Annotated in this window: 57 protein-coding genes and 1 pseudogene (2 of these 58 running past the window's edge); 23 read left to right on the top strand and 35 right to left on the bottom strand. The window is 70.5% G+C overall.

All coding sequences use genetic code 11. From position 1 onward, the window contains the following. Positions 1-208 carry the 3' end of a peroxiredoxin gene (locus M8542_RS08020; protein WP_257919386.1) on the top strand. Its footprint begins 254 nt before the window's first position, so only the last 208 of its 462 coding nucleotides appear in the window; the start codon falls outside the window, past its left edge; the stop codon is at positions 206-208. Here M8542_RS08020 and M8542_RS08015 read toward each other — a convergent pair. From M8542_RS08015 to M8542_RS08000, 4 genes are all read right to left on the bottom strand, one after another. Next, complete coding sequence (locus M8542_RS08015) at positions 205-735, bottom strand: GNAT family N-acetyltransferase (protein WP_257919385.1); 531 nt, start codon at positions 733-735, stop codon at positions 205-207. The genes M8542_RS08020 and M8542_RS08015 overlap by 4 nt on opposite strands. Before the next feature lie 42 nt (positions 736-777). Continuing rightward, the gene (locus M8542_RS08010; protein ID WP_257919384.1) at positions 778-1,980 is read right to left on the bottom strand and encodes an LCP family protein; all 1,203 of its coding nucleotides are present in this window, start codon (positions 1,978-1,980) and stop codon (positions 778-780) included. Between the two features lie 86 nt (positions 1,981-2,066). Further along, positions 2,067-3,320, bottom strand: coding sequence for an SAM-dependent methyltransferase (locus tag M8542_RS08005; protein WP_257919383.1), 1,254 nt, complete (start codon positions 3,318-3,320; stop codon positions 2,067-2,069). Between the two features lie 95 nt (positions 3,321-3,415). After that, positions 3,416-4,108, bottom strand: a complete 693-nt coding sequence (locus M8542_RS08000; RefSeq protein ID WP_257919382.1) for an alpha/beta hydrolase — start codon at positions 4,106-4,108, stop codon at positions 3,416-3,418. A gap of 117 nt (positions 4,109-4,225) precedes the next feature. On the opposite strand from M8542_RS08000, the gene M8542_RS07995 reads away from it, so the two are divergent. Next, on the top strand, positions 4,226-4,954 hold the full coding sequence (locus M8542_RS07995) for an SIS domain-containing protein (RefSeq protein WP_257919381.1): 729 nt from the start codon (positions 4,226-4,228) through the stop codon (positions 4,952-4,954). A gap of 110 nt (positions 4,955-5,064) precedes the next feature. Then, positions 5,065-6,231 (top strand): serine hydrolase domain-containing protein, encoded by a 1,167-nt coding sequence (locus M8542_RS07990; protein ID WP_257919380.1) that lies wholly within the window; start codon positions 5,065-5,067, stop codon positions 6,229-6,231. A 105-nt stretch (positions 6,232-6,336) separates the two neighbouring features. On the opposite strand, the gene M8542_RS07985 is transcribed toward M8542_RS07990, so the two are convergent. After that, positions 6,337-8,205 (bottom strand): ABC transporter ATP-binding protein, encoded by a 1,869-nt coding sequence (locus tag M8542_RS07985; RefSeq protein WP_257919379.1) that lies wholly within the window; start codon positions 8,203-8,205, stop codon positions 6,337-6,339. A 97-nt stretch (positions 8,206-8,302) separates the two neighbouring features. After that, positions 8,303-8,743 carry a MarR family winged helix-turn-helix transcriptional regulator gene (locus tag M8542_RS07980; protein WP_257919378.1) on the bottom strand — a complete coding sequence of 147 codons (441 nt, stop codon included), beginning with the start codon at positions 8,741-8,743 and terminating at the stop codon, positions 8,303-8,305. Positions 8,744-8,815: 72 nt separating this feature from the next. Between M8542_RS07980 and M8542_RS07975 the strand changes: the two genes are divergently transcribed. Next, positions 8,816-9,667 (top strand): LLM class flavin-dependent oxidoreductase, encoded by an 852-nt coding sequence (locus tag M8542_RS07975; RefSeq protein ID WP_257919377.1) that lies wholly within the window; start codon positions 8,816-8,818, stop codon positions 9,665-9,667. A gap of 20 nt (positions 9,668-9,687) precedes the next feature. Continuing rightward, complete coding sequence (locus tag M8542_RS07970; RefSeq protein ID WP_257919376.1) at positions 9,688-11,043, top strand: glycosyltransferase 87 family protein; 1,356 nt, start codon at positions 9,688-9,690, stop codon at positions 11,041-11,043. Here the strand turns inward: M8542_RS07970 and M8542_RS07965 are convergent. The 5 genes from M8542_RS07965 to M8542_RS07945 form a co-directional block, all read right to left on the bottom strand. Further along, complete coding sequence (locus M8542_RS07965; RefSeq protein WP_003071237.1) at positions 11,030-11,239, bottom strand: helix-turn-helix domain-containing protein; 210 nt, start codon at positions 11,237-11,239, stop codon at positions 11,030-11,032. The genes M8542_RS07970 and M8542_RS07965 overlap by 14 nt on opposite strands. Positions 11,240-11,417: 178 nt before the next feature. Further along, the gene (locus tag M8542_RS07960) at positions 11,418-13,046 is read right to left on the bottom strand and encodes an ABC-F family ATP-binding cassette domain-containing protein (RefSeq protein ID WP_257919375.1); all 1,629 of its coding nucleotides are present in this window, start codon (positions 13,044-13,046) and stop codon (positions 11,418-11,420) included. Between the two features lie 154 nt (positions 13,047-13,200). Further along, positions 13,201-13,842 carry an acVLRF1 family peptidyl-tRNA hydrolase gene (locus M8542_RS07955; protein ID WP_257919374.1) on the bottom strand — a complete coding sequence of 214 codons (642 nt, stop codon included), beginning with the start codon at positions 13,840-13,842 and terminating at the stop codon, positions 13,201-13,203. Between the two features lie 103 nt (positions 13,843-13,945). Then, positions 13,946-16,822 (bottom strand): S8 family serine peptidase, encoded by a 2,877-nt coding sequence (locus M8542_RS07950; protein WP_257919373.1) that lies wholly within the window; start codon positions 16,820-16,822, stop codon positions 13,946-13,948. Between the two features lie 230 nt (positions 16,823-17,052). After that, the gene (locus M8542_RS07945; protein WP_257919372.1) at positions 17,053-18,624 is read right to left on the bottom strand and encodes a deoxyguanosinetriphosphate triphosphohydrolase family protein; all 1,572 of its coding nucleotides are present in this window, start codon (positions 18,622-18,624) and stop codon (positions 17,053-17,055) included. A gap of 92 nt (positions 18,625-18,716) precedes the next feature. On the opposite strand from M8542_RS07945, the gene M8542_RS07940 reads away from it, so the two are divergent. Continuing rightward, on the top strand, positions 18,717-19,070 hold the full coding sequence (locus M8542_RS07940) for a PASTA domain-containing protein (protein WP_257919371.1): 354 nt from the start codon (positions 18,717-18,719) through the stop codon (positions 19,068-19,070). Positions 19,071-19,254: 184 nt separating this feature from the next. Here the strand turns inward: M8542_RS07940 and M8542_RS07935 are convergent, their stop codons facing one another. Together M8542_RS07935 and M8542_RS07930 are read right to left on the bottom strand one after the other, a co-directional pair. After that, positions 19,255-19,893, bottom strand: coding sequence for an SRPBCC family protein (locus tag M8542_RS07935; protein WP_257919370.1), 639 nt, complete (start codon positions 19,891-19,893; stop codon positions 19,255-19,257). Then, positions 19,890-20,249, bottom strand: coding sequence for an ArsR/SmtB family transcription factor (locus tag M8542_RS07930; protein ID WP_257919369.1), 360 nt, complete (start codon positions 20,247-20,249; stop codon positions 19,890-19,892). Before M8542_RS07930 ends, M8542_RS07935 begins: the two co-directional genes overlap by 4 nt. Positions 20,250-20,394: 145 nt before the next feature. On the opposite strand from M8542_RS07930, the gene M8542_RS07925 reads away from it, so the two are divergent. Then, complete coding sequence (locus tag M8542_RS07925; protein WP_257919368.1) at positions 20,395-22,056, top strand: GGDEF domain-containing protein; 1,662 nt, start codon at positions 20,395-20,397, stop codon at positions 22,054-22,056. On the opposite strand, the gene M8542_RS07920 is transcribed toward M8542_RS07925, so the two are convergent. After that, complete coding sequence (locus M8542_RS07920) at positions 22,053-22,649, bottom strand: TetR/AcrR family transcriptional regulator (RefSeq protein WP_257919367.1); 597 nt, start codon at positions 22,647-22,649, stop codon at positions 22,053-22,055. The two genes, M8542_RS07925 and M8542_RS07920, sit on opposite strands and share 4 nt — an antisense overlap. 40 nt (positions 22,650-22,689) lie before the next feature. Here M8542_RS07920 and M8542_RS07915 point away from each other — a divergent pair, with 40 nt between their 5' ends. Then, entirely contained in the window at positions 22,690-23,859 is a 1,170-nt protein-coding gene (locus M8542_RS07915) for a glycosyltransferase (RefSeq protein ID WP_257919366.1), read from the top strand. Here the strand turns inward: M8542_RS07915 and M8542_RS07910 are convergent. The 5 genes from M8542_RS07910 to M8542_RS07890 are packed head-to-tail and all read right to left on the bottom strand — an operon-like array spanning position 23,849 to position 27,674. Continuing rightward, positions 23,849-24,013, bottom strand: a complete 165-nt coding sequence (locus M8542_RS07910) for a hypothetical protein (protein ID WP_257919365.1) — start codon at positions 24,011-24,013, stop codon at positions 23,849-23,851. The genes M8542_RS07915 and M8542_RS07910 overlap by 11 nt on opposite strands. A gap of 58 nt (positions 24,014-24,071) precedes the next feature. Then, the gene (locus M8542_RS07905; protein ID WP_257919364.1) at positions 24,072-25,214 is read right to left on the bottom strand and encodes a sulfotransferase family protein; all 1,143 of its coding nucleotides are present in this window, start codon (positions 25,212-25,214) and stop codon (positions 24,072-24,074) included. An 8-nt stretch (positions 25,215-25,222) separates the two neighbouring features. Further along, positions 25,223-26,005, bottom strand: a complete 783-nt coding sequence (locus M8542_RS07900) for an SDR family oxidoreductase (RefSeq protein WP_257919363.1) — start codon at positions 26,003-26,005, stop codon at positions 25,223-25,225. 2 nt (positions 26,006-26,007) lie between these two features. After that, positions 26,008-27,198 carry a hypothetical protein gene (locus M8542_RS07895; protein ID WP_257919362.1) on the bottom strand — a complete coding sequence of 397 codons (1,191 nt, stop codon included), beginning with the start codon at positions 27,196-27,198 and terminating at the stop codon, positions 26,008-26,010. Continuing rightward, on the bottom strand, positions 27,195-27,674 hold the full coding sequence (locus M8542_RS07890; protein ID WP_257919361.1) for a nuclear transport factor 2 family protein: 480 nt from the start codon (positions 27,672-27,674) through the stop codon (positions 27,195-27,197). Before M8542_RS07890 ends, M8542_RS07895 begins: the two co-directional genes overlap by 4 nt. Before the next feature lie 39 nt (positions 27,675-27,713). Between M8542_RS07890 and cysD the strand changes: the two genes are divergently transcribed. Further along, positions 27,714-28,643 (top strand): sulfate adenylyltransferase subunit CysD, encoded by a 930-nt coding sequence (gene cysD / locus M8542_RS07885; protein WP_257919720.1) that lies wholly within the window; start codon positions 27,714-27,716, stop codon positions 28,641-28,643. After that, positions 28,643-30,451: an adenylyl-sulfate kinase gene (gene cysC / locus M8542_RS07880; RefSeq protein WP_257919360.1), complete on the top strand. Its 1,809-nt coding sequence runs from the start codon at positions 28,643-28,645 to the stop codon at positions 30,449-30,451. Before cysD ends, cysC begins: the two co-directional genes overlap by 1 nt. Here cysC and M8542_RS07875 read toward each other — a convergent pair. The 4 genes from M8542_RS07875 to M8542_RS07860 form a co-directional block, all read right to left on the bottom strand. Next, entirely contained in the window at positions 30,448-31,158 is a 711-nt protein-coding gene (locus M8542_RS07875) for a class I SAM-dependent methyltransferase (protein ID WP_257919359.1), read from the bottom strand. The two genes, cysC and M8542_RS07875, sit on opposite strands and share 4 nt — an antisense overlap. A 269-nt stretch (positions 31,159-31,427) precedes the next feature. Beyond that, positions 31,428-32,084 (bottom strand): response regulator, encoded by a 657-nt coding sequence (locus M8542_RS07870; protein ID WP_257919358.1) that lies wholly within the window; start codon positions 32,082-32,084, stop codon positions 31,428-31,430. Then, a complete protein-coding gene (locus tag M8542_RS07865; protein WP_257919357.1) occupies positions 32,081-33,307 on the bottom strand; it encodes a sensor histidine kinase in 1,227 nt (408 codons plus the stop codon). Before M8542_RS07865 ends, M8542_RS07870 begins: the two co-directional genes overlap by 4 nt. Before the next feature lie 120 nt (positions 33,308-33,427). Then, positions 33,428-34,000 (bottom strand): TetR/AcrR family transcriptional regulator, encoded by a 573-nt coding sequence (locus tag M8542_RS07860; RefSeq protein ID WP_257919356.1) that lies wholly within the window; start codon positions 33,998-34,000, stop codon positions 33,428-33,430. Between the two features lie 87 nt (positions 34,001-34,087). On the opposite strand from M8542_RS07860, the gene M8542_RS07855 reads away from it, so the two are divergent. After that, a complete protein-coding gene (locus M8542_RS07855) occupies positions 34,088-34,630 on the top strand; it encodes a cupin domain-containing protein (protein WP_257919355.1) in 543 nt (180 codons plus the stop codon). Positions 34,631-34,636: 6 nt separating this feature from the next. Here the strand turns inward: M8542_RS07855 and M8542_RS07850 are convergent, their stop codons facing one another. Beyond that, positions 34,637-35,167, bottom strand: a complete 531-nt coding sequence (locus M8542_RS07850; RefSeq protein WP_257919354.1) for a snapalysin family zinc-dependent metalloprotease — start codon at positions 35,165-35,167, stop codon at positions 34,637-34,639. Between the two features lie 168 nt (positions 35,168-35,335). Between M8542_RS07850 and M8542_RS07845 the strand changes: the two genes are divergently transcribed. The 3 genes from M8542_RS07845 to M8542_RS07835 all read left to right on the top strand — a co-directional run bounded on the left by M8542_RS07845 (position 35,336) and on the right by M8542_RS07835 (position 39,756). Next, complete coding sequence (locus M8542_RS07845; protein ID WP_257919353.1) at positions 35,336-37,270, top strand: ABC1 kinase family protein; 1,935 nt, start codon at positions 35,336-35,338, stop codon at positions 37,268-37,270. Between the two features lie 295 nt (positions 37,271-37,565). Further along, positions 37,566-38,123: a hypothetical protein gene (locus M8542_RS07840; RefSeq protein ID WP_257919352.1), complete on the top strand. Its 558-nt coding sequence runs from the start codon at positions 37,566-37,568 to the stop codon at positions 38,121-38,123. 1,087 nt (positions 38,124-39,210) lie between these two features. Further along, a complete protein-coding gene (locus M8542_RS07835) occupies positions 39,211-39,756 on the top strand; it encodes a hypothetical protein (protein WP_257919351.1) in 546 nt (181 codons plus the stop codon). Between the two features lie 74 nt (positions 39,757-39,830). Here M8542_RS07835 and M8542_RS07830 read toward each other — a convergent pair whose 3' ends face one another. Next, a complete protein-coding gene (locus tag M8542_RS07830; RefSeq protein WP_257919350.1) occupies positions 39,831-40,163 on the bottom strand; it encodes a YnfA family protein in 333 nt (110 codons plus the stop codon). Between the two features lie 17 nt (positions 40,164-40,180). Between M8542_RS07830 and M8542_RS07825 the strand changes: the two genes are divergently transcribed. Next, entirely contained in the window at positions 40,181-40,975 is a 795-nt protein-coding gene (locus M8542_RS07825) for a DUF4184 family protein (RefSeq protein WP_257919349.1), read from the top strand. Here the strand turns inward: M8542_RS07825 and M8542_RS07820 are convergent. Genes M8542_RS07820 through M8542_RS07790 form a run of 7 tightly spaced genes read right to left on the bottom strand, consistent with a single transcriptional unit; the run spans position 40,965 to position 47,339 of the window. Then, complete coding sequence (locus M8542_RS07820; RefSeq protein WP_257919348.1) at positions 40,965-41,366, bottom strand: metal-sulfur cluster assembly factor; 402 nt, start codon at positions 41,364-41,366, stop codon at positions 40,965-40,967. The two genes, M8542_RS07825 and M8542_RS07820, sit on opposite strands and share 11 nt — an antisense overlap. After that, on the bottom strand, positions 41,363-41,812 hold the full coding sequence (sufU, locus tag M8542_RS07815; RefSeq protein ID WP_257919347.1) for a Fe-S cluster assembly sulfur transfer protein SufU: 450 nt from the start codon (positions 41,810-41,812) through the stop codon (positions 41,363-41,365). The genes M8542_RS07820 and sufU overlap by 4 nt, the downstream gene beginning before the upstream one ends. Beyond that, positions 41,809-43,098 carry a cysteine desulfurase gene (locus M8542_RS07810; RefSeq protein ID WP_257919346.1) on the bottom strand — a complete coding sequence of 430 codons (1,290 nt, stop codon included), beginning with the start codon at positions 43,096-43,098 and terminating at the stop codon, positions 41,809-41,811. The genes sufU and M8542_RS07810 overlap by 4 nt, the downstream gene beginning before the upstream one ends. Positions 43,099-43,138: 40 nt before the next feature. Next, positions 43,139-43,909, bottom strand: coding sequence for a Fe-S cluster assembly ATPase SufC (gene sufC, locus M8542_RS07805; protein WP_257919345.1), 771 nt, complete (start codon positions 43,907-43,909; stop codon positions 43,139-43,141). Positions 43,910-43,936: 27 nt separating this feature from the next. Beyond that, a complete protein-coding gene (sufD, locus tag M8542_RS07800; protein WP_257919344.1) occupies positions 43,937-45,109 on the bottom strand; it encodes a Fe-S cluster assembly protein SufD in 1,173 nt (390 codons plus the stop codon). A gap of 2 nt (positions 45,110-45,111) precedes the next feature. Continuing rightward, positions 45,112-46,560, bottom strand: coding sequence for a Fe-S cluster assembly protein SufB (gene sufB, locus M8542_RS07795; RefSeq protein ID WP_257919343.1), 1,449 nt, complete (start codon positions 46,558-46,560; stop codon positions 45,112-45,114). Continuing rightward, on the bottom strand, positions 46,557-47,339 hold the full coding sequence (locus tag M8542_RS07790; RefSeq protein ID WP_257919719.1) for a helix-turn-helix transcriptional regulator: 783 nt from the start codon (positions 47,337-47,339) through the stop codon (positions 46,557-46,559). The genes sufB and M8542_RS07790 overlap by 4 nt, the downstream gene beginning before the upstream one ends. Positions 47,340-47,478: 139 nt before the next feature. On the opposite strand from M8542_RS07790, the gene mptB reads away from it, so the two are divergent. From mptB to M8542_RS07775, 3 genes are read left to right on the top strand one after another with little or no spacing between them, the layout of a single operon-like run. Next, entirely contained in the window at positions 47,479-49,131 is a 1,653-nt protein-coding gene (gene mptB, locus M8542_RS07785; RefSeq protein ID WP_257919718.1) for a polyprenol phosphomannose-dependent alpha 1,6 mannosyltransferase MptB, read from the top strand. Between the two features lie 6 nt (positions 49,132-49,137). Beyond that, complete coding sequence (locus M8542_RS07780; protein ID WP_257919342.1) at positions 49,138-50,064, top strand: ABC transporter ATP-binding protein; 927 nt, start codon at positions 49,138-49,140, stop codon at positions 50,062-50,064. Continuing rightward, positions 50,061-50,843 (top strand): ABC transporter permease, encoded by a 783-nt coding sequence (locus M8542_RS07775; protein ID WP_257919341.1) that lies wholly within the window; start codon positions 50,061-50,063, stop codon positions 50,841-50,843. The genes M8542_RS07780 and M8542_RS07775 overlap by 4 nt, the downstream gene beginning before the upstream one ends. Before the next feature lie 4 nt (positions 50,844-50,847). Here M8542_RS07775 and M8542_RS07770 read toward each other — a convergent pair whose 3' ends face one another. Then, on the bottom strand, positions 50,848-51,696 hold the full coding sequence (locus M8542_RS07770) for a hypothetical protein (protein ID WP_257919340.1): 849 nt from the start codon (positions 51,694-51,696) through the stop codon (positions 50,848-50,850). Between the two features lie 223 nt (positions 51,697-51,919). Here M8542_RS07770 and M8542_RS07765 point away from each other — a divergent pair, with 223 nt between their 5' ends. The 4 genes from M8542_RS07765 to M8542_RS07750 all read left to right on the top strand — a co-directional run bounded on the left by M8542_RS07765 (position 51,920) and on the right by M8542_RS07750 (position 54,503). Further along, positions 51,920-52,129, top strand: a complete 210-nt coding sequence (locus tag M8542_RS07765; protein WP_257919339.1) for a hypothetical protein — start codon at positions 51,920-51,922, stop codon at positions 52,127-52,129. A gap of 115 nt (positions 52,130-52,244) precedes the next feature. Then, on the top strand, positions 52,245-53,210 hold the full coding sequence (locus M8542_RS07760; RefSeq protein WP_257919338.1) for a COX15/CtaA family protein: 966 nt from the start codon (positions 52,245-52,247) through the stop codon (positions 53,208-53,210). A gap of 48 nt (positions 53,211-53,258) precedes the next feature. Further along, positions 53,259-54,182 (top strand): acyl-CoA desaturase, encoded by a 924-nt coding sequence (locus M8542_RS07755; protein ID WP_257919337.1) that lies wholly within the window; start codon positions 53,259-53,261, stop codon positions 54,180-54,182. Positions 54,183-54,299: 117 nt separating this feature from the next. Further along, positions 54,300-54,503: a hypothetical protein gene (locus tag M8542_RS07750; protein WP_257919336.1), complete on the top strand. Its 204-nt coding sequence runs from the start codon at positions 54,300-54,302 to the stop codon at positions 54,501-54,503. 329 nt (positions 54,504-54,832) lie between these two features. On the opposite strand, the gene M8542_RS07745 is transcribed toward M8542_RS07750, so the two are convergent. Together M8542_RS07745 and M8542_RS07740 are read right to left on the bottom strand one after the other, a co-directional pair. Continuing rightward, the gene (locus M8542_RS07745) at positions 54,833-55,693 is read right to left on the bottom strand and encodes an ATP-grasp domain-containing protein (protein WP_257919335.1); all 861 of its coding nucleotides are present in this window, start codon (positions 55,691-55,693) and stop codon (positions 54,833-54,835) included. After that, positions 55,690-55,989, bottom strand: coding sequence for a hypothetical protein (locus M8542_RS07740; RefSeq protein ID WP_257919334.1), 300 nt, complete (start codon positions 55,987-55,989; stop codon positions 55,690-55,692). Before M8542_RS07740 ends, M8542_RS07745 begins: the two co-directional genes overlap by 4 nt. 90 nt (positions 55,990-56,079) lie before the next feature. Between M8542_RS07740 and M8542_RS07735 the strand changes: the two are divergent. Further along, positions 56,080-56,412 (top strand): annotated as a pseudogene (locus tag M8542_RS07735) (quinone oxidoreductase family protein); its annotated part runs 585 nt beyond the window's last position; the annotation flags it as partial.

Below are 56,412 nucleotides of genomic sequence, written 5' to 3'. Positions count from 1 at the left end.
CGACTACCCGCTGCTGTCCGATGTGGAGGGTGAGGTCGCCAAGCAGTTCGGCGTCTGGCGGAAACTGCTGCCGCTGCACGCGAAGCGCGCGACCTTCGTGATCGGCGAAGACCGGAAGATCCTCGCGAAGATCAAGAGCGAGCTGAACTTCACGGTCCACGCCGACCAGGCGCTGAAGGTGCTGCGCGAGCGGAACAAGGTCTCCTAGGGTTTCACCAGCCGCCACACCTGGTCGGTGCCGCAGCACGCCGGCGCGCGGTCGACGTCCGCGGGTTCCTTGCGGTGCACGGAAAACCCGAGCCGCGCCGGGACCGCGCCGCTGCGGACGTTCAGCTCGTCGTGCTTGATTTCGACGTAGCCCGCGCCGCGGCGGAACGCGTCCTCGGTCAGCAGTGCGGCCGCGCGGGTGATGAGGCCGCGGCCGGTGAAGTCGCGCCCCAGCCAGTAACCCAGCTCGACGCCGCCCTCGCGGGTCATCACGCCGATGCTGCCCGCGATCGCGCCGTCGACGCGGATCGCGTAGTCGTAGGAGCGGCCGGCCGCCCAGTTTTCGTGGCTCCGGTGCAGGAAGTCCGCGGAGTCCTCATCGGTGTAGCCGCCGACGGCCCAGAACATCCAGTCGGCCAGATGCGCGCCGGACCCCGAAACCACCGCGGTCAGCGCGGCGGCGTCGCCGGAAGTCCAGCGGGTCAACGTGAACTCGTCGTGGGTCAGGGTCTCGGCCGGAATCTCCATGCACCTCATGGTGCCCCGGCCGAGCCCCGCTCCGCACCGCAATTAGTTGACGATGACGCTGTCCGGCACCGCCGAGTCGTTCTTCAGGGCGTCGAACAGCTGCTTCGACTTGGCCTTGTCCCAGTTCTCCGCCGACCCGCTCGTCACCGGGACCGTCGTGGTGACCACGCCGCCCGAGGAGATCCCGCGCATCGCGATCGCCAGGCCGGCGAGGTTGTGCACGTGGTCGCCCGAATCCATCGTCAGCGCGTCCGGCGCCGAGGACAGCAGCGGGAAGAAGTCGAACGGGTTGAGCAGCGTGCCCGGGCTCGCGATCTGGCTCACCAGCGCGCCGATGAACTTGCGCTGGTTGGCGACGCGGTCGAGGTCCGACCTCGGCGTCGCGTCGCTGTGCCGCATCCGGACGAAGCCCAGCGCCTCGCGGCCGTCGAGGGTCTGGGGGCAGCCCGCCTTGATGCTGATCCCGGTCATGGTGTCGTTCATGTCCTTGTCGATGCACATCTCGACGCCGCCGATCGCGTCGACGATCTTGGCGAACCCGCCGAAGCCGACCTCCGCGTAGTGGTCGAGGTGCAGGCCCGTGGCGCCTTCGACGGTCTGCGCGAGCAGCTTCGGCCCGCCCAGCGAGAACGCCGCGTTGATCTTGTTCTTGCCGTGCCCCGGGATCGACACCTGCGAGTCGCGCGGCAGGGACAGCAGCGTCGGTTTCGTGTCGTTGTCGGGGATGTGCGCGACCATGATCGTGTCGGTGCGCTGCCCGCCGCCGGCCGCCGCGACGTCGCCGGTGGCGAGCCGCTCCTCGTCCGCGGCGGTGAGACCTTCGCGGCTGTCCGAGCCGACGATCAGCCAGTTCGTGCCCGACTCCGCGACCGGACGGCCCGAGTAGTCGGCGAGCGCGTCGACGCGCTTGATCGAGAACTCCAGGTAGACCCAGACGCCGGCGAGGAACACCACGAACACCAGCACCAGCGTCATCAGGATCCGGCCGAAGCCCCAGCGACGCCGGCGCGGCGGCCGGGACGGCGGGTAGCCGTCGTCCGGGCGCGGCGGCTCACGCCGCGGCGGCGGGGGCGGCGCGTACTGCGGCTCCGGGTCGCCCATCGGGCGGGTGCGCTCGTCGTACGGGCTGCGGCCCCGCCCCGGCAGCGGCATCATCTGCGCGCGCTGGTGCTCCCGGGGGCGTCCCGCCGGCCGGGGCGGCGGCATGCGGCGGCCGCCGTCGTCGCCTCGGTACGTCATGACCATCACCCAATCCCGATCCGGACAAAACTGTCGTCGTCAGTAGACCGCACGTCCTCCATCGGGAGACGTCCGGCATCGGGGTCGGGTTGCTACTTGCCGGTCGCCTCGTAGCCGAACTGGTGGACCTTGAGGTACCCGGAGCGGAACCCGGCCTCGGAATAGGCCAGGTAGAACTCCCACATCCGGCGGAAGACGTCGTCGAACCCGAACCCGGCGATGTCGGTCCAGCGGTGCAGGAACCGTTCGCGCCACAACCGTAGCGTGTGCGCGTAGTCCTGGCCGAACTCGCGCATCCCGGCCAGCTTGAGCTTCGTGTTCGCCTTCAGGCCCTCTTCCACCGAGCGCACCGACGGGATGATGCCGCCCGGGAAGATGTACTTGTGGATCCAGGTGTAGGCGCGTGAGGCGGCCATCATCCGATCGTGGTCCATCGTGATGGCCTGCAGGCCGAACCGCCCGCCGGGGCGCAGCCGCTCCCCGATCGTGGCGTAGAAAGTCGGCCAGTAGGACGCGCCGACGGCCTCGATCATCTCGACGCTGACCACGGCGTCGTACTGGCCGCTCGACTCGCGGTAGTCGCACAGCTTCACGTCGACGCGGTCGGAGAACCCGGCCGCGGCGATGCGCTCGGTGGCCAGCGCGCGCTGTTCCTCCGAGATGGTCAGCGACGTCACGTGGGCGCCCCGCGACGCGGCGCGGATCGCCAGTTCACCCCATCCGGTACCGATTTCGAGGACTTCGCTGCCCTCGCGGACCCCCGCGTAGTCGAGGACGCTGTCGATCTTGCGGTGCTGGGCGGCGGTGAGGTCGTCCGCCGGGCCGAACAGCGCCGAGGAGTACATCATCGACTCGTCGAGGAACGCGCCGAACAGGTCGTTCGACAGGTCGTAGTGGCGGTGGATGTTGGCCCGCGCGCCTTCGAGGGTGTTCTCCTCGGCCGGCGGCTGCGTGCGCTCGGCGATGCGGCGGAACTTCTGCAGCACCGGCGGGACGAGGGTGGCCATCCGCTCGGCGAACGGCGTCAGCACCTCGGCCAGGTCGGACGCGGTCCAGTCGCCGGCCATGTAGGACTCGCCGAAGCCGATCTTGGCGTCGACACCCAGGCGGTTGAAAAAGGCATCGGGGCGCAAAATACGCATTTCGGGCGACTCCGGGCCGCCGGCGCCGAGGACGGTCCCGTCCGGGAACGTCACCCGCACGTCGAGCGGGCGGACCGCGCGGCGGAACAGGCTCTCGGCGATCCGCGCGCGCAGCGCGGACCGCGGCGGGGTGGCCAGCCCCGGCCACTTGGACTCGTCGGGAACTTCTTCAGCCGACGCACGGTCGACACTCGAGGTGGTCACGGGTTCTCCCTCCGGCCGGCCAAGTGCGCCGGTGATCGATCCTAGTCGCCGCACCCCCGCGGCGCGCTTCGCCGAATGCCCTGTTCGGGGCGCTTTCACACGGGTATTCGCAACCGCTCGGGCCCCGGCGCCGCCCACGCTCCGCTGAGCGTGTCGTCGGCGTCCCCGGCGATCACTTCCATTGTGAAAGCAGTTGTCAGCCGGGTCCAGACGGACGAGCGGCGCAGCATCGCGTGTCCCTCGTTCGCGATCTCGAACCGGGCGACGCGCGCGGCGACGGCCTCGGCGCGCGCGGCGTAGGCGTGCGACTCCGCCGGGCTGGTCATCCGGTCGCGGGTGCCGTGCACGATGAGCACCGAACGCCCCGCGACGGCCTCCACCGGCTCGCCCCGCGGCGTCCACGGCGCCAGCGCGCAGACCCCGCGCACGGCCGGGTCGTCGGCCACGCGCAGCGCGACGCGGCCGCCCATGGAGTGCCCGACCAGCACGACCGGCAGGCCCGGGTGCTCGGCGCGGATCCGCTCGAGCGCCCAGCGGGCGTCGTCGACCGGGTCGAGCGTGGGCGCGTTCCAGCCGTAGCGGCGGTTGCGCAGCAGCCGCACCTCGACGCCGGCGTGGCGGCCGGCCCGGTGCAGGGCGCGCGCGATCGGGACCATCCGCAGGTAGGCGAGCTTCCAGGGCGGCACGGTGCCCGTGCCGTGCTCCGCGCCGCCGTGCAGCACCAGCACGACCGCCTCGGTCCCTCCGCGTGCCGGCCACACGGACACCGCCGGTTCCGCCTCGCTCACCCACGTCCTCCTCATCGCCCGCATCCGGGTCAACCCCGCCCGGCCACCGGGCTATTCCACCGCGTGCCACCATCTTCGCGGTAGATTCGGCGCCCGATCCCCGACGGAAGGGTGGGTGTGGTGAGCGCCACGGACATCTCGGGCAGTGTCGCCAAGCAGCTGGCGGACGTCGAGCAGGCCAACGCCGAAGCGATACGGGCGGCGGCGGACCTGGTGCTGGGGGTGATCCGGGCCGACGCACTGGTCTATACCGCCGGCGCCGGGCACTCGCTGGCGGCCGTCGCCGAGACGTTCTACCGGGCCGGTGGCCTGGCGTGCGTCTACCCGCTGTACCACCCGGACCTGCTGCCCCTGCACGGCGCGGTGAGCAGCACGAAGACCGAGCGCCGCAGCGGCCTGGCCGCCGAGGTGCTGGCCGAGCGCGAGCCGGGCCCGGACGACGTGCTGGTGGTGTTCTCGACGTCCGGGTCGAACCCGTACCCGGTCGAGCTGTGCCTCGAGGCGCACAAGCGCGGCACGGCGGTGATCGCGGTGACGTCGCGGGCGTGCGTGGCGGCGGCGCCGAAGCGGTCGTCGAGCAACCTGGTCGAGCAGGGCACCGTCGTGCTGGACTCGCTGGTCATCCCCGGCGACGCGAGCTACCCGCCGGACGCGCCGCGCACCGCGCCGCTGTCCACTGTGGTCAACGCGTTCCTGTGGAACCTGGTGCTCGCGCAAGTCTACGACCGCGGCGCGGCGGAGGGCCTCGACGTCCCGCTGTGGCGCAGCTCCAATGTGGAGGGCGGCGACGAGGCGAACGCGGCGCTGCTGGAGAAGTACTCCGCGATCGTCCCGCGGCTGCGCTAGCGGCTTCGTGAAAAAGCACCGGCCGGGCACGTCTTGACGGGCGTGCCCGGCCCGCTTAGCGTCGACATACCGACTGGTCGGTGTGCTCAACGACGAGCTGAGGAGATCCCATGGACGGTGCCACGGCGACGGTGCACGGCGAGTGCGCGCCCGGGTTCGAGCCGGTGCGCGAAGCCTTCGAGGAGAACTTCCGGGAGCGCGGCGAGCTGGGCGCGGCGTTCACGGCCATCCGGCACGGCGAGGTCGTCGTCGACCTGTGGGGTGGCTGGTCCGGGCCCGACCGCGCGGCCGCGTGGCGGCCGGACACGCTCGCCAACGTCTGGTCGACGACCAAGGGCATGACCGCGATCTGCGCCCACCGGCTCGCCGACGCGGGTGAGCTGGACGTCGACGCGCCGGTCGCGAAGTACTGGCCGGAGTTCGCCGCGGCCGGGAAGTCCGAGGTCCCGGTGCGGTGGCTGCTGACCCACCGGTCAGGGGTGCCGGGCATCGGACTCGACCGGCCGGTGGCCGTCGAGGAGCTGTACGACTGGGACCTGATGACGTCGCTGTTCGCCGCGCAGGAACCGTTGTACGAGCCCGGTTCCGCGGGCGGTTACCACGCGCTGGCGTACGGCTGGCTCGTCGGCGAGGTCGTGCGGCGGATCGCCGGCCAGGGCATCCGCGAGTTCTTCGCCGAGCAGGTCGCCGGTCCGCTCGGCGCGGACTTCTCGATCGGCCTCGCCGCCGACGACGACCTCGGCCGCTGCGCGACGCTCGTCGACCCGGTCATGACCGAGGAGATGGCGAACGCGCTGGCCACGGCGTTCGCCGCCGCCGGCCCGGTCGCCCAGGCCGCGCTGACCAACCCGCGTCTCGCCGGCCACCACGCCAACGAACCGGCGTTCCGCCGCGCGGTCATGCCGGCGCTGAACGGCCACGGCACGGCCCGCGCGATCGCGACGATCTACCACGGCCTGGTCGACGGCACCCTGCTGTCGCCTTCGGCGCTGGCCCGCGCCCGCGAAAGCCAGGGCAAGGAGATCGACGCCGTCCTCGGCCTCCCGAACGAGTGGGGTCTGGGCTTCTACCTCGGCAGCGACGCCCGCGGCTTCGGCCCCAACCCCACGGCCTTCGGCCACGACGGCCTCGGCGGCTCCACCGGCGCCGCGGACCCGGAAAACGGCCTCGCCTTCGGCTACACCCTCAACCAGCTGGGCCCCCTGATCCGCGACGACCCCCGCAAAATGGCCCTGGTCCAAGCCCTCTACACGTGCGTGGAGAGTCGACACACGTGATTCAGAGGTCGACACGCGTGATTGAAGGGTCGACACGGCGCTGAGATCGTGTCGACCCTTCAATCACGTGAGTTGACTCCCCAATCACGAGTGATGCCCGGCTGATCACGCCACGGCGGGTTCTTCTTCTGCGAACTGGGTTGCGTGGAGGGTTGCGTAGCGGCCGTTGGCGGCCAGCAGCTCTTCGTGGGTTCCGCGTTCGACTATTTCGCCGTGTTCCAGGACCAGGATCTGGTCGGCCGCGCGGACTGTCGAGAGGCGGTGGGCGATGACCAGGGCCGTGCGGCCGGCCAGGGCGTGGGTCAGGGCTTCGCCGACCGCGGCTTCGGACTCCGAGTCCAGGTGCGCGGTCGCCTCGTCCAGGATCACGACCTTGGGCTGGGCCAGCAGGAGGCGGGCGATGGTCAGACGTTGACGCTCGCCGCCGGAGAGGCGGTAGCCGCGCTCCCCCACCGTCGTGTCGAGACCGTCGGGCAGGGAGTGGACCAGCTCGCCGAGCCGCGCGCGGTCGAGGGCCGCCCAGATCTCGTCGTCGGTGACGCCCGGGCGCGCGTACGCCAGGTTGGCGCGGATCGTGTCGTGGAAGAGGTGCCCGTCCTGCGTCACGACGCCGACGGTTTCCCGCAGGGAGGCGAACGAAAGCTCCCGGACGTCCACATCGGACAGCCGCACCGACCCGGCGTCGACGTCGTAGAGCCGCGGCAGCAGCGACGCGATCGTCGACTTCCCCGCCCCCGACGACCCGACCAGCGCGACCATCTGCCCCGGCTCGGCGCGGAACGAGATCCCGTGCAGCACCTCTTCACCGCCGCGGTGGTCGAGCGTCGCGACGTCTTCCAGCGACGCCAGCGAATACCGGTCCGCCGCCGGGTACCCGAACCGGACGTCGGAGAACTCGACGGCGACCGGCCCGGACGAAAGCGTCTGCGCGGACGGCTTCTCCTTGATCATCGGCTCCAGGTCGAGCACCTCGAAGACCCGCTCGAACGACACCAGCGCCGTCATGACGTCGACGCGGACGTTGGCCAGCGCGGTCAGCGGCGCGTACAACCGGGTCAGCAGCAGCGCCAGCGCGACGACCGTGCCCGGCGCGAGCACGCCGGTCAGCGCGAGGTAGCCGCCGAGACCGTAGACGAGCGCCTGCGCCAGCGCCGAAACCAGGGTCAGGCTGGTCATGAACCAGCGGGTGAGCATCGCGGTCCGCACGCCGATGTCGCGCACGCGCCCCGCGCGCAGGCCGAAGTCGTCGGCCTCCTGCCGCGGCCGGCCGAAGAGCTTGACCAGCGTGGCGCCCGGCGCCGAGAACCGCTCGGTCATCTGCGTGGTCATCCCGGCGTTGAGGTTCGCCGCTTCGCGCTGCAGCCCGGCCATCCGGCGGCCGAGCCGGCGCGCGGGCAGCACGAAGATCGGCAGCAGCACCAGCGCGATCAGCGTGACCTGCCACGACAGCGTGAGCATGACGGCCAGCGAAAGCGCCAGCTGGATCGTGTTGGTGACCAGCCCGGACAGCGTCGCGGTGAAGGTCCGCTGCGCGCCGATGACGTCGTTGTTGAGACGGGAAACCAGTGCGCCGGTGCGGGTGCGCGTGAAGAACGCGATCGGCATGCGTTGCACGTGCTCGAACACCGCACGCCGCAGGTCGTAGATGATGCCCTCGCCGATCCGCGCGGACTGCCACCGCTCGATCAGGCCGAACCCGGCGTCGGCGACGGCGAGGAGCGCGATGACGACCGCGAGCCAGATCACCAGCGGCAGGTCGCGCCCGCCGACGATCGCGTCGACCACCTTGCCGGCCAGCACCGGCGTGCTCACCGCGAGGACCGCCGAGATCACCGTCAGCACGAGGAAGGCCAGCAGCCGCCGCCAGTGCGGGCGGGCGAAGCGTGCGACGCGCTTCAGCGTGCCGCGGCTCAGCCCCTTCGGGACGTCGTTGGCGCGCATCGCCGAGCTCAGCAGCGCCCAGGTGTTGTCCATGGGAAACCCCCAGTGTCAAAACCTCTACTATAGCTGAGGTTTTCTCCGGATATGACCTGGACAACGCCCTCGCTGTCCGTTTGCTTCCCGGCGCCGTTCACTCCCCGCGAACAACCCGGCGCAGTGCCGCGCGCAGCCGCTCCCCGTCCTCGGCGGCCAGGGGCGCCAGCAGCAGCGCCTCGGCTTGCCGGGTGACATCCTCCCCCGCCTCGCGGACGCGCTCACCCTCGGCGGTCAGTTTCACCAGCCGCTTGCGGCGGTCACCCGGCGCGACCTCGCGCCGGACCAGGCCGCGTGCCTCCAGCTCGTCGACGAGCGCGACCATCGTCGTCCGGTCGACACCGAGCCGGGCCGCACCGTCCTGCTGCGACTGCGCCGGCCCGTCGCCGAAGAGCGTGAGCAGCGCGAGCTGCCGCCCGGTGACGCCGAGGGGCGCGTACAACGGCTCGGCCAGCTCGGCGAGCCGCAGCTGGGCGTGCTTGAGCAGGTAGCCGAGCCGGCCGGCCACAGCCGAGGGCGCTTCGAGATCGCTGGACACGCGAGAACTCTACCCCTACGCTGATCGTCAGTCTTACTGACGATCCAATAAGATGATAATCAGGAGAACCTCATGTCCACCATCGGCCTCAAGCCACCGCAGCAGCACATCGGCATCGCCGCCCTCCGCGAGACCTGGGCGATCGCCGACGACGCCGGGTTCGACGGCTGCTGGGTGTTCGACCACCTCGCCCCGATGGGCCCGGTCCGCACCGGCGACGTCTTCGACGGCTGGAGCCTCCTCGCCGCGATGGCCGAGGCGACGAGACGCGTGCGCGTCGGATGCCTGGTGTCCGGCAACACCAACCGCCACCCGGGCATGTTCGCGAAGATCGCCGCGACCGTCGACCACCTCTCCGGCGGCCGGCTCGACGTCGGCCTGGGCGCGGGCGGCGACACCTTCACCGACGCGATGCTGGGCACACCGACGCCGGCACCGGTCGAACGCGTCGAAATGCTCGCCGAGACCTGCGAAATCCTCCGTCTGCTGTGGACTCGCGGAGAAACCGATTACCGCGGCCGGCACTACACGCTGACCAGCGCGCTCAGCGATCCGAAGCCCGTGCAACCGAAACCGCCGCTGTGGCTGGGCAGCAGCGGCGAGAAGCGGGGCCTGCGGGTCGTCGCCGAGCACGCCGACGTCTGGCTCAACGCGGCCCTGCCGGGCACGGAAATCGGCGAGCTGCAACGGCTTTCCCGGGTGCTCGACGACCACTGCGCGGCGGTGGGCCGCGATCCGGCGGCCCTCCGCCGCGCGGTGCAGTTCCGGCTGCCGTCCGATGCGGACAACGCCCTGCGTCTCGCCCGGAGCTACCTCGACGCGGGCTTCACCGAGCTGGTCCTGATGCCGACCGGTCACGACAACGTCGTCAAGGCGGCCGAGGCCGCCGCGGACCTGCTCCCCCGCCTGCGCGAGCTCGGCTGAGCCCTCGGTAGCCTGGCGCGGTGGGAACGGAGGTGGGCCGGGCGCCCGCATGGCGGCGCGCGGCACGGCTCTTCACGGCGCCCGCGCGCGAAGCAGGCATCGCCGCACTGCGCTGGGACCTGGGCTTTTACCTCGCCTGCCTGGCCTTCGCGCTGCCGACCGCACTCGTCGCCGAGTTCTACGGCTACCGCGTCTGGGGCAACTTCGCGACGGCCGCATACGGCTTCGGCGTGCTGCACAGCGCGTGGCTGCTGCTCTCGGCACGCAAGGGCGTTGCGCCACGCGGGCTACTCGGCTCGCGCTGGTGCACGATCGCCGTGATCGCCCTGTTGGCGATGATCCTTCCGTTGGCGCTCCTGGTTATTCGCCGACTGACCGGAGTGGACTGGCTGATCACGCCGTTCTCGTGGGCCGCGCAGCCCGAGGTCTGGGTGATCGAGCGATCGGCGGATCTGCTGCTGCACCACGGAACGCCGTACGTCGACGTCACCGCGCTCGGCCGGGCGCCGGAAGTCAACGACTACACCCCGTACGGCCCGGTCATGGCCGTGTTCGGCCTGCCCAGGGCGTTGTTCGGCGGCACTCCGCTGACCGACGCCCTGACCGACGCCCGCTGGATGTTCGCGCTCGCCGCCTGCGCGTGCGTGCTGGGCACGCTCAAGCTGCTGAAGTGGCCGAAAGTGCCGGTGGGCGCCGCGCAGCTCGCGCTGGCTTGCCCGCTGACCGCGTTGACCTGGGCCGTCGCCGGTCCGGACCTGGCGATCGTCGGCCTGCTGGTGCTCGCCTGCGCGCTCGCCGCCACCGGGCGGGCCGCCTGGTCGGGGTTCGTGCTGGCGCTGGTCGTCAGCGCGAAGCTCATCGTCGCGCCCGCGGCCGCGGTGCTGGCGGTGTTCGTGCTGGTACGCCGGGGCCGGGGCCTCGACTGGACGGCGCTGACCCGGTTCGCTTCAGCGCTGGTGGCGACGACGGCCGCGGTGCACCTGCCGGTGTACTTCGTGGATCCGGCGGCGTTCGTCGAGCACGTCTTCCGGTTTCCCCTCGGGATGGGCGTCGTGCGCTCGCCCGCGGCGAGCCCGCTGCCGGGCCACCTCATCGCCGAGCTCGGCGTGGTCGGCCGGGTGGCGGCGTTCGCGCTGGTCGGCGCCGCGGCCGTGGCCATGCTGGTCTGGCTGGTGCGCCGGCCCCCCGCGAACGGCTCCGGCGCAGTCCTGCGCATCGCCGTCGGACTCGGCGCGTTGATCCTGCTCACCCCGGCCACCCGGTACGGCTACCTGGTGTATCCCCTGGTCCTGCTCGGGGCCCACCTGGCCTTCCGCGTGGCCGAAGCCTCCACTGCGCGCCCCCCGCGCAGCAGTGTTCGAACTACTTCTTCTTGACCCGCGTCGCCCCGCCGCGCCCCCGCAGCTGGACTCCGGACTCCGACAGCACCCGGTGCACGAACCCGTACGACCGGCCCGTCGACTCCGCGAGGGCCCGGATGCTCGAGCCCTTCTCGTATTTCTTCTTCAGGTCAGCGGCCAGCTTGTCGCGCGTGTTGCCGGTGATCCGCGCGCCTTTCTTGAGATCAGCCACGTCGATCGCCTTCCCGCCGAGAGTGTTCTGGGCCACATAACGGCCCCTGCCGGGGCAATGATCGAACACTGAGCGCCGGAATGCCAGACGACAGCCGTAAAACGGCCGAAACTGCGATCACATTGGGCCATTCCAGTGCCTGCCGGTAACGATCTTGCACCCGAATGGACGCATCGGCTCACGCAAGCTGGACAAGTTCCAGATAGTCCGCGGACCAATGATCCTCGGTGCCGTCGGGCAGCAGGATGACCCGCTCGGGCTCCAGCGCCTCGACCGCGCCGGGGTCGTGCGTCACCAGGACGACGGCGCCGGTGAAGCTGCGCAAAGCGTCCAGGACCTGCGCCCGGCTGGCCGGGTCGAGGTTGTTGGTCGGCTCGTCGAGGAGCAACACGTTGGCAGCGCTGGAGACCAGTCCCGCCAGCGCGAGCCGGGTCTTCTCGCCACCGGAGAGCGTCCCGGCCGGCTGGTCGAGCTGCTCACCGGTGAAGAGGAACGAGCCGAGCAGGTTCCGCAACTCCTGCGCACCCGTGTCCGGAGCGAGATGTCGGATGTTTTCCCACACCGACGCTTCATGATCAAGAGTTTCGTGTTCCTGTGCGTAATAGCCCAAACGCAATCCGTGACCCGGAACGACGGAACCGGTGTCCTGGGTTTCCATTCCGCCGAGCAAGCGCAGCAAAGTCGTCTTTCCCGCGCCGTTGAGTCCGAGTACGACGACCTTCGAACCGCGGTCGATCGCGAGATCGACGCCGGTGAAGATTTCCAGTGAGCCGTACGACTTGGACAGCCCTTCGGCGGTGAGCGGGGTCCGGCCGCAGGGCGCGGGCTCCGGGAACTTGATCCGGGCGACCTTGTCGGCCTGCCGCGTCTCGTCGAGCGCGGAGAGCATCTGCTCGGCGCGCCGCGCCATGTTCTTGGCCGCCACGGCCTTCGTCGCCTTGGCGCCCAGCTTCGCGGCCTGCTGCTGCAGCGCGGAGGCCTTCTTCTCGGCGTTCGCGCGTTCGCGGCGGCGGCGCTTCTCGTCGGTGGCGCGCGCGTCGAGGTAGCGCTGCCAGCCCATGTTGTACAGGTCGAGCTCGCCGCGGGTGGCGTCGAGGAACCAGACCTTGTTGACGACGTCGCCCAGCAGCTCGACGTCGTGGCTGATCACGACCAGGCCGCCGTCGTGCTGCTTGAGGAAACCACGCAGCCAGTTGATGGAGTCGGCGTCGAGGTGGTTGGTCGGCTCGTCGAGCAGCAGGATCGTCTCGGACTTGCCGCCCGCGCCGGCCTCGGCCGCGGCGAACAGGATCCGCGCCAGCTCGACGCGGCGGCGCTGACCACCCGACAGCGTGCTCAGCGTCTGCGCCAGGATCCGGTCGGCGAGCCCGAGGTTCGAGCAGATGCGCGCGGCTTCGCTCTCCGCGGCGTACCCGCCGAGCGAGGAGAACCGCTCCTCGAGCCGGGCGTAGCGGTTGATGGCCTTGTCGCGCGCGGCGTCGTCGACGAGCTCGGCCATCGAGGCCTGCGCCTTTTCCATGTCGCGCATCAGCTTGTCGAGACCGCGCGCGGACAGCACGCGGTCCTTCGCGGTGACCGAAAGATCACCTTCGCGCGGGTCCTGCGGCAGGTAGCCGAGCTCGCCGGTGCGGCGGACCTCGCCCGCGTGCGGCTCGCCCTCGCCGGCGAGGACCTTCAGCGAGGTGGTCTTGCCCGCGCCGTTGCGGCCGACGAGGCCGATGCGGTCGCCGGGCTGGATGCGGAGGGTCGCGCCGTCGAGCAGGATGCGCGAACCAGCGCGCAGCTCGAGGCCGGTGGCCGTGATCAAGGGAAACTCCCGTGGAAAAGGGGGCGTACGGAGGACTGTGCTGTCAAAAGACAGCGTCAAGCGGCCACACGGGCCGCGGCGTCACTCCAGCTGGATATCCACGTGGCCCAGTGTACGGGCCGGGGTCCACCGGATTTTCCGGACGTGTGCGGTCTCACCCGTCGCGCAGCGTGACCTGCACGGACAGCGCTCGCACCGCGGCCTCGTCGAGCACGGCCCGGCTCGGCTCACCGACCTCGAGCACGCGCGGCTCGGCCCGGGCGAACAGCGGGGCGAGCCGCCGGTCCTCGCGCAGCTCGTCGAGGGCGCGACGGTCACCGCCGAGCACGACGGCGTCCACTTCGGACAGCCGGGGCACGAGCACCTCGAAGACGTCCTTGGCGGCGTCCTGGAGCGCGTGCCGCGCCTGGCCCGCGCGACGCCGGGCGAAGCGCTGCTGCGACCAGCCGCCCGCGGCGGAGCGGCCCTGGACGAGGTGCCGGTCGGTGCGGGACACCTCGATCCGGCCGCCGGCCGCGATCCCGACGCTGTGCCCGCCGCGGCGCACCAGCACAAGCGCGAGGCGCCGCGGCACCAGGGCGTGGGCGGTGAGGGAAGTTCCTTCGAGCGGTCCGAAAGGGACGGTCGCGGTCGCCGTGGCCCCGTCGGCCGCGAGCACGCGGACCTCGAACGGCGCGGTTTCGGTGGCGGCGATCCCGCCGTGCCGCTGGGCGAACCGGGCGAAGAACCCGTCCAGGCGCTCCGGCGGCACCTCGACAGCGCGCCCGCCCCCGGCAACTTCCCGCCCCTTCGCCATGGACAGAAGGTAGCGCCCCAATGTGGCCTTGGTTGCGTCTCACGCACCCAATGTGGCCTTCGGTGCGTCAGACGCACCGAAGGCCACATTGGGGCGCTTGGAACTACAGCGGGTGCACCGGGCCGTTGTTCGTGTAACCCCGCACGTTCGACGGCGCGCCGGCCGCCGGGGGCTGCACGAACCCGTTGATGTGCAGGGCGACCGAGCGGATGAAGCCGGAGTCGCCGCCGGCCGCGTCCACCACCCCGAACGTCCACGTGCCGTCGACGGCCGCGCCGGTCAGGTTGCCGGTCAGGGCCTGCGTCGGCCGCCACGAGCCGGTGAACGGCGCGTTGGCCGAGGTCACCGTGCTGAACGCGGCGGCGGCGTTGTCGGCGAAGACGACCTGGCACAGGTTCTTGCCCGAGCTGCCGTTGCGCTGGAACACCGTGGCCTTCGCCCCGGACGGCGCGGTCAGCGTGCCGACCAGGTCACCGACGTAGGAGTGGTTCAGGCCGACCGTCGTCGAGTTCGGGTCGGTGCTGCAGGTGGTGCCGTCCACCGAGAACGTCACCTTGGACGCGCGGCCGACCCCGGTGACCGGGATGGTCACCGACGCGCCGACCGGGCTGTTGTCCGGGATCGCCACCGGCGCGCCGGTGTAGGCGAAGTCCTGCGCGACCGGCGACGGGGTGCCGACCGGCAGCGAGAACGTCGACGTCGTCGGCGAGTGCGCGCCGGCGAAGGTGACGCGGGCGTTCAGCACCACCGGCACGCCGAGCTGCTGGCTCGCCGGGACGGTGATGGTGAAGTCGTTCACGCCGGTCTGTCCCGGGCTGATGGTGCCGTAGGACTTGGCCCGCGGCGCCACGGTGACACCCGGGGTCGGGCTGGTGAGCACCACGCTGGTGGACACCGCGGTGCCGTCACCGTCGTTGGTCACCGGCAGGGTCACCTTGGCGGTGTCGCCCGGGTCGAGCGCGGAGCCGCCGTCGGCCGGGGTGACCGTCGGCTGCTTGGCCACGGCCAGGGGCTGCGGGCTGGCGCCGGTGTAGGCGAGCACCCGGTCCGCGAGGATGACGCCGGAGCCGGTGAAGTTGTCGCGGCCCGGGGTTTCGATGTCGATCGCGGTGTTGATCAGCGCCTCACGCACGTCCGCGGGCGGCAGGCCGGGGTTGCCGGACAGCACGAGCGCGGCAATGGCGGCCGCGTGCGGGGCGGCGGCCGACGTGCCGAAGAACGGGTTGAACCCGGTCACGCTGGTGGTGACGCCGTCGGCCGCGGTGATCTCCGGCTTGTTCCGGACCTCACCACCGGTCGAAGACACGTTGCCCGGGGTGATCGGCGTGCCGTCCGCCTCGTAGAACACGCGGCGCGGGCCGTCGGAGGTGAACCGCTCGGCCTTGGTGGCGCCGGAGAACGCGCCCGGGTACGGGCCGGTCGGGTTGGCCGGGTCGCCCGGCTCGAGGAGCCGGCCGAAGGCCTTCGCCGCCGGAGCGGCCGCGACGCTGAAGGCGTCCCGCGTCGCCGAGTGGCCGACCGTCACGCCCGGGGTGTTGAAGGCCTTGAGGCCGTCCGCCGAGTCGGAGAACCGGCCGCGCAGCGCGGACAGCGACAGGTAGCGGCCCTCACCGGAGAACTTCACGACGGCCAGACGCAGCCCGGTGCCGCCGAAGGCCGGCGTCGCCAGGATCTCGTACGGGTCCTGGGTGCCGTCCTGGACGTCCTGGCTGAAGTCGACCACGGCGCCCGCGGAGTTGAGCAGGTAGAGGTCGTAGTCGTTCGACGAGTGGCCGAGCGGGTCGGACCAGTGCAGCGTCACCGGGATGTTGGCCGAGGACGCGTTCGAGATGGGCTCGTAGATCTGGTTGCCCGCGGCGCCGGCGAAGTTGTGCGCGGTGCCGGCGAACTTGCCGACCGACTTGCCCGAGTCGACGAAGTCGCCTTCCCAGTGCGCGGCGGTGCCGTCGGTGACGTTGCCTTCGTTGCCCGCGGACGAGAAGTAGAGCGCGCCGTTCGCGGTCACGTCGTTCACGGCCTGGGCGATGATCCAGTCCTGGAACGGGGATTCCTTGAAGTAGATGACGTCGTCGACGATGACGTCGCAGTGCGACTCGAAGCGCAGCTTGCGGATGTTGTCCGCGAAGCTGGCGTCGGAGTTGAAGGCGGAGGCGAAGCCCAGCTTCGCGTTCGGCGCGAGGTCGTGGATGATCTCGAGCATCGCGGTGCCCTCGTCGCCGTCGCCCTCCTGGCCGGCGATGACGTCGACGTCGGGCGGAAGCTCGCCCTTGGCCACCGAAGCGGCCAGCGAGTCGACGCCGTCGGACAGCGCGCACGCCTTGACGCCGACGCCGGTGACGCCGAACTGCTGGCGGGCGATGTCGGCGTTGTGGGCGCGGTCGCCTTCGCTGGTGAGGGTCGCGGCGGCCGCGGCGCTGCGCTTGCTCTTGGCGGAAACCGCCTTCTGGAGCTCGCCGGCGATGCGGTCGGCCTTCTGCTGCTTGGTCTCGGTCTTGACCGGGGTCGTCGTGGGCGTGGCCAGTTCGCGGGCGGTCATCGCCTGGTCGGCCCGCTCGACGCGCTTGACGTCGGCGCGCGCGGCGATCTCGCCGACCTTGGCCAGCGGCACCTCGGCGCGGACGCTGCCGTAGCGGTCGGACACCGCGCGGATGCCCGCGCCGGCCTTGGTGAGCCCGGCGAGCAGGTCCGGCGAGACCTTGCTCGCGCGGATGTCGACCAGGACGGTCCCGGCCTGCGAGACGGCGGCGCCGGACTGGAGGGCGTTCAGCTGCTTGGCCGCGCCCTTTTCGGCGACGAGCAGCTTGCTGTCTACTTTGGACTCGGCGGCGGTGCGGCCGGCCTTGACCGCCTGCAGGGCGGCGATCTGCGTTTGCGCGGTGGCGGTGAAGGCGTCCGGAGTGGACGCGGTGGCGGCGCCCGCGGCGGGCGGCGACACGAGGCCGAGGGCAGCGAGCAGCGCCGCGGCCCCGGCTGTGAGCACAGTGGATCTCGATCTCGTGGAACGGGTACGACGCACGTGCGCCCTCCGATTCTCCAGGCGCGTGCCCCGACTCACGCTGACCGATCGCCGGTGATCACCGGCAGGATCAAGCTAAGTACGGTGCGTTGTCCGTAAAAAGCGGCCGTTGGAGTGACAAAGGACGGATAATTTCCCGAACCGGACGGATGTCGTAGGCCGTTCAGCGCAACCGTGAATTGCCCACGGGACACTCACAGGACAAACGAGTCCGACCACGGCTGGGCGGCCCGACCCGACAACGCGTCCAGCAAGGTCACCGCCTGCTTGTCGGTCAGCGAAGCCACGAAGTCCACCACCGCGCGGCCGCGGGCCAGGCCGCGCACCGCGTCGGCGCCGGTCACCGGCTCGCCGGTCGCGCCGACCAGGAGCTCCGGGCGGTGGCGGGCCAGGTCGGTGTACTCGCGGTGCGCCAGCTCGACGAGGTCGTGCAGCCGGCGCGGCAGCCGGGACAGCTCGTCGCGGTCGAGCAGCCACGCGTCGAGCGCGTCGACCAGGCTCGAGACCACGCCCGCCTGGCCGCGCTGGTGCAGCGCGAGGTCGGGGCGCAGCAGCACGAACCGGCGGTGCACGAACTTCAGGACCTGGACCTCGTGCCACTGCGCGGGCCGCAGCGACACGTGACCGGTGCGTGTGGACGGTGCGGCGAGCACGAAGACGCCGTCGACGAGCCGGGCCGTCCAGTTCGCGGAGAACGCCGCCGTCGCCTGCTCGGCCTCGATGGAGCCGTCGAACTCGGCGGCGAGCAGGCCGTCGACCAGCTCGGCGCGCACCCGCGCCACCGCGGCGGCGAACGCGTCGTCGTCGACGATCCAGGCGTCCTTCACGTGCATGCGACGGCGGACGCGTTCGAGCGAGCGGCCGGGGCGGCGCAGCTCGGCGTGCAGCGTCTCGTCGTCGAGGCCGGCCAGCTCTTCGGCGTGCTCGAGCCACTCCCCCAGCTCGGCCGCGACCGGCGCGTGCTGCAGGACGCCGATGCGGTGGAAGTCCTGCAGGTCGTGGATGGCGTAGGCGATGTCGTCGGCGGTGTCCATCACGGACGCTTCGACGGTCTGCTGCCAGCCCTCGACGCGCCCGGCGAAGGCCGCGCGGGCCTGCTCGAAGTCGTCGAGCTCGGTGGCGTAAGCGGAGAACTTGGCCGCGCCGGTGCCGGGTGCCCCGTCCGGCTCGCCGGCGCCGCGCGGCGGCAGGTCCAGCGTGGACGGGTGCGGCGCGGGGTGGTGCAGCCGCAGCCACGGGTACTTCAGGACGGCGGCGCGCACGGCGGTGGTGAGGTCGAGCCCGATCGCCGACGGGCCGCGCACGTCGGTCGTGGTGATGATCCGGAAGGTCTGCGCGTTGCCCTCGAAGCCGTCGGCGAGGCCGAAGCGGTGCCGGGCGATGCGGTCGAGCGTCTGCTCCCCGAGGTGCCCGAACGGCGGGTGCCCGAGGTCGTGCGCGAGCGCGGCGGCCTCGGCGACGTCGGGATCGCAGCCGCCGAGCTTGTCGGCGAGGCCGGCGTCGGCACCGGTGGTGATCCGCTCGGCGATGGCGCGGGCGACCTGCGCGACCTTGAGGCTGTGGGTGAGCCGGTTGTGCAGCAGCCCGGCGCCCCCGGCGCTGACCACCTGCGTCACGCCGCCGAGCCGGGCGAAGAACGGCGAGGCGGCGATCCGGTCGCGGTCGATCCGGAACGGGCTGGTCGCCAGGTCGGTGAACCCGCCGACGTTCGCCACGGGATCACGCCGCGCGGCCCGCGGGTCGGTGAGTTCGCTGCCCTGATCCATGCGCCCGACCTTATCCGGCCGGTGTTCTTTCACCCGATCGATGGGCAACCTAGGGGGCGCGCCGCGGGTACTCGTGGGTGAGAGGAGCCGCCATGACCCGCTCGACCCTCGTTGCCGCCGCCCTGGTGCTCGGCGCCGCGCTCACCGCCTGCGGCAGCGCACCCGCCGGCCCCGGCGTGTCCACCGCCCCGCGCGCCGCGACCACCACGACCTCGGCCGCAATGATCAAGGTCCCGGACGTATCAGGCATGAACCACCAGGACGCCCAGAACGCGATGCAGCGCGCGGGCCTCTACAACCTGCGCGAGGTCGACGGCACGGGCCAGGGCCGGGCCCTGGTCATGGACCGCAACTGGGTCCAGACCGCCCAGGATCCCGCGCCGGGCACGGAGGTCCAGCCCGACGCGGTGATCACGTTGACGGCGATCAAGTACACCGACCGCTAAGCCGCGTCGTCCCCCCAATCACGAGTGATGCCTCCCCAATCACGCGTGATGCCCCTCTGATCACACGTGATGCCCCTCGCCGCACACCGGCCCCTCGTGCGCCGACGGGCATCACTCGTGACTGGACGGGCATCACGTGTGATTGAAGGGGCATCACTCGTGATCGGAGGGTCGACACGGGCGTTCAGGACTCCGGCTGGGCGGTGTAAGCCGCCAGGCAACGGTCGGCCTGGGCGCGGGCCGTCGCCTCGTCCTCGCCCGACGCCGCGTGTGCCTCGTACCAGGCTTCGCCCGCCGCCGTCACGAACTCGATGCCCTCCGGCGATGCCATCCAGGCCATCGCCTCCGCCGGGTCGACGACGTACGACGGGTCCGCCGCCAGGTGACGGACCAGCGCCGTCAGGGCCATGTCCCAGCCGATGCCCACCGCGCCCGGGCCGAACTGGTCCCAGTGGTCGTCGACGTGGGCCACGTGCTCCAGCTCGAACCGCGTGCCCGACCCTTCCGGCGCCAGGCGGACCTCGATCCAGCTGACGCCGCCGTTCATCTCCCACGTCGCCGTGAAGCTCTTCGGCGGGTCGCAGCGCTCGACCGTGCCGCCCGCGTTGCCCTCCAGCTGGTACTTGCCGCCCACCTTCAGCTCGCCGGTCACCGGCAGGAACCAGCGCGGGATGCGCTCGGCGTTCGTCACCGCGTCCCACATGTCGTCGACGTCGGTGTCGTAGACCTGGCTGATCGTCATGACGCGGGCCTCCCCCGCGTCGAGCACGCGCTTGCCGACCGTGCGGCGGACGGCGCTGATCTGGTGACTGACGTCGATCACGAACTTTCTCCTTCTTCGACGGATTCGGTGAGCCGCCGGGCGCGTTTGCCGCGGGCGATCTCGGTGGCCAGGGCGTCCAGCGGCGGGGTCCAGAACCGGCGGAACCGGTCGAGCCACACGTCGACATCCCGCAACGGTGCGTGACCGACCGCATACAGCCGCCGCGTGCCGTCCTGGCGGACGACCGCGAAGCCGTTCTCACGCAGGACCTTCAGGTGCTGCGACACGGCCGGCTGCGAGATGCCGAACTCGGCCCGGATCACCTCGGTCACCGCGCCGGCGGCCCGTTCGCCGTCGGCCAGCAGCTCGAGGATCCGGCGGCGGACCGGGTCGCCGAGGACGTCGAACGCGTGCACCCGGCCAAACTACAACTAGCGACTTATATAAGTCAACCCTGAAATAGTGGCCGGAGTCACGCAGCGTTACTCCGATTCGGGTATCGGTGGTGAACATCAGTCGACATCGGTTTCGTTTCGCCGCGCCAGCGGCGACGATCGGGGCGTGAAGTCGCCACGCGCGGTCCGCTTCGCCTTCCAGCCGCTGTACAGCCTCCACACCGGAGGCGTCGTGGCGCACGAAGCGCTGGCCAGGCCGGGCCACGGAACCGTCCCGGAGCTGCTCACGGAGGCGCGCCGCGAAGGCCGTCTCGCCGAGGTGGACCTCGGCCTCGCGATCGCCGCCGTCCGGCAGGACGAGACGACCCTCCCCCTGCACCTCAACCTCTCCGCCCGCACCCTCGCCGCGCCGGCGGCGATGTTCGACGACCTCCTGGCCGAGCTCGGGGACACCGGGCGCCGCACCCGCGACGTCGTCCTCGAGATCGGGCCGCCGTTCGCGCCGCTGCCCGCCGAACGCGCGCTGGCCGGCATGCGGACGCTCACCGAGCTCGGCTTCCGGCTCGCCCTCGACGGCCTCGGCCGCGGCGACCTGCCGCTCAACCTGCTCGTCGAAGCGCCGGTCGACCTGGTCAAGCTCGACCGCACCGTGCTGCGCGGCCTGCCGGACGACCCGGCGTCGGTCGCCGTCGTCGAGGCGCTGCTGCACTACACGAACCGCACCGACACCCGGCTGGTCGCGACCGGCGTCGAGACCGACGTCCAGCTCGACGCCGTCCGCGGCCTCGGCGTCCGGATCGCCCAGGGCCACCTGCTGGCCCCGCCGACCGCTGCCGGCCCCGCCCCGGCGCTGCTCACCCGCGGCCGCGCCGCCGCCGGCCCGGCGCCGGCCCAGTGCGTGGGCGACTTCCTCCGCCCGGCCACGACGCTGCCGGAGACCGCGACCTGCGACGACGTGCGCGAGCTGCTGGCGGCGGCGGACGCGCCGAGCGGCGTCATCGGGGTCGACGAGCTGAAGCGGCCGCGCTGGTCGGTCGACCGGACCCGGTTCCTGGTCGCGGTCACCGGCCCGTACGGGCACGCGCTGCACGCGAAGCGCCCGGCGGCCCGGCTCGCCGACACCCCGCACACGATCGAGGCCCGCGCGGGCGCGATGGAGTTCCTCGAGCTGGTCACCGACGCCGACTGGGGCCGCACCGGCGACGACGTCGTGGTGGTCGACGAGGTCGGCCGGTGCGTGGGCGTCGTGCTGGTGACCGAGGTGGTGCGCGGGGTCGCCGAGGCGAAGGTCGAGGCCGCGGCGGCGCTGAACCCGCTCACCCGGCTGCCGGGCAGCGACACCGTCGCCCGTGACGTCGCCCGCCGGATCACCATCGGCGAGCCGTTCGTGGCGGCGTGGCTGGACATCGACTCGTTCAAGACGGTCAACGACACGGCCGGCTTCGCCGCGGGCGACGACCTGATCCGCGAGCTGGGCGGCGCGCTGACGTCGTTGTCCGGGCAGCTCCGGCGGATGCGCGTGAGCCACGTCGGCGGCGACGACTTCCTGGTGGTCTGCGACGTCGACGAGATCGCGGCGGTCGCGGGCGCGTTGCTGGACCACCGCTGGACGGCGGACGGCCTCCCGGTGACTGTCTCGCTGGCGACGCTGGTCTGCGCGAGCGGCGCGATCCGGTCGTACCAGGAGGTTTCACGGCTGCTGGCGCCGCTGAAGAAGCGCGCGAAGGCGGTGCCGGGGTCGAGCTGGGTGCTGAGCCGCCCGGGCTCGGACCGCGTCGAAGTCCTGCGCGGCATCGGCACCCGCGGCTTGCAGGCCGCGGTCGGCTAGCGGGTCAGCTGGGCCTGGATCGCCGCGGCGGCCCAGGTCACGTAGTCCTCGTGCGGCCAGCCGCACACGCTGGTCAGGTGGTCGTACGCCTCGTGCGACGTCAGCAGGCCGACCGCGTCCGCCAGCCGGTCCGAAGCCGGAAAACCGGCCAGCGCCAAGCGCTCCTTGATCTCCTCGCGACGGGCCACCGCCAGCTCCGCGCGGGCCGCCGCCACCGCCGGGTCGGCCATCGCCGCCGTGGTGAACGCGCGCCAGATCGGCACCGACCGGCGCACCCCCGCCGCGACCCGCCCGACCACCGTCACCAGGTCCGCGGGACCCGCCGCGCCCGCCAGCGCGTCCAGGTTCACCGCGTCCGGGTTGCCCGTGAAGCCGTCCTTGAACGCCGCGAGCAGCAGGTCGGCCTTGCGCCCCGTCTGCGTGACCGTCTCCAGGCTCACCCCCGCCGCGGTCGCGATCTGCCGGACGCTCGTGCCCGCGTACCCGCGCTCGGCGAACAGCCGCCCCGCCGTCGCCACCACCTGCGCGCGGGTCTGCCGGGCTCGTTCCGCGCGCACCGGCGAGGAGTAGCGGCGCCGTTCGGGTATCGTCATAATTGAACGGTACAGCGTATCGGCCAATTGAGGGGGAACCATGGCTCGTGTGCTCGTCTGCGTCCAGCCCGGCCGCGGCCACGTCGGCCCGACCAAGCCGATCGTCGAGGCCCTGCTCGCCGCCGGGCACGACGTCACCGTCGTCACCGGCGCGCGCTACCGGGACGCGTTCGGCGCAGCGAAGGTGAAGCTGCTGCCGCCCGAAGCCGACTTCGACGAGACCGACCTCGACGGCTCGATCCCGGGCCGCGCCGGGAAACGCGGCTTGCGGCTCGCGCGGTTCGAGCTGACGAACTTCGTGAACGCGATGCCCGCCCAGCTGAGCGTCCTGGACCTCGACGTCGACGTCGTCCTGTGCGACCCGCTCTTCATGGCCGGCCTGGACCTGGTGCGGCGGGCGCACCGGCCGCGGGTGCTCGTGTTGGGCTTCCTGCCCTTCATGCCCCCGGTGCCGAGCGGCCCGAACAGCGCGATCCTGAAGGTCCTCGCGCCGTGGGTGCTCGGCCCCGCGCAGCGGCGAGCGCGCGCGCTGCTCGGCGAAGACCCCGGCATGCTCTTCGCGGACTGGCCACTGCACAGCGACGGCGTGCTGCAGATGACCTGCCCGGGCTTCGAATACCCGCGGCCGAACGCGCCCCTGCACTTCATCGGCCCGACGACGGTCAGCGCGGCGAGCGAGCACCCGCTGCCGCCGTGGTGGGCCGACCTCGACGGCTCCCGCCCGATCGTGCACGTCACCCAGGGCACGGTGGCGAACGACGATCTCGGCCGGCTCGTCGAGCCCACGATCGCCGCGCTCGCCGACGAGGACGTGCTGGTGGTCGCGACGACGTGCGGCCGGCCGCTCGGCCCGGGCCCGCTGCCGGCCAACGTCCGCGTCGCCGACTTCCTGCCGTACGACGACCTCCTGCCCCGCTGCGCCGCGGTGGTCACGAACGGCGGATACGGCGGTGTGAACCACGCCCTGCGCTACGGCGTGCCGCTGGTCGTGGTCGGCGCCAGCGAGGACAAGCGCGAAGTCGCCGCCCGCGTCACCTGGTCGGGTGCCGGGATCGGCCGCGCCCGCGCGTCGGCCTCGCCGAAGGCGCTCCGGCGGGACGTCCGCGCTGTCCTGGACGAGCCGCGCTACCGCGACCGGGCGAAGGAGCTGGCCGCCGAGATCGCGGCCGGGCCGTCGATGGCCGAGGTCGTCGAGCTGATCACGGCGTAAGGTCCCGGGCATGGACGCCGAGGACGCGATCCTGGACTACCCGCAGTCCGGCGAACGCTTCCGGGGCGGCGCCAAGATCGAGGTGCGGCGCGGTGGCCACCCGGCCGAACGCCATGCTGACCATGCGGGTCGGTGTGCCGTCGTAGGTGATCACGCACTCCGTTCCCGGCCGCGCCCTCGCGAGCGGCGCTGGCCGAGGCGATTCCCGGCGGTCAGTGACCCGCGAACCGCTCGTCGACCTCCTCCGCCGTCAACCCGAAGTCCTCCAAGCGGTAGCGGTGCACCGGTTTCCGGTCGCCCGAACGGCTTTCCGCGTGCAAGGCGGTCATCGCCGAGCGCGCGTCACCGGTGAGCGGCAGTCCGAAGTGGTCGTACACAGTGGACACCGTGCCGATCGGATCGGCGACGAAGTCCTCGTACGCGACGTCGCAGAACTGAGCCGCGTCGTACTTCGCCCGCGCCGCGCGGAAATCCTCCGCGCCACGCGCCCACAGATCGAGCTGGGAGCGGCCGATGACCTCGCCGCGGAACTTCGTGGACCAGCCGTCGGCCGCTTTCTCGGCCAGGCTGCACATCGAGCCCATGATCGTGCGCGGCGCGCGGTGGGTCTGGATCACCAGGGCGTCCGGGTAGGCCGCCATCAGCGCGTCGAGGGCGAAGAGGTGACTCGGGTTCTTGAGCACCCACCGCTTGCCCGCGTCCGGCAGCCCGATGAGCTGCAGGTTGCGCCGGTGCCGGGCGTAGGCGTCCGTCCAGTCCTGCTTCGCGAGCCAGCGCGAGTACCGCGGCACGTTCGCCAGGCACTCGAAGGAGATCGACCGCATCGACTGGCGCAGCAGCTGCCAGCACTCCTCCACCTGGTCCGCGGACATGTGGTGGACACCCATGAACTCCGGGTGCTCAACGTGGTGGCGCTCGTAACCGGCCTGGATGCCTTGGTACACCGGGTTGTCCGCCCACGTCTCCCGCGGCGGGCGCGGCTGCGGGACTTCCGCGAGCCAGACCTCGAGGCCCTGGTGCCCGGGGTCCTCGGCGAGCAGCCGGTGCAGTGCGGTCGTGCCCGTGCGCGGCAGGCCGGTCACGAAGATCGGCCGTTCGATCGCCACTTCCGCCGAAGCCGGGTGCTGCTTCCAGCCCGCTTCACTGAGCAGCCGCGCCACCAGCGCGCCCCGCAGCATCGCCCGGTGCACCTTGTTGCCGTACGGCGTGAGGTCCTCGTCGGCCTCGTACGCCTCCAGCAGCACACGCAAGCCTTCGACGTACTCGTCCGTGCCGAAGTCGTCCAGCCCGGTGAGCTTGCCCGCCGACGCGTGCAGGTCTTCGACGGTGCCGACGTCTTCGCGGCCAGGACGCATGGATCCTCCTAGTGGTGGTACTCGCCGCCGTTGACGTCGAGGCACTGCCCGGTGATCGCGCGCGCCATCGGCGAGGCGAGGAACACCACCGCGTCGGCGATCTCGTCCGGCTCCGGCAGCTTCCGCAGGTCTATTGTGGACGCCGTCTCGGCGTACACCTCTTCGGGCGTGATGCCGCGTTCCTTGGCGAGGTAGTTGAAGTACCACTTGAGGTTCGGCGCCCAGATGTAGCCGGGCGCGACAGTGTTGACGCGGATCCCGTCCGGCCCGAGCTCGCTGGCGAGGCTCTGCGAAAGCGACAGCAGCGCGGACTTCGCCATCTTGTACGCGCCGAACGTGCGCCGCGAGTGCCGCAGCACCGCCGAGTTGATCATCACCAGCGAGCCCTTGCTCTCCTTGAGCGCGGGCAGGAACAGCCGGGTCAGGCGCAGCACCGAGATCCCGGCGGTCTCGAACCCCTTGCGGACCGCGTCGAGGTCCACAGTGGCCAGATCGGTCAGCGGCGGGACGGCGAAGGCGTTGTGCACCACCGCGTCCACCCCGCCGAACGCCTCCAGCGCCGCACTCACCAGGTTCGCCGCGGAGTCCTCGTCATCGATGTCGGTCCGGACCGCGACGGCGCGCCGGCCGAGGTCGGTGACCTCCTTCGCGACTTCGGTGAGCCGCGACTCGGTGCGGGCGGCGAGCACGACGTCCGCACCGGCCTCCGCACTGCGCACGGCGATCGACCGGCCGAGGCCCGGCCCGATGCCGGAGACGACGACCACCTTGTCCCGCAACAGCTCCGGCATCCTCACCCCAGCATCCGGGCGGCGACGGCGTCCTGCCGGGCCGCGATCCGCGCCGACCATTCGGCCGGCGTCACGCGTGCTTCGTCGTGGTAGGGCAGCCGGTCCGGCAGCTCGTCGACCTTGACGACCTCGACGACCGGGCCGTCGTCCGGCCCGAGGTCCCGGGCGAGCCGCTGCCAGCGGATCTGGACGTACCCGCGGTCGTGGCCGGTGCGCTCCAGCCAGTTCGCGACGCCGGGGTCGCGCTCGCTGATGACGAACCGGATCCTGCCGTCCGGGTCGACGCGGGCCTGGTCGGCGGTGAGGCTCGTCTGGTGGTTGATGTAGTCGAGCGAGACGTACCAGAGGCTGCCGAGCTGGATGCCCTGGTACGGCGCGTCGGCGCAGCGCGGCACGGTGACGATCATCGCCTCTTCGTCACCCAGCTCGTAGTGCCCGGCCGAGGAGAACTGCGTGGTCAGCCCGCCGGGAGTCGAGCGCGGCTCGGTCATCGTGTTCACCGGCAGGTTGTCGTAGAACCACTTCGGGAAGGCCAGGAACGTCCTGAGCCGGCTCAGCAGGATCTTGCCGGTGACGCCGTAGCGCTTCGCCAGCGCCGAACGGTCCGGCACCGGCGGTGCCTGGCCCGCGGTGTCGACGCACTGGATGCGGATCTCGCCGCGCTTCTCGGTCGCCCAGTCGCTGTGGACCTCGCGGACGACGAGCATCGACGAGCCCTCGCCGAGGACGAAGTAGTTCGGCCCCGGGTTCTCGCGGGCCGGCCCGAAGCGCAGCTCGAAGCGGCCGTCTTCGCCGATTTCGATGGCCCGGTCGTCGAACGCGGCGAGGCTGTCGGGCACCACGACCGGCGAGTAGTCGCCGTTGAGGACCTGGAAGCTCAGGTCGGCGGTGGTGCCGCGGACGCCGGTGACCAGGTACTCGCGGTCGGCGCGGATGTTGGCGTTGAAGTAGAGCGTGTCCGGGTTGTCCAGGCCCATCTTGGTGTAGGGCCCGGTCGACGCGGTGAAGTACGGGAAGTCGCGCTGGTAGGCCCAGGCCATCTGCAGTGACGCGCGGATGCTCCCGGCGAGGTAGTCGTACCCCTCCAGCAGGCCCTGCTCGGTCTGCGCCGGCGGGGCTTCGGCGATCAGCTTCTCGGCCTCGGCGATGGCGTCGGCGAACGGCCGGGTCAACAAGAACTCGTTCTCGATCATGCCGGCACGGCCCAGCGGTTCGCGAGCAGCCGGAAGCCCGGGTCCTTCGCCCACGACTGCATCGACTCGTACGTCCGGACGTACCCGATGTGCGTCATCCGCCAGGCGCCGTCGGCCTCCCGGCGGTAGGTGTCCTCGTAGAACGCGGCGCCCTCGATGATCACCTTGTGCTCGGGCACGATGACCTTGTCCGTGAACGCCCACCGCCCGGTCGCGGTGTCGCCGTCGACTTCGATCTCGGGCTGACCTGCGTGGTGGACGGTGATGATGCCGTTGCCGAGGCTCTCGGTGAGGAACGCGACAATGGCGTCACGGCCCTCGAAGTGCTTGCCTTCCTCGCCGGTCGCGCGGGTCCCGTAGTCGGCCGTGGCGTCGGCGGTGAAGGTGTCGGCCACCTCGTCCCACTGCTTCAGGTCGACCGCGCGGAGGTAGCGGTACTTCAGCCGGCGGATCTCTTCGAGTACGACCAGGTCCATCGTCCCAGGATCGCGCACCGCTTGACCGATGACAAGAACATGTTCTACTTTTTTCCGGTGTCCGTGGCTTACGAGCTGTCCCACCTGGCCGCGCTCGAGGCGGAGGCCGTGCACGTCTTCCGCGAAGTCGCGGCGACCTTCGAACGTCCGGTGCTGCTTTTCTCCGGCGGCAAGGACTCGGTGGTGATGCTGCACGCCGCCGCGAAGGCGTTCTGGCCCGCGCCGCTGCCCTTCCCCGTGCTGCACGTCGACACCGGCCACAACTTCGACGAGGTGCTGCGGTTCCGCGACGAGACGGTCGCCGCGCTGGGCCTGCGTCTCGAAGTGTCCAGGGTGCAGGATGACATCGACGCCGGCCGCGTCGTCGAGGAGACCGGGCCGGGGACCAGCCGCAACCGCCTCCAGACGGTGACCCTCCTGCGGGCGATCCGCGAGGGCCGGTTCGACGCCGTGTTCGGCGGCGCCCGCCGGGACGAGGAGAAGGCGCGAGCGAAAGAGCGCGTCTTCAGCTTCCGCGACGAGCACGGCCAGTGGGACCCGCGGGCGCAGCGCCCGGAGCTGTGGAACCTCTACAACGGGCGGCACCGGCGCGGCGAACACATCCGCGTCTTCCCGCTGTCGAACTGGACCGAGCTGGACATCTGGCAGTACGTCCACGACGAGCGGATCGCGTTGCCACCGCTGTACTACGCGCACCGGCGCCCGGTGGTGCAGCGCGACGGCATGCTGCTGGCGGCCACCCGTTTCCTGTCCCTCGTGGACGGCGAGACGCCGTACGAGGCGACTGTCCGGTTCCGGACCGTCGGCGACGCCACCTGCACCGGCTGCGTCGAATCCTCGGCGTCGACACCGTCCGAAGTGGTCGCCGAGGTGGCCGCCACCCGCGTCACCGAACGCGGCGCGACGCGCGCCGACGACCGGATCTCCGAGGCCGGCATGGAAGACCGCAAGCGGGAAGGCTACTTCTGATGCAGCTGCTGCGGATCGCCACGGCGGGCAGCGTCGACGACGGCAAGTCCACGTTGATCGGCCGGCTGCTGTTCGACTCGAAGGCGATCTTCACCGACCAGCTCGCCGCCGTCGAACGCGCCAGTCGCGACCGCGGCGAGGACTACCCGGACCTCGCGCTGCTGACCGACGGCCTGCGCGCCGAACGCGAGCAGGGCATCACGATCGACGTCGCGCACCGCTACTTCGCCACGCCCAAGCGGAAGTTCATCATCGCGGACACGCCGGGGCACCTGCAGTACACTCGGAACATGGTGACCGGCGCGTCGACGGCCGACCTCGCGCTGATCCTGGTGGACGCGCGCAAGGGCATTCTCGAGCAGTCGCGGCGGCACGCGTTCCTCGCGTCGCTGCTCGGCATCGGGCACCTCGTGGTGTGCGTGAACAAGATGGACCTCGTCGGCTGGTCGCGGGCGCGGTTCGACGAGATCCGCGAGGAGTTCCGGCGGTTCGCGATGAAGCTCGACGTCGCGGACCTGACGTTCGTGCCGGTTTCGGCGCTGCACGGCGACAACGTGGTCCACCGCAGCGCGAGCATGCCGTGGTACGAGGGGACTTCACTGCTGCACCAGCTGGAGGAGGTGCACGTCGCGTCCGACCGCAACCTCATCGACGCACGGTTCCCGGTGCAGTACGTGATCCGCCGGTCGGACTTCCGCGGCTACGCGGGCACGATCGCCGGCGGGGTCTTCAAGCCGGGTGACGAGGTCGTGGCACTGCCGTCCGGGTTCACCTCCCGGGTGCGCGCGGTGTGGGGTCCGGGCGGGAAACCGCTTTCGGAGGCGTTCACCGGGCAGGCGGTCGCGGTCGAGCTGGCCGACGACCTGGACTTGGGCCGCGGGGCGATGCTGTGCCGCCCGGGCAACCGCGCGGAGTCGGCCCGCGAGGTCGACGCGCTGGTGTGCTGGTTCTCCCCTCGGTCTTCCCTGACACCGGGTAGTACCTACGTCGTCCGGCACACGACGACCGAGACGCGCGGGTCGGTGGAGCAGCTGGAGTACCGCCTCGACGTGACGACGTTGCACCGTTCCGAGGCGGATTCGCTGTCGTTGAACGACATCGGCCGGATCCGGCTGCGCACGCGCGCGCCACTGCTGTTCGACCCGTATCGCCGCAACCGCGCCACGGGCGGGTTCTTGCTGGTGGACGAGCACAGCGGCGACACGGTCGCGGCGGGCATGATCACCGGCGCGGTCGCGTCCCCGGTCGTCTGGCACACGGCGGCGGTGCGCCGCGAGGACCGGCCGACCCGCGGGGCGACGGTGTGGCTGACCGGGCTGTCGGCGTCGGGCAAGTCGTCGGTGGCGGTGGAGCTGGAACGCCGGCTGGTCGCGGCCGGGCGGCCGGCGTACCTCCTGGACGGGGACAACCTGCGGCACGGGCTGAACAAGGGGCTCGGGTTCAGTCCTTCGGACCGCGCCGAGAACGTGCGGCGGGTGGCGGAGGTGGCGCGCCTGTTCGCGGACGCGGGCGTGGTGGCGATCGCGTCGTTGATCAGCCCGTACGCCGCGGATCGCGCTTCGGCCCGCGCGATTTCCGGGGATCTCCCGTTCGTGGAGGTCTTCGTCGACACGCCCCTGGAGGTGTGTGAGGCCCGGGACCCGAAGGGCATGTACGCGAAGGCGCGCGCCGGGGAAATCACGGGTTTCACGGGCATCGACGCACCGTACGAGCGGCCGTCGTCGCCGGATCTGGTACTGCACCCGGCCGACGGCGACCCGGCATCGATGGCGGCGGCGATCCAGGCCGTCCTCGACGGCCTGGACTAACCGGCTTCGACCACGAAGAACAGGAAGCTCGGGAAGGTGTCGAGGAGGTCGAAATCGTCGGGAAACCGCTTGCGGGCTTCGGCCACCGGATGGGGTTCGCTGATCACGGAGATCCGGAAGCCGGCCTCGGTGAAGGCGTCGGTCATGGCGTGCAGCGGCTTGTTCCAGAACGTCATCCGCGCCGGGCGGCCGTGCAGCTCGAACTCGTCGGTCCAGGTGTAGGACGCGAAGTAGTCGGGCCGGGGCCCGGTCTGCCGGTGCGTGAGGTTGACCATGAGGGGGTGGTTGACCGACGCGATCAGCCGCCCACCGGTCTTCAGCACACGCCGCAGCTCGGCGAGCGTCGGCGCCCAGTCTTCCAGGTAGTGCAGCACCAGCGACGCGACGACGTCGTCGAACGTGTCGTCGGCGAAGGGCAGCGGCTCGGCCAGATCGGCCACCCGGAGATCGGCGTCGGCGCCGAGCCGCTGCCGCGCGTGGGCCAGCATGGCTGCGCTTTGGTCGATGCCGCTGACCTGGGCACCCCGTTCCCGCAGAGCGCCGAAGAGCGGCCCCGAGCCACAGCCGGCATCGAGCACCCGCCGCCCGGCGACATCCCCGGCGAGCGCGAGGGCGGCGGGCCGCTCGTAGTAGGCGTTCATGAGGCTGGTGTCGTTCTCGAGGGTGTACGCCTCGGCGAACTCGTCGTATGCGGCAACCTGAGTCATGCGCCCCATAGTGCCCGAATCAGCCGGCGGGCGTCACGAGCCACGACTGTCGGTTGTGAACTCGGCAGCGTCCCGCTTTACGCTCGCGAGGGTTTCGAGCCAGTCCGAATAAGGCAGTCTTGGCGAAACTCGAGCGTCGCGGAGCCCGAATTCTCGACACTCTCCAGGATTTCGACGACGTCCATCTTGAAGACGGCCTTCGATCCCAGCGACAAGACCGAAACCGTCAGGGAAAAACGCCGATACCCCCAGCGCCCACCAGCTCACGCTCACGTGGTCGGCCCCGCGGGCGTCACGAAGCCCGAGTCATACGCCCGGATCACCGCCTGGGTGCGATCCCGCGCCCCCAGCTTCGCCAGCACGTTGCCCACGTGCGTCTTCACCGTCTGCACACCCAGGAACAGCTCCCCCGCGATCTCCACATTGGACAGCCCGCCCGCCATCAGCCGCAGCACTTCGCGCTCTCGCTCGGTCAAGCTCGCGCTCGCCAGGCCGTCGCCCGTCGGGGTGTGCTGGGCCGCCAAGCGGCGGATCGCCGCCGGGAACAGCAACGACTCGCCCGTCACCACCGTCCTGATCGCCGTGATGATCTCCTCGGGGCGGGCCCGCTTCAGCAGGAACCCGCTCGCGCCGGCCACGAGCGCGTCGTACACGTAGTCGTCGTTCTCGAAGGTCGTCACCACGATCACCTTCGGCGGCTCGTCCACTGTGGACATCAGGTGCGTGGTGGCCCGGATCCCGTCCACCGCGGGCATCCGGACGTCCATCAGCACGACGTCCGGGCGCAGCCGGGCCACCAGGCCGGGCACCTCCGCGCCGTCGGCGGCCTCGCCGACCACCGTCAAGCCCGCTTCGCTGTCGACGATCGCCCGCAGCCCGGCGCGGATCAGCGGCTCGTCGTCGACCAGCAGCACCCGCACGCTCATCGCCCGCTCCCCCACGGCACCCGCACCACGACCTCCCACCGCTCGTCCACCGGCCCGGCCGACAGCTCGCCGCCGAGCACCGCCACCCGCTCGGTCATCCCGCGCAGGCCGCGACCGCCGCCGGCGCGCGCGGCGCCGCTGCCCAGCGGGTTCGCGACACGGGCGAGGAGCCCGTGCGCCCCGATGTCGACGACCATCGTCACCGGGACCCTACCGGCGTGGCGCACCGCGTTGGTCAGGCATTCCTGCAGGATCCGGTAGACCTCGCGGGACACCACGGCCGGCACCGCGGCCAGGTCGCCCCCGATGTCGGCGACGACCTCGTTGCCGGCGAGCCGGGTCGTCTCGAGCAGGGTCGGCAGCTCGGCCAGCGCCGGCTGCGGCGCCCGGCCCGGCGCTTCCTCCCGCAGCAGCCCCAGGACGTGGTCGAGGTCGTCGAGCGCGGTGCGGGCGGACTCCTCGATGGCCCCGAGCGCGCGCTCGGTGAAGTCCGGGTCGGTGCGCAGTGTCCGGCGGGCGGCGCCGGCCTGCACCGTGACGACGCTCAGCGCGTGCCCCACCGAGTCGTGCAGCTCGCGGGCCAGCCGGTTGCGTTCGGCGAGCTGCCCGGTCCGCCGTTCCAGCTGGGCGATCCGGTCGGCGGCGGTCATCCCGAGCAAGCGGACGGCGGCCCGGCGCAGCGCCCCGCCGACGGCCCGGACGACGTAGATCAGCACGACCACGCCGAGGAGGAACACGACCGGCAGCCACACCGACGGCCAGCCGGTCGGCACGGTGACTGCGTCGCCGCCGTCGGTCTGCAGGAAGTGACCGGTGAAGACGGCGCTGACCGACACCCCGACGGCGACGGGCGCGGCGAGGCTGAAGAAGCTGACGACGAACCCGGCGACGACGTGCAGCACGAACATCGCCGCGGCACGCAGCCGGCCGCGGCGGGTGCGTGGTTTCGCGGGCGCGTCGGGCACGGGGTCGTCGAGCAGCTCACGGATGGCGGTCGACTCGAGCACGTGCACGGCGGGCAGGAAGGCGGTCCCGGCGAGGACGAGCAGGGTGAGCAGCCCGCCGATGACGGTGGCGCGTTCGACGGTGGTGACGAACGGCAGCACCGACGGCACCGCGATGGCGGAGAAGAGCAGGTAGGGCACGGCGATGGCGCCGCCGAGGACGAGGTAGACCCAGCGGCGGTAGGTCGCCTTGCTCGTCAGGGGGCGGAGTACGCGCACGGGTCGATCTTCGCAGGTGGCCGGGGCGCGGCGCCTCCCTCTCGCGGTGGAGCGCCCCAATGTGGCCTTCGGTGCGTCTGACGCAACCAAGGCCACATTGGGGCGCTTGAAACCCGGGGGTCAGCCGGTGGGCGGCTCCGGGAGGAAGAGCGCCGTCGCCTCGTCGGCGAGCGCCTCCGGCGATGGGGCGTCCGGGTCGGTCTGGGCCAGGTGCAGGAGCCCGAGGATCGCCGCGTAGGCGACGCGGGCACGGGACGCCGCGCGCTCCGGTGGCAGGCCCAGCTCGCGGTACGTCCGGGTCAACAGCTCCAGCCGGGCCCGGTTCACGCGGCCGACCGCGTCCTCGACCCGGGGGTCCGTGCGGTCGCCGAGCAGACTCAGGTGCACCGACGGCGCCAGTGGCTGCACGGCCTGGACGACCACGGTGAGCAGCTCGCGCAGCCGCCGCGCCGGGTCGGCGATCGCGGCGTGGCCGGCCAGCGCCGGGCTGCCGTGGCTGCGCACCCACTCCTCGAGCGCCGCCGCGACCAGCTCGTCCCGGTTGCGGTAGTGCGCGTAAAAACTGCCCTTCGTCACGCCGAGGGTCCGCGCCAGTGGTTCGACCGCGACCGCGGCCAGCCCGCCGTCCGCGATCGCCCGCAGCGCGGCGCGGGCCCAGTCCTGCGCGGACAGCCGCGTCGACTCCCTCACCATGGACGGAGGATACGCCGCCGTATTGACCGCTCCTCCGCCGGAGGATACGGTGGCGTATCCATACGCAAGCGTATCCAGGGGGATCAGATGGCCCAGCGGACAGTTCGCCGCGTCGTGACCGGTCAGGACACCGAAGGCAAGGCCCGAGTGGTCGACGACCGCGCCGTCGAGCCCATCACGTCCGCACTCCTGCCCGGCTGCGCCGCCTACCGGCTCTGGGGCCGAGACGACCAGCCGACACTGCCCGACGCCGGCACGCCGCCCCGCGCCGAGGCCTACTACCCGCCGCCGGGCGGATCGCGTTTCATGATCAACACCATCGCGCCGGGCGAGCTCGTCCCACCACCCGGCCTCGACGAGGCCACCGCCCTGGCGGAGCTCGAACGGCTGATGCCGGGCGCGATGGCGGCGACCGAGCCCGGCACCGCGGGAATGCACACCACCGACAGCCTCGACTACGTCATGGTCGTCTCGGGCGAGGTCACGCTGGAGCTCGACGACGGTGAGCGGACAACGGTGCGGGCCGGCGACGTGGTCGTCCAGAACGGCACGCGGCACGCCTGGCACAACCACGGCACCGAACCCTGCACGATCGTCGGCGTGGCCGTCGGGGCGGACCGGCTCGCCTAGCGATCATCAAGCGACGTTGCGGGACTCCGCGCGCGTGACCGCGAACCCGTTCACCCACAACGACTGCACCTTCGCGGCCTCGGCCGCCGACGGCTTGGCGTTCTTGCACGCCGTGCCCGGGCCGTGGCCGGACATCAGCTCCGTGCACGGACCCGTGTAGTGGTCCGGCAGGCCCAGGTTGTGGCCCAGCTCGTGCGCCGCGATGCGGGTCGGGTCGAAGCCCTCCGCCACCTGGCTCGTGTCGAGGTAGATGTCGCCGCGGCCGTGGCCGTTCGTGTTCGTGTACGAACCGCCGCTGTGGATCTCGTGGAACTTGATCGTCGCGCTCGTGTTCCGCTTGACCAGCTTCACGTCGGTGACGGCGGCGTTCCAGTTCGCCGCGCCCTGGTCGATCTGGGCGAGGTAGTCCGGCGCACCCGACGAGCTGTAGTAGAGCGTCGTGACCGCAGCCGCCGAAGCGGGGGCGACCGCGATCGCCAGACCCACCGGGGCGGCCAGGGCCAATGCCGCGATCCGGCCGATCACGCGTACGTCCATCGTGTCTCCTTCGTCCGGTTCAGAGAACACTTCACCGTGGTACGAGCGATCACGTTAGAAGTCCACGGACCGGTCGGCCACGGCCGAAAGTAGCTCCCTCGCGGGAGGGAGCCGCGTCCCGCCGCCGCGTGAGCCGTCCGGCCCTGCCGCCGTGGTCTGCTCAGCCGCATGGACATCCTGCTGGGCCTGCTGACCCTTCCCCTCTACGCGCTCGTGCTGTGGCCGCTCGTGGTCGCGTCGCGGCGGGTGCTCGGGGTCCGGATCGGCGCCGTGCGCGCGTTGTGCGGCGCGGGCTTCGGCTGGCTCGTCGCCGGCGGCATCGGGCAGGCGTTCCCGCTTTCCCTGATGCACAACGGCGCCGCGGCCATCGGCCTGCTGATCCCGTTGGCGGGCAGCGCTTTCCTCGCGACGCTGATCTTCCTCTTCGTCGCCGAGCTGGCCCTGCCGGGCGGGTTCCGGCTGCGTTCGCTGCGCGCCAAGGTCTCGCGCGCCCGCCGGTACTCGCAGATCAGCCGGATCGCGATCAAGCACGGCCTCGGCCGCTACCTCACCGGCCGCCGCGACCCCGACCTCGCGCGGGGGCGGCACGCCAAGCTCGCGCGGTCCCTGCGCCGGGCGCTGGAAGAGGGCGGCGTGACGTTCGTGAAGCTCGGTCAGCTGCTTTCGACGCGCGCGGACCTGCTGCCCGCGGTCTTCGTCGACGAGCTGGCCAAGCTCCAGGACAGCGTCGCCCCCGCCCGCGCGACGGCCATGTGGGCAGTGCTGGCCGAGGAGCTCGGCGGCTCACCCGACGACGTCTTCGCCGAGTTCGACCCGGAACCCCTGGCCGCCGCGTCGGTCGCGCAGGTCTACCGCGCGAAGCTGCGCAGCGGCGAGGACGTCGTCGTGAAGGTGCAGCGCCCCGGCGTGCGGGAGCAGGCCGAACGCGACATCGACATCGTCCGGCGCGTCGCCGCGGCGCTCGAGGAACGCGCGGACTGGGCGCGCTCCCTCGGCGTCGCCGAACTCGCCGACGGGTTCGCCGAAGCACTGACCGAGGAGCTCGACTTCACCATCGAGGCCCGCAACATCGCCGCCGTGGCCGCGACCTCCTGCCCGTCCGTCGCGCTGCCCACTGTCCACAAAGCACTGTCCACCGAGCGCGTCCTGGTGATGTCCCGGCTGGCGGGGAAGCCGCTCGACCAGGCGCCGGCGGCCGACCGGAAGCGGCTGGCGCGGTCGCTCCTGCGGTGCCTGCTCGACCAGGTGATGATCGGCGGCGTCTTCCACGCGGACCCGCACCCGGGCAACCTGATGCTCCTGGCCGACGGCCGCCTGGGACTGCTCGACTTCGGTTCGGTCGGCCGCCTCGACGCCGGGCTGCGCGGCGGGCTGCAGAACCTCCTGCTGGCACTGGACCGCGGCGACCCGGCGGCCCTGCGCGACGGCCTGCTGGAGGTCGTCGACCGCACCGACGAGATCGACGAGCAGCGCCTCGAACGCGCGCTCGGCGCGCTGGTCGCCCGGCACTTCGGCCCCGGCCGCACCCCCGACCTCGACCTGTTCACCGGCTTGTTCCGGGTGGTCGCGGACTTCCGGTTGAGCGTGCCACCTCCGGTGGCGGCGGTGTTCCGCGCACTGGCGACGGTCGAGGGCACGCTCGCCGCGCTCGACCCGGGGTTCGACGTGGTGGCGGAGTCCCGCGCGTTCGCCGTCGAGCAGGTGGGCGCCGGGCTCCGGCCGGACTCGCTGCGCCGCACCGCGGTCAACGAGGTCATGGCGCTGCTGCCGGTGCTGCGCCGCCTCCCCCGCCGCGTCGACCGGATCGGCGCGGCCCTGGAGGAGGGCCGGCTTTCGGTGAACGTCCGGCTGTTTTCCGACGAGCGCGACCGATCGGTGGTCACCGAGCTGGTGCACGAGGTCCTGCTGGCGTTCGTCGGCGCGGCGACCGGCTTGATGGCGGTGCTGCTGCTGACCGGCACGGGCGGGCCGCGCGTCGCGGAAGACCTGACGCTGCACCAGATCTTCGGGTACAACCTGCTGGTGGTCAGCGCGCTGGTGGGGTTGCGGCTGTTGTTCGTCGTCTTCCGGCGCTCCGGACGGCGGTCCCGATCAGCCCGCTGAAGATGCGTGCTTGATCCCACCTTCGTCTCTATCCGAAAGTTCGAGGCGAGAGACCTGCTTGTGGGCCGCGAGGCAACTGCTGGACCATGCTCCGCGCCGCTATGCTGGTCGTACCACCCGCCTTCAGGCGGCATAGACGCGGCCGGATGCCGTATTGGGATCGCCTGCGCCTACGGCGTTCGGGGAGCAGAATGGATAAACTGTAACAAGCCCCGCCGCAGGGCCGACTCCCAGCAATGTGTCTCTGCCGGGAAGGTCGGCGGAGGACCACCCGGATGAAGGGCGGGCAGGGCAGGTGGGTGACGCGGCACCGGACCAACTCGGTCGACTTCCCGAAAGACATGAGATCGCACTGCTGAGTGCACAGCACAAAATCCTGGCCGCCCTGCGACAAGAGCATCGCGTCCAGCAGGCATGGCAGGAATACCAACGAGAACGCTCCTTGACAAGCTGCAAAGAGACTGATCAGGCAACCAAAAAAGAAGCATCACTCGAACAGCAAGATCTGAACAAAGAGTTGTCTCACTTGATTTTCGAAGCCTACCACGCTCTCGTGACAGGCCCCAAGATGATTGACGAAACAAGTCTCCACTCGTCCCATCATGGCCCAAACATCGCTGCTTGGATTCAAATGCTACAGCACGCTTTCGAATCCACCAGAGCCCCCAGCCCACAGGACAGCGACATCAGTTATCAATTCGACATATCGAACTTGATGGGCACACCTGATCACCTGGACGCAATCGGACCACACCTTGAGCTGAAAGCCCTACATTCAACACTTCTCTATTCGAATATGACTATCGCTCGGCGCTTGATGTGGCATTTCGAATCCGCGGACCCGAACACCTAGACAGACCGACCGACGTCTCCCAATATCTTCACAAGTCCGCACACGTATATACGACTCCGCGATCCGAATCCACCCAAATCTCTGCCTCCAACGAACAGGGATGAGAAAAGCCACCATGAGCATCGGCGCAGGTTTTGTTTCAACTGCAACGCAGACCGTAACGCTCGTCTTAATTTTGCTCGCAACAGCTGGAGCAATCCACGCAGCTTCACGCGCGTGGCACAGGCTTAGATCACGCGGCGTATACCCTGTAATCGTTCACCAGATGAATGACTCCCTGCGAGCGGCCACTGAAGATGGCAGCCTAGGCCATCGACAAGACCTTCGACCAACAACCCATTGGCGACTCCAAGACGACCTTCGCAGAACGATCACCGCATCGCTTACTGCATACATCGCAGAAGATGTGCAAGGAATCTGGGCCGCAACTCCCGGACTTCCCAACGTGTCCACGCCGACCATTCCAGCCGAGACTCCGAGATCTACATACGGCTGGCTCTCCGCCTTGTATGAATTGGCGTTCTCATCGAGACCAGCATACCACATAACGACTACCCACCTCACAAATCTAGGCGGCTTTCGGATGGCCGTCCAAGTCTCCCGAAGCCCGGGAAATGTTATTTTGGCCGCTCGCACATTCGATTGCCCGAGCGTAGAAGACCTAGTTTTTGAGATCGGCGGGTTCTGCATCGAATGCATCCAGCAGGAGCCGCGAATCATTCGTCGGACTCCGCGTTGGATACAATGGAACCAACGGCAAGGCTACGCAGCCTTTCGCCGCGGCTTATCCAGGGAAAAGGCTGGCCTACCAGATGAGGCACTGCCCCTGTATCGGCAAGCCAGCGCCAAATCTCTTGGCAACCTGACTCTCGCACTGCGTATTGCGGGAATTTTAGAGCAACGACGCAAATACACCGAAGCAATACAGATTTACCGCCACTGTCACAAGTTATGGCCCGAGCACACGGAGACACTGTACCGTTACGCGGCTACGCTCGCAAACAATCGAATCAGATACAATGAAGTCGAGGAACTCTGTGAAGAGATCAGTCATAAGCTCCAACGGAAAGTGATACTTAGACACTGGATGCGAACTTGGCTGCCCAACAATCGAAATCTGGGCGAGCGGCGATACTGGAAGTCATGGCTGCGCCCCGCGAAGGGCCGACACCTGAGTCGACTGAACAGAAGAAGCAAACGTCGCGACTATCTCTACGCAGCGAAGATACTTCAGAAGAGTGTGACAATTCTGCGGTTCATCGACGAAAAACCGCCGCGCGATGAGACGGCAGGCAATGAGCCCGCCACACCGTGGATCGTAATCACCGAAGTCGACGAAATCCTCAGGCAACGTCGACTCGGCTGGCTGGCCAGATACGTGGGCGCCTGCTTCTATTCGATATGCATGCAGCTCGACGACAGAGAAGCTCTTGAGGACAGCAATCCACCCGTAACCGAGGATCACTTAGGAGATCGTGCACTTCATCAGCTGTCAATGATCGTCCGAAACCCATTCAACAGCCTCGACCCCGACTGGATAATCATAGATCCGGATCTGGCCGGCCTGCGCACACATCCGCATGCCAAGCAATGGGCGAGCTTCTTTGCCTTGAATATGGAGGCGCATGCCTAAACAGGCTTGGGTGGAGAATGCACCACTGGCGCCAACGCGGCCCCGACACAAAGTTCCGACGAGATGAACGTGGGTTACCCCGTCCGAGGCGCGTACATGATCACCGCGACACCGACCAAGCACAGCAACGCGCCGATGACGTCGTACCGGTCCGGGCGGTAACCGTCCGCGACCATGCCCCACGCCAGCGACCCCGCGACGAACACGCCGCCGTACGCCGCGAGGATGCGGCCGAAGTGTGCGTCCGGCTGGAGCGTCGCCACGAAGCCGTACACGCCCAAGGCCAGCAGTCCCCCGCCGATCCACAGCCAGCCTCGGCTTTCGCGGACGCCCTGCCAGACCAGCCAGGCGCCGCCGATTTCGCAGACCGCCGCCGCCAGGAACAGGAGGATCGACCGGAGAACCACCCCGGGATACTAACCACGTGCCGTTCACGCTGAGTCATCCGGCCGCCGTGCTGCCGCTGGCGCGACACCCGCTCGTGCCGTCCGCGCTCGTCGCCGGGTCCGTCGCGCCCGATGTCTTCTGGTTCGTGCCGCGGCTGCCCGGCGTCGGCCTGAGCAAGACCCACGAGCTCACCTCGGCCCTCTGGCTCGACCCGCTGATCGCGCTCGTCCTGCTGGCCGTGTTCCACCTCCTGCTGAAGCGGCCCCTGCTGGCCCTGGCCCCGAAACCGCTGGCCGAACGCCTCCCCCGCCACTTCAGCCGGCGGCGGCCGGGCTGGATCGCCCTGTCGCTGGTCATCGGCGCCGCCACGCACGTCGGCTGGGACGCCTTCACCCACGAGAACGACGGGTTCGCCTTCCTGCGGATCCCGCTCGTCACCGGCCTCGACGTCGGACGCCTGATCCAGCTCGTCAGCACGGTCGCCGGGGCCGCGGTCCTCGCCTGGTGGCTGCGAAACTGGTACCGCACCGCGCCCACGAAGCCCGCGCCGAGGGCCACCCGCCACCGCAGGCCGGTGCTCGTCTTCCTGGGAACCGGCGCGCTGACCGGCGTGGCCGCGGAGGTGCTGCCGTTCTTCGCCCACCACGACCCGATGACCCGCGCCGGCGTGGTCGGCAACGCGACCTACCTCGCCGTCACCGGCGCCGGAAGCGGGTTTCTGACCGCCCTGGTCCTGTACGCGCTGGCTTGGCACGCGCGGTATAGGTCGTTATACGCGAAGAAGGCCGCTCCGAAGAGCGGCCTTCCCACGAAAAGCGGTCTCAGACGGTGAAGCCGAGGGCGCGCAGCTGCTCACGGCCGTCGTCGGTGATCTTCTCCGGGCCCCACGGGGGCATCCAGACCCAGTTGATGCGGAAGTCCTTCACCAGGCCGCCCGAGGTCAGCGCGGCCGACGTCTGGTCCTCGATCACGTCGGTCAGCGGGCAGGCCGCCGACGTCAGCGTCATGTCCAGCGTCGCCGTGTTGTCCGGTTCGACGCGGATGTCGTAGACCAGCCCCAGGTCGACCACGTTGATGCCGAGCTCCGGGTCGACGACGTCGCGCATCGCCTCCTCGACGTCCTCGAGCTTCGCCAGCTCGAGGTCCTGCGTGGCCGTGGCTTCGGCGTCGAGGTCGGCGGCGGTCCGGCCCTCGCGAGCGTCCGTGGCGGTGTCTTCACTCATGCTTTCTCAGCTCCACTGGTGGTCCGGGCGACGGCGTCCTTGAAAGCCATCCAGCCGAGGAGGGCGCACTTGACGCGGGCGGGGTACTTGGCGACACCCGCGAAGGCGACCCCGTCCTCCAGCACGTCCTCGTCCGGCTCGATCTTTCCCTTGCCCTGCATCAGTTCGACGAAGGCGTCCATGGTGGTGAACGCCTCCTCAAGCGTGTGGCCGACGACGAGATCCGTCAAGACCGACGTCGAAGCCTGGCTGATCGAGCAGCCCTGGCCGTCGTAGGAGACGTCGGCGACCTTGCCGTCGTCGAGCTTGACCCGCAGCGTCACCTCGTCGCCGCAGGTCGGGTTGACCTGGAACGACTCGGCGTCGAACGGGTCGCGCAGGCCGCGCCCGTGCGGGTGCTTGTAGTGATCCAGGATGATCTCCTGGTACATGCTCTCCAAGTTCACTGGGCCACCCCGAAGAACTTCTGCGCCTCGCGGATCCCGGCCACCAGCTCGTCCACTTCGGACAGCGTGTTGTACAGGTAGAACGACGCGCGCACGGTCGCCTGCGCGTTGCAGGCCCGGTGCAGCGGCCACGCGCAGTGGTGGCCGACGCGCACGGCGATGCCGAGGCTGTCGAGCACCTGGCCGGCGTCGTGCGGGTGCACGCCGTCGATCACGAACGACACGGTCGCGCCGCGGTCCTTCAGGTCCGTCGGCCCGATGATCCGGACGCCGGGGATCGCGCCGACGCCTTCGATGGCCGCCGCGGCGAGCTCGTGCTCGTGGGCCGCGATGCGGTCCATGCCGATCGCCGAGAGGTAGTCGACGGCCGCGCCGAGGCCGATGGCCTGCGACGTCATCGGCACGCCGGCCTCGAACCGCTGCGGCGGCGGCGCGAAGGTCGAACCCTCCATGCGGACCATCTCGATCATCGACCCGCCGGTCAGGAACGGCGGCATCGCTTCGAGCAGCTCGGTGCGGCCGTAGAGGACACCGATGCCGGACGGGCCGAGCATCTTGTGCCCGGAGAACGCGGCGAAGTCGACACCCAGCGCGTGGAAGTCGACCGGGAAGTGGGGCACCGACTGGCAGGCGTCGAGCACGGTCAGCGCACCGACCGCGCGAGCCTTCTCGACCAGCAGCGAGACCGGGTTGACCGTGCCGAGCACGTTGGACTGGTGCGCGAACGCGACCACCTTGGTGCGCGGCGTGATCAGCTCGTCCACATCGGACAGATCCAGGCGGCCCTCGTCGGTGACCTTGAACCACTTCAACGTCGCCCCGGTGCGCTGGCAGAGCTGCTGCCACGGCACGAGGTTCGCGTGGTGCTCCATCTCGGTGACGACGATCTCGTCACCCGGGCCGACGACGAAGCGCGCGGCTTCCGGGCCCGCGGTAGCGGCGTTGCCGAACGAGTAGGCGACCAGGTTGATGCCCTCGGTGGCGTTCTTGGTGAACACCAGCTCCTCGGGGTCGGCGCCGACGAACTCGGCGATCTTCGCCCGAGCCGACTCGTAGGCGTCGGTGGCCTCTTCGGACAGCTGGTGCGCGCCGCGGTGCACGGCGGAGTTCGACGTGAACACGTAGTCGCGCTCGGCGTCGAACACCGCGGTCGGCCGTTGCGACGTCGCACCGGAGTCCAGGTACACCAAGGGTTTCCCGTCGCGGACCGTGCGCGACAGGATGGGGAAGTCGGCCCTCAGGGCCGCCACGTCCAGTGGCAAAGAGCTGGCCGAGGTGGTGGTCATCGGGCCGACTCCTCTCGTTCTCGGTGTAGTACTACGGGGATCAGACCGACGCGGGCTCGGACTTGCCCACGTACTTGACGTAGCCGTTCTCTTCCAGCTCGTCCGCCAGCTCCTTGCCGCCCGACTCGACGATCTTGCCGCCGGCGAAGACGTGCACGAAGTCCGGCGTGATGTGCCGCAGGATCCGGGTGTAGTGCGTGATCAGCATGACGCCGACCTCGCTCGAAGCCTTGTACGCGTTGACACCCTCGGACACGACGCGCAGGGCATCGACGTCCAGACCGGAGTCGGTCTCGTCGAGGATGGCGAACTTCGGCTTGAGCAGCGCCAGCTGCAGGATCTCGTGGCGCTTCTTCTCGCCGCCGGAGAAGCCCTCGTTGACCGAGCGCTCGGCGAACTCCTGCGAGATCTCGAGCTTGCCCATCTCCTCCTTGACCTCCTTGACCCAGTGACGCAGCTTGGGGGCCTCGCCACGGACCGCGGTGGCCGCGGTGCGGAGGAAGTTGGACATGGACACGCCCGGCACCTCGACCGGGTACTGCATCGCGAGGAACAGGCCCGCGCGGGCGCGCTCGTCGACGCTCATCTCGAGGACGTTCTCGCCGTCGAGGAGCACCTCGCCGGAGGTCACCTGGTACTTCGGGTGACCGGCGATCGCGTAGGACAGCGTGGACTTGCCGGAGCCGTTGGGGCCCATGATCGCGTGCGTCTCGCCCGACTTGATGGTCAGGTTGACGCCCTTGAGGATCTCCTTGGCGCCTTCGTCGGTCGTGACCGAGGCGTGCAGGTCCTTGATTTCCAGGGTAGCCATTTCTTCGTTTCCTAAGTCAGAGAGCGGTCAGGCGCCAACGGCTTCGAGTTCGGCTTCGATCGCGGCTTCGAGGCGCTCGCGCACCTCGGGGACGTCGATCTTCACCAGGATCTCGTGGAAGAACCCGCGCACGACCAGGCGCCGCGCGGCTTCTTCGGCGATCCCGCGCGACTGGAGGTAGAACAACTGCTCGTCGTCGAACCTTCCCGTCGCGCTCGCGTGGCCGGCGCCTTCGATCTCGCCGGTCTCGATCTCGAGGTTCGGCACCGAGTCCGCACGCGCACCCGGCGTGAGCACCAGGTTGCGGTTGAGCTCGTAGGTGTCGGTGGCCTCGGCCGCGGCGCGGATCAGGACGTCGCCAATCCAGACCGCGTGGGCGTCGACGCCCTGCAGCGCGCCCTTGTACATCACGCGCGACTTGCAGTTCGGTACCGCGTGGTCGACGAAGAGGCGGTGCTCCTGGTGCTGGCCCTTGTCCGCGAAGTAGACGCCGAGCATCTCGACGTCGCCGCCCTTGTCGGCGAAGGTCGCCGTCGGCGAGACGCGGACCAGGTCACCGCCCAGGGTGATCACGGTGTGCCGCAGCGCGGCGTCGCGGCCCAGCTTCAGGTGCTGCTCGGAGACGTGCACGGCGTCGTCGGCCCAGTCCTGGACGCTGACCACGGTGACCTTGGCGCCGTCGCCGATGACGAACTCGACGTTGTCGGCGTAGGTGCCGGAGCCGACGTGGTCGAGCACGATCACGGCCTCGGCGAACGCCTCGGCGCGGACCTGCAGGTGCCCGTAGGCGACCTGGCCCTCGCCCGGGCCGTGGATCCGCAGCACGGACGGCTTCGACGCCTTCGTCTCCTTGGGCACCGTCACGACGGTGGCCTGCTTGAAGGACGAGTACGCCTGCGCGGCAATCCGGTCGCTCGGGACGCCGGCGGCACCCAGCCGCTCGTCGTCGCGGCCGACCGACTCGATCTTCAGCTCGGGCGCCGCGTCGGTGTCGAGGGTGATCTCCCCGGTGACCTGCGCGCTGCCGTCGTGCAGGCCGCGAAGGCGCTTCATCGGCGTGAAGCGCCAGTTCTCCTCACGACCGCCCGGGACCTCGAAGGCCTCGACGTCGTAGGAGGTGAAGCGCTCCGCGCGGGAGGCGGCCGGAATGACCGCCCCCTCGCGAAGAGCTTCGGAAACGTTGTTCTCGGTAACCGACATGACTAGCCGACGGACCCTTCCATCTGGAGCTCGATCAGGCGGTTCAGCTCGAGCGCGTACTCCATCGGCAGCTCACGGGCGATCGGCTCCACGAAGCCGCGCACGATCATCGCCATCGCCTCGGCCTCGTCGAGACCGCGCGACATCAGGTAGAACAGCTGGTCCTCGCTGACCTTGGACACCGTGGCCTCGTGGCCCATCGACACCTCGTCGTTGCGGATGTCCACGTACGGGTACGTGTCCGAGCGCGAGATGGTGTCGACGAGCAGCGCGTCGCAGACCACGCTGGAGCGCGAGTGGTGCGCCCGCTTCGCCACGCGGACCAGGCCGCGGTACGAGGTGCGGCCACCGCCGCGCGCCACCGACTTCGACACGATCGTCGAGGAGGTGTGCGGCGCGAGGTGCTCCATCTTGGCGCCCGCGTCCTGGTGCTGGCCCTCGCCCGCGAACGCGACCGACAGGACCTCGCCCTTGGCGTGCTCGCCCATGAGGAACACCGACGGGTACTTCATCGTCACCTTGGAACCGATGTTGCCGTCGATCCATTCCATGGTCGCGCCCTCTTCGCACTTGGCGCGCTTGGTGACCAGGTTGTAGACGTTGTTCGACCAGTTCTGGATGGTCGTGTAGCGGCAGCGGGCGCCCTTCTTGACGATGATCTCCACGACCGCCGAGTGCAGCGAGTCGGACTGGTAGATCGGCGCCGTGCAGCCCTCGACGTAGTGCACGTAGGCGTCTTCGTCGACGATGATCAGGGTGCGCTCGAACTGGCCCATGTTCTCGGTGTTGATCCGGAAGTAGGCCTGCAGCGGGATCTCGACGTGCACGCCCTTCGGCACGTAGATGAACGAGCCGCCGGACCACACCGCCGTGTTCAGCGCGGAGAACTTGTTGTCGCCGGCCGGGATGACCGAGCCGAAGTACTCCTGGAACAGCTCCGGGTGCTCCTTGAGCGCGGAGTCGGTGTCCAGGAACAGGACGCCCTGCTCCTCCAGGTCCTCGCGGATCTGGTGGTAGACGACCTCGGACTCGTACTGCGCGGCGACACCGGCGACGAGGCGCTGCTTCTCCGCCTCGGGGATGCCGAGCTTGTCGTAGGTGTTCTTGATGTCCTCGGGCAGGTCCTCCCAGGAGGTGGCCTGCTTCTCCGTGGACCGCACGAAGTACTTGATGTTCTCGAAGTCGATCCCGGAGAGGTCCGCACCCCAGTTGGGCATGGGCTTCTTCTCGAAGAGCTTGAGCGCCTTCAGTCGCGCTTCGCGCATCCACTCCGGCTCGGACTTCTTCCCGGAGATGTCGGTGACGACATCCTCGTTCAGCCCGCGACGGGCGCTGGCGCCCGCCTCGTCGGAGTCGGCCCAGCCGAACGCGTACTTGCCAAGGGACTCGATGGTCTCTTCCTGGCTCAGTGGCGCGGTGGTGGGAGTGCGCTGCTCGGCAGCGGCAGTCATGCGGGTTTCCCTCCATTCGGGATCCGTGCTGTGTGCCCCTCGGGGGACACCGTTCTTCCCGGCTCGGGGTGGGCCGGGTTGTTCCCCGTCGTGACGGGAACGTGGGTGGTGCACGCGGAGTCACCGCGTGCGATCGTCGCCAGCCGCTGGACGTGGGTGCCCAGCAGCTCGGCGAACGCCTCCGTCTCGGCCTCGCAGAGCTGCGGGAACTCCGCGGCCACGTGGGCGACCGGACAGTGGTGCTGGCAGAGCTGCGCGCCCACGTTCTGACCTGGTGCCGGGGCACCGACCTGACGGGTCGACGCAGCGTAGCCCTCCCTGGTCAGCGCGGTCGCGAGGGCCTCCGCGCGCGTCGCCGGATCACTCGATCCGGTGATCGCGGCGCGGTGCGGCCCGACGAGCTTCTCGATGCGCTGCTCGGCGAAGGCGCGTACGGCGTCTTCGCCGGCGTGCTCGGCCAGGAAGCGGATGGCGGAGACGGCCAAGTCGTCGTAGGCGTGCCCGAAGCGGGCGCGGCCGGCCTCGGTCAGCAGGAAGAGCTTCGCCGGACGACCCCGGCCCCGGGGTCCGCGGCGCGGCGCGTCCCGGGTCTCGGCCTCGCCGTCGGCGAGCAGGGCGTCGAGGTGGCGGCGGATCGCGGTCGGGCTGATCCCGAGCTGCTCCGCGACCACCACGGCGGTCATCGGCCCCTGCTCGAGCAGCAGCCGGGCGACCTCCTGGCGGGTCTTGCCCTCGGCGCTGACCTGCGACGGGACAGCGGGATGCGCGGCACGCGGCATGTCGCCGCCCGCCTGGTCACCCGCATCCGTCTTTTTCACAACACAAGTGTGTCTTATTTCCGGATGACCCGCAAAGGCGGGGTGTCCGGCAGTGACCCGACTCACTCGGAGGTGGCCCCGATACCCTGCACCCGTGGCAGTGGGCGAGCAGGACCAGCAGGCGGTGGTGATCACGACCGAGGGTGCGCATCCCGTGACGCTTTCGCCGGTCCGCCCGCGCGAGCCGCTGCCCCTCGAGGCCGACGAGCAGCGCGGGCTGAACGTCGTGCGCCGGTTCGGCACGGTCGGGTCGCTCTTCCTGGCCCTCGGCTCCCTCGGCGCGGGCGCCGCCCCGGTGATCAACCCGGTGCAGGAGATCCCGGTGCTGCGGCTGTTCACCCGCATCCCGACGGTGTCGCTGGCCATCGCCATCTCCGGGATGGGCATCCTGGTGCTGAGCTGGCTGATGCTCGGCCGGTTCGCCCGGCCCGACCGCGCGCGGCTCGCGTCGCAGGGCCAGCTCGCGCGCACGATCGCGCTGTGGGTGCTGCCGCTGCTGGTGATCCCGCCGCTGTTCTCCCGCGACGTCTACAGCTACCTCGCGCAGAGCGAGATCGTGCACCGCGGGATGGACCCGTACGTCCTCGGCCCGGCCCAGGCCCTCGGCGTCGCCGACCCGTACACCGCGGGCGTGTCGAACATGTGGCGTGAGACGCCGGCGCCGTACGGGCCGCTGGTGCTGCGCCTCGGCGGCTGGCTGGCCCCGCTGGCCGGCAACAGCATCGCCGTCGGCGTGCTGCTGCAGCGCGTGCTCGCCCTGGCCGGCGTGGTCCTGATCGTCTGGGCGCTGCCGCGGCTGGCGCGCCGGTTCGGCGTCCAGCCCGCCACCGCGCTGTGGCTCGGCGCGCTGAACCCGCTGCTGATCTTCCACTTCGTCGCCGGCGCCCACAACGACGCGCTCGCCGTCGGCCTGATGCTCGCCGGGCTGGAGGTGGGCATCCGGCGGCTGCCGATCCGGGTGAAGGGCGACACTCCCCCGCCACTGGCGCGGGGCGAGCTGCTCTACATCGGGCTGGGCGTGGCGATCATCACGCTCGGCGTCGCGGTGAAGGTGCCCGCGGTGTTCGCACTGCCGTTCTTCGCGGTAATGGTCGCGCGCCGCTGGCACGGCCGGCTGAAGGACCTGTTCCTGGCCGGGGCGCCGATGGCGGCGTGGTTCGGCGTGGTGCTGGCGGCCGTCTGCTTCGGCAGCGGGCTCGGCTTCGGCTGGATCGGCGCGACGTTCAACACACCCGGCCTCGTGCGCTCGTGGATCTCCCCCACCGCCGAGCTGGCCAACCTCTCCGGCGTCCTCGGCATCGCGCTCGGGCTGGGCAACCACACCAACGGCCTGGTGCCGATCCTGGGCGCGCTCGGCTACCTCGTCGCCGTCGCGATCACGGTCAAGTTCCTCTGGGACAGCTTCAAGTGGCGCTACCGGCCGATCATCGGCCTCGGCGTCTCCCTCGGCGCGGTGATGATCCTGCAGATCAACCTGCAGCCCTGGTACGTGCTGTGGGCGGTGATCCCGCTGGCGGCGGCGGCCGGGACGTCCCGCTTCCGGGTGGCCGCGGCGGTGCTGTCGGCCGCCCTGCCGTTCCTGCTCCCGCCCACCGGCAGCACCTTCGACGGCCGCCCGTACGTGCTGCCGTTCGCCTACGTCGCGGCGATCGTCGTCTGCGGCGGCGGGATGCTGATCGTGCGGCGCCTCGCTCCCATCTTGCTCTCCAGGCCGTCCCCGCGGGTGCCCGCGCGGGTCGAGCCCGTATCGTGACCCGATGTGAGTGTCCCCGCCGTCGAGATCACCGGGCTGGTGAAAAGCTACGGCTCCACCCGCGCGGTCGAGGGCCTCGACCTGCGGATGGAGCGCGGCAGCCTGCTCGCCCTGCTCGGCCCGAACGGGGCCGGCAAGACCACCACCGTCGAGGTCTGCGAAGGCTTTCTCAAGCCTGACGCCGGTTCGGTGCGCGTGCTCGGCCTCGACCCGGTCCGCGAGTCGGCCGCGCTGCGCCCCCGCGTCGGGATCATGCCCCAGGGCGGCGGCGCCTACCCCGGTGTCCGCGCCGACGAAATGCTGCGGCTGGTGGCCTCCTGCGCGGCGTCCCCGCTGGACCCGGCCTGGCTGCTGGACGTCCTCGGGCTCACGTCCGCGCGGCGGACGCCGTTCAAGCGCCTTTCCGGCGGGCAGCAGCAGCGGCTTTCCCTGGCGTGCGCCCTGATCGGCCGGCCCGAGCTGGTGTTCCTCGACGAGCCGACGGCGGGCATGGACCCCCAGGCCCGCCGGCTGGTGTGGGACCTCCTGGGCGCGCTGCGCCGCGACGGCGTCTCGGTGCTGCTGACCACGCACCTGATGGAGGAGGCCGAGGCGCTGGCCGACACGGTGGTGATCGTCGACCACGGCAAGGTCGTCGTCTCGGGCGCGCCCCAGTCGCTGACGATGGACGAGAGCGGCGCGGCCGGCCTCCGGTTCAAGGCCCGCACCCGGCTGGACACGGCGTTGCTGACGGCGGCGCTGCCGGAGGGCTACGCGGTGCGCGAGGCTGCGCCGGGCACGTACGTGGTGATGGGTTCGGTCGACCCGCAGGTGGTGTCGACGGTCACGGCGTGGTGCGCGCAGCAGGGCGTCCTGCCGGAGGAGCTGCAGGTCGGCAAGCGGACGCTCGAAGAGGTCTTCCTGGAGCTGACCGGACGGGAGCTGCGGGCATGACGTTCCCCGAAGGCACCTTCACCCCGGCGCCGGCGCGCGGCTCGCTCGGCCGGATGCTGCGCACGCACGCGCGGGTGGAGGCGGGCCTGACCCTGCGCCACGGCGAGCAGGTCCTGCTGACGCTGCTGATCCCGCTGGCGTTGCTGATCGGGTTGTCGCTGCTGGACATCCTGCCGGCGTCCTCGCTGGGTTCGACGTCCAAAGTGGACTGGATCACGCCCCGCATCCTGGCGCTGGCGGTGATGTCATCGGCGTTCACGGGCCAGGCGATCGCGCTGGGCTTCGACCGGCGCTACGGAGTGCTGAAGCGCCTCTCGGCAACGGCGTTGCCCAGGTGGCTGCTGGTGGCCGGCCGGCTCGCGGCGGCGCTGCTGGTGGTGGCGCTGCAGTCGGTGATCATCGGCGTGGTGGCGGCGTTCCTGGGGTGGTCGCCTTCTTTCTCCGGGCTTTTGTCGGCGGTTCTGCTGCTGGTGCTGGGGACGCTCGCGTTCGGGGCGTTGGGCGTTCTCCTGGGTGGCGCGTTGCGGGCCGAAGCGGTGCTGGCGCTGGCCAACATCGTGTGGTTCGTGCTGCTGCTGGCCGGCGGGATCCTGCTGGCGCCTTCTTCGCTGCCTTCGGGGCTGGCGGCGGTGGTGGAGCTGCTGCCGTCGGGTGCGTTGGCGGAGGGCATGCGGTCGGCGTTGGTCGACGGGGCGTTCGCTCCCGGGCCGATGCTGGTGCTGGCGGTGTGGGCGGTCGTCGCGGGCGCGTTGGCTTCCCGGACGACGAAGCTCACCTGAGTCGCTACCACGTCCAGGCGATGCCGACCCGCGCTCCGGGTGGCAAGCCCCGCGCGTTCCGCTCCACGTACTTCGACGACGAGACGGTGAGGATCCGGCGCGAGCCGGGCGGCGGCTCGTTCTGCATGTCGATATCGGACACGCCGACGTGACCCCAGCACTTGCGCGGCACGCTGTCACTCGAGAACTGCACGCGGACCAGCACTTCCCGCGCTCCCTGCCCGGTGATCGCGATTTCGGTGTAGCTGGTGAACCGGGCGGGGTGTTCATAGCGGGTCCTCGTGGCGAAGAACCCGTACTCGCCTTCGTCGAGCGGAGCGGCCAGCAGCACGTCGACGAGCTGCGCGTCGCCTTCTTCGGAGATCCTGACCGGCTTGACCTTGCCGATCGTGCAGTTGAGGTAGGGCTCGACGGTGACCCGGCCGCTCCCGGAGTGGGAGATTCCGGGCTGGGCCGCCGCGCGGACGACGAAGCGGTCCACCCCGTCGCGCGTGGCCCGGATCCAGCGCTCCGTCGTGCGGGTCTCCCGCGTTCCCCGGCCGCTGACGAAGGACGTGACGACCAGGCGGTCGAGGTAGATCGGATCCCAGAGGTCGTTGTGCGTTTCGCCCCGGGGCAGTGGTGTCTTCTGCGTCGCCATCCACAACGTCCGCAGTTCGGCTTCGTCGCCTTCGAGGAAGCCGCCGACCTTCGCGACGAGCTCCCACGCCGGGACGCGGGACCCCCTGAGCATCTCGTTGACCGTCGTGTGGCTCACCCCGCCCACCGCGCCGGCGATCTTCCGGGAACTGGGTTTGCCCGCCCGGAGCTGCAGCTTCCGCAGCGCCGCCGCGAGCGACTCTTCGGGTGTCACGCGCCACCTCCTACGAGGGCGTCACGCCCATCGTAAGGAGCTGTAATACGACAGTAAACCGCTGTAACAGCATTTCTTTTACATGATCTTACGATGCCTGCCACCCTTGTCCGCATCGTCGTTGCGGACAAGGAAGTACCCGATGCCCAAGTCGAACCGATCTTCGTCGCGAACCGGTCGAGCACGGACTTTGGTCACCGTCGGCGGGGCCACCGTCGTATTCTTGAGCTCGACAGTCTGCCTTTTCGCGTGTTTGAGCGGCGAGCCGCTCACCGTCGCGGTCCTGGCCTCCGGCGCGGCGATGGCCGCGCTGTTGAACGCCCTGGTCGCGGTGGCGACGTTCTTGGCCGGCCACCCGCGGGACGACGCGCTGCCGGACGCCTCGCGCGGGCAGGGGAAGGGTCCGAAGCGCGGGGCGAAGCCGCGAGGCTGAACCGCGCGACCTTCGATTCCCGCGCTCGGGACAAAGGTCCCTTGCGGCCGTGGCACGCTTCTGGGCCCCGGGACCTGCCGAAAGCCCGTTTTCCGCGCGCTCTACCATCGACCACGTGCCGTTCACCAGCCTTGTCGCCCGTCTGCCGTTTCCGTCCGCCGCCGTGCAGCGGGCCGTCGGGATCGCCGCGGTTCTCGCGCAGGCGCTGATCGGCGTCACCGGCTCCGTCGTGCGCGTCACCGGGTCCGGGCTCGGCTGCCCGACCTGGCCGCAGTGCGTCTCCGGCAGCCTCGTCCCCAAGCACGACTCCGGGATCGACGCGCTCAACCAGTGGATCGAGTTCAGCAACCGGATGCTGACCGGCGTCGTCATCGCCGTGGCCGCGGTCGCCGTCATCACCGCGTGGCGCGTGCAGATCGACCACCCGGGCCGCAAGCGCCTGGTGAAGCTGGCCTGGACGATGCCCGGCGGTGTGGTGCTGCAGGCCGTCGTCGGCGGGATGACCGTGCTCGCCAAGCTCGAATGGTGGACCGTCGCGATCCACTTCCTCGCCACCACTCCCCTGGTCTGGCTGGCGGTCCTGCTGCTGCGTGCGTTCCGCGAAGGCGACGAGCCGGCGCGGCTGCTGGTCCCCGGCCGCTCGATCCTAGTCGCGCTGGCCGTCGTCATGTGGCTCGTGCTCGCGGCTGGCACCACGGTGACCGGCGCCGGCCCGCACAGCGGCGACATCAACACCCACCGCCTCGCGATCTCGGTGGAGTCCCTCGCCCAGGTCCACGGCGGGCTGCTGGTGCTGTACCTGCTGCTGCTCGCGGTGTTCGGCCTGCAGCTGCTGCGCGCCGGCGCGCCGAAGAGCCTCTGGCAGCGCTACACGGTGGTGTGGGTGGTCGCGGCCGCCCAGGGCGGGCTCGGTTCGCTGCAGTACGCGCTGGGCGTGCCCGAGGCGATGGTCTCGTTCCACGTGCTCGGCGCGATGGCGGTGATCGTCGCGACGGCGTCGCTGTGGGTCGGCAGCCGCGATCGCGGCCCGGCCGTCTCGCTGACCGCAGCGCCGAAGAAACCGGAACTCGCCACTGCCTGAGCAACCGGCGGCCACCCCGCCGTAACTCGGTGTCGCTAAGGTCCGGCCATGACGACGCGCTCGGCGCCCAAGCCCCTGATCTCGCACCGCCGCGGCACCGGCGAGATGATCGTGCTGAAAACGTTCCTGCTGGTGCCGTTCGCGGCGCTCCTCGTGGCCGTCCCGCTGGTCTGGGGCTGGGGCATGACGTGGCTCGACCTGGTGCTGGCCGCGGTGTTCTACGTCTTCGCGACGCTCGGGGTGACGGTGGGCTACCACCGCTACTTCACCCACGGCGCGTTCAAGGCGTCGCGCCCGCTGCGGGTGGCGCTGGCCATCGCGGGCAGCATGGCGGTCCAGGGTTCGGTGATCTTCTGGGTGGCGAGCCACCGCCGCCACCACGCGTTCGCCGACCGCGAGGGCGACCCGCACTCGCCGTGGCTGTTCGGCACCTCCCCGGCGGCCCTGCTGCGCGGCTTCTGGCACGCGCACATGGGCTGGATGTTCGGTCGCGAGGTGACGAACGCGGACCGCTTCGCCCCGGACCTGGTCGCCGACGGCGACCTCCGCTGGGTGAACCGCTACTTCTGGCTGTGGATCACGTTGAGCCTCGCGCTGCCGGCCGCGCTGGGTGGCCTGCTTTCGTGGTCCTGGTGGGGCGTCGTGACGGCGTTCTTCTGGGCGGGGCTGGTGCGGATCGCGTTCCTGCACCACGTGACGTGGTCGGTGAACTCGGTGTGCCACCTGATCGGGGAACGCCCGTTCGCCAGCCGCGACAAGGCGGCGAACTTCTGGCCGCTGGCGGTGCTGTCGATGGGCGAGTCCTGGCACAACTCGCACCACGCGGACCCGACGTGCGCGCGGCACGGGGTGCTGCGCGGGCAGGTGGACATTTCGGCGCGGGTGATCCGGACGTTCGAGCAGCTCGGCTGGGCGAGCGATGTCCGGTGGCCGAGGGCGGACCGGGTGGCGGCGAAGCGGGCCGGTGCTTGAGCGCGGATATCCCATGATCGTCTGACAGGATCGTTGACACGAAAGAGAAACGGGGTCTCTCGATCGTGTCGGCGACTCGTCCTTACCGTGAGTCCAACCTAAAGGAAGGTACTCGCGGTGCACCTTGACAAGAAGTGCCGGCAGAAGCTCGCGCTGAGCATGGCAACGGTCGCGCTGGCCGCGGCGGCCGTCGGCGCACTCGCCGGCGGTGGTGACGGTGGCGGCAACACCGGCAACGTGAAAACCGGCAGCATCGGCAACACAGCCCAGCGCGGTGGCGGTGGCGGCAACACCGGCAACACCGTGGACATCGGGTACTGACTTCACTTCGGTGGCCAACCTGGCCACCGGAAGAAGTGCCGATTTCTCTCGCGGGTGGTCCCCGCCGCACCTCGCTGGACTGAACTTCGCCGCACGACCTGGTGTACTAGTACACTGGTGGCGCAGCTTCGCAGGTCGCAACTCTCCGTACTGCCAGAACACAGGGAGAAAGGGTGGAGCACCAGGAAGTTCAGCGCGACAACCGGGGAATTACAGGCGGCGGCAACACGGGGAACTGAGCCCCGGCATCGGTTCTCTCCAGCCGAACGCATGAAGCCACACCGGCGCGCGGTGTGGCTTCATGTTCGCCGTGGTCACCCTCAGGCGGGTTACGCCAGCTGCTGCCGCACCGCCGAGGCGAACCTCATCGTCGCCGCCTCGTCCGTCTGGCGGAAGCCCAGTGAGGGCTCCGCCAGCTCCAGCTCCAGCAGCAACGGTTTCCCGTCCGCCCCGCGCACCACGTCCACCCGCGCGTACAGCAGCTCCGCCCGCAGGATCCCCAGCAACGCCGAAGCCGCGTCGAGGACGTCCTCCGCCAGGGCCACTGCGTCCGCCGGCGGTGAGGCCGGTGCCAGCTTTTCCGGCACGTACAGCCCGGAGTCGTCCATTGTGGAGCCCAGCATCGCGTGCTTCGTGAACGCGTGCGAGTAGATCCCGCCCAGGTACACCAACGCCAGCTCACCCGCGGTGTCCACACTGGACTGGTACGGCTGGATCAACGCCGTGTGGCCTTCGGCGTGCAACGCCGCCACGTGGGCGCCGGCGTCGGCTCCCGCGGGGAACCGGGCCGCGCCTCGGGAACCCGCGCCCACCGACGGCTTCACCACGAACTCCGACGACGGGAACCGCGCGACCTCGCCCGGCTCGACCGACGTCGTCGGGACCACCGCGAGGCCCGCGCCCAGCAGCTCCGTGAGGTACGACTTGTCCGTGTTCCACCGGACCACCGCCGCCGGGTTCAGCAGCGCCGGGACCGATTCGCACCACGACAGGAACTCCGGGCGCCGGGACGCGTAATCCCACGTCGCCCGCAGGATCACTGCGTCGGCCGACTCGAACGACGCTTGCGAGTCCCACGCCGCCCACTCCACCGAAAAGCCCAGTGCGGACAATGCGGGCACCAGCGCGTCGTCGTCGCCGTCGCCCGTGGGGAGCTCCGCGCAGCCGACCAGGATGGCGCTGCCCGTCACCGGCCCGCCATCTTGCGGCGGTGCTCCGCGCCGATCTTCGTGGCCTGGACCGTCTCGGCGTCCCAGGTGGCCGCTTCCAGGTCCTCGACCGCCTCGACCAGCGCGTCGCCGGTCGCCACCGAGGGCACCACGACGTCGCCCAGTGCGCCGTCGGCTCCGACGAGCACCACCCGGGCGCCCGTGCGGCCGATGTTCTCCACCACCGCGCGGGACGGCTTGCCGTGCGCCTTCACGAACTTGCGGGCCGCCCCCAGCTGCGCGCTGGTCGGCGGAACAGTCTCTTCGGAATCAGACACGTCCGCACCATAACCAAGAACCCGCCGGAACGCGGAACAGCGTGGCGTCGGCCATAGTTGCACCGGGAGAACCCGACCCGAGGAGGACGCATGCCCACCGCAGTGCAGGTGACGAAGACCGGCGGCCCGGAAGTGCTCGAACCGGCCGAAGTGGACGTCCGCGCTCCGGAGGCCGGCGAGCTGCTGGTCGACGTCGCCGCGGCCGGCGTCAACTACATCGACACCTACCAGCGGCAGGGCATCTACCCGATGGAGCTGCCGGTCGTCCTCGGGCTCGAAGGCGCCGGAACGGTCGTCGAAGCCGCGCCCGGGTTCGAGGTCGGGGACCGCGTCGCCTGGCAGGGCTCGATCGGCAGCTACGCCGCGCGCAAGGTCCTCCCCGCGTCGGTCGCGGTGAAGGTGCCCGAGGGCGTCTCGCTGGAG

The sequence above is a fragment of the Amycolatopsis iheyensis genome, from assembly GCF_024703995.1.
Lineage (GTDB): Bacteria > Actinomycetota > Actinomycetes > Mycobacteriales > Pseudonocardiaceae > Amycolatopsis > Amycolatopsis iheyensis.
This window is presented reverse-complemented; position numbering and strand designations above follow the sequence as displayed.

Coding starts and splice junctions, on each gene's coding strand:
- M8542_RS08015 (WP_257919385.1), bottom strand. CDS start 735: ATGGAGATTCCGGCCGAGACCCTGACCCACGACGAGTTCACGTTGACC.
- M8542_RS08010 (WP_257919384.1), bottom strand. CDS start 1,980: ATGGTCATGACGTACCGAGGCGACGACGGCGGCCGCCGCATGCCGCCG.
- M8542_RS07990 (WP_257919380.1), top strand. CDS start 5,065: ATGGACGGTGCCACGGCGACGGTGCACGGCGAGTGCGCGCCCGGGTTC.
- M8542_RS07985 (WP_257919379.1), bottom strand. CDS start 8,205: ATGGACAACACCTGGGCGCTGCTGAGCTCGGCGATGCGCGCCAACGAC.
- M8542_RS07975 (WP_257919377.1), top strand. CDS start 8,816: ATGTCCACCATCGGCCTCAAGCCACCGCAGCAGCACATCGGCATCGCC.
- M8542_RS07955 (WP_257919374.1), bottom strand. CDS start 13,842: ATGGCGAAGGGGCGGGAAGTTGCCGGGGGCGGGCGCGCTGTCGAGGTG.
- M8542_RS07945 (WP_257919372.1), bottom strand. CDS start 18,624: ATGGATCAGGGCAGCGAACTCACCGACCCGCGGGCCGCGCGGCGTGAT.
- M8542_RS07940 (WP_257919371.1), top strand. CDS start 18,717: ATGACCCGCTCGACCCTCGTTGCCGCCGCCCTGGTGCTCGGCGCCGCG.
- M8542_RS07920 (WP_257919367.1), bottom strand. CDS start 22,649: ATGACGATACCCGAACGGCGCCGCTACTCCTCGCCGGTGCGCGCGGAA.
- M8542_RS07915 (WP_257919366.1), top strand. CDS start 22,690: ATGGCTCGTGTGCTCGTCTGCGTCCAGCCCGGCCGCGGCCACGTCGGC.
- M8542_RS07905 (WP_257919364.1), bottom strand. CDS start 25,214: ATGCGTCCTGGCCGCGAAGACGTCGGCACCGTCGAAGACCTGCACGCG.
- M8542_RS07900 (WP_257919363.1), bottom strand. CDS start 26,005: ATGCCGGAGCTGTTGCGGGACAAGGTGGTCGTCGTCTCCGGCATCGGG.
- M8542_RS07895 (WP_257919362.1), bottom strand. CDS start 27,198: ATGATCGAGAACGAGTTCTTGTTGACCCGGCCGTTCGCCGACGCCATC.
- M8542_RS07890 (WP_257919361.1), bottom strand. CDS start 27,674: ATGGACCTGGTCGTACTCGAAGAGATCCGCCGGCTGAAGTACCGCTAC.
- cysD (WP_257919720.1), top strand. CDS start 27,714: ATGTTCTACTTTTTTCCGGTGTCCGTGGCTTACGAGCTGTCCCACCTG.
- cysC (WP_257919360.1), top strand. CDS start 28,643: ATGCAGCTGCTGCGGATCGCCACGGCGGGCAGCGTCGACGACGGCAAG.
- M8542_RS07875 (WP_257919359.1), bottom strand. CDS start 31,158: ATGACTCAGGTTGCCGCATACGACGAGTTCGCCGAGGCGTACACCCTC.
- M8542_RS07870 (WP_257919358.1), bottom strand. CDS start 32,084: ATGAGCGTGCGGGTGCTGCTGGTCGACGACGAGCCGCTGATCCGCGCC.
- M8542_RS07860 (WP_257919356.1), bottom strand. CDS start 34,000: ATGGTGAGGGAGTCGACGCGGCTGTCCGCGCAGGACTGGGCCCGCGCC.
- M8542_RS07855 (WP_257919355.1), top strand. CDS start 34,088: ATGGCCCAGCGGACAGTTCGCCGCGTCGTGACCGGTCAGGACACCGAA.
- M8542_RS07850 (WP_257919354.1), bottom strand. CDS start 35,167: ATGGACGTACGCGTGATCGGCCGGATCGCGGCATTGGCCCTGGCCGCC.
- M8542_RS07845 (WP_257919353.1), top strand. CDS start 35,336: ATGGACATCCTGCTGGGCCTGCTGACCCTTCCCCTCTACGCGCTCGTG.
- M8542_RS07835 (WP_257919351.1), top strand. CDS start 39,211: ATGCGAACTTGGCTGCCCAACAATCGAAATCTGGGCGAGCGGCGATAC.
- M8542_RS07820 (WP_257919348.1), bottom strand. CDS start 41,366: ATGAGTGAAGACACCGCCACGGACGCTCGCGAGGGCCGGACCGCCGCC.
- M8542_RS07810 (WP_257919346.1), bottom strand. CDS start 43,098: ATGACCACCACCTCGGCCAGCTCTTTGCCACTGGACGTGGCGGCCCTG.
- sufC (WP_257919345.1), bottom strand. CDS start 43,909: ATGGCTACCCTGGAAATCAAGGACCTGCACGCCTCGGTCACGACCGAC.
- sufD (WP_257919344.1), bottom strand. CDS start 45,109: ATGTCGGTTACCGAGAACAACGTTTCCGAAGCTCTTCGCGAGGGGGCG.
- sufB (WP_257919343.1), bottom strand. CDS start 46,560: ATGACTGCCGCTGCCGAGCAGCGCACTCCCACCACCGCGCCACTGAGC.
- M8542_RS07790 (WP_257919719.1), bottom strand. CDS start 47,339: ATGCCGCGTGCCGCGCATCCCGCTGTCCCGTCGCAGGTCAGCGCCGAG.
- M8542_RS07775 (WP_257919341.1), top strand. CDS start 50,061: ATGACGTTCCCCGAAGGCACCTTCACCCCGGCGCCGGCGCGCGGCTCG.
- M8542_RS07755 (WP_257919337.1), top strand. CDS start 53,259: ATGACGACGCGCTCGGCGCCCAAGCCCCTGATCTCGCACCGCCGCGGC.